Origin of the sequence: Novosphingobium sp. (assembly GCF_030696665.1) — a bacterium.
Classification (GTDB): domain Bacteria; phylum Pseudomonadota; class Alphaproteobacteria; order Sphingomonadales; family Sphingomonadaceae; genus Novosphingobium.
Genome location: NZ_JAUYRV010000033.1, coordinates 57,672 through 105,067, shown reverse-complemented (window position 1 = coordinate 105,067; position 47,396 = coordinate 57,672). Strand labels below are relative to the sequence as shown.

The following is a 47,396-nucleotide window of genomic DNA, read 5'->3' as shown; positions in this document are numbered from 1 at the left end:
TGTCGAGCGAAGTCGAGACATGGCGCGCGGTGTCTCGACTTCGCTCGACACGAACGGGATGTTGTTTTTAGGGGAGCGTCAGGACCGCGCTGAGGCCGCCTCTGGGCGATTGAGCAAGGGTCAGGTCGCCGCCATAATCGCGCGCAATGGCGCGGGAAATGGCGAGGCCGAGGCCGGAGCCGCCGTGGTCGCCCTCGCCGCTGTGGCCGATTTCGAAGACAGCTTCGCGTTGTTCGGGCGCAATACCGGGGCCATCGTCCTGCACCGCGATGCTGTGCGTGCCGTCGGCCTCGCGTGCTTCGATGCGGATTTCGGCGTGCGCCCACTTGCCTGCGTTGTCGAGCAAGTTGGAGAGGGTTTCGCTGAGGTCGTCGGCATCCATCGGCACGCTCAGGCCAGAAGGATAGCGCGCGCTGAACGTCTTGCCGGGGTGGCAGCGGTGCATGGCATCGAGCAGAGGCGGCACCACCTCGTCCAGACGCGCGCGTGGGGGCACACCTGCCTTTGATCCGCCAGAGCGGACACGGGCCAGGTGGTAGTCGATCTGACGCTGCATCCGGCCCGACTGATCGAGGAACACGCGCGCGGCATCGCACTGCCCGGCTTCCTGCAAGCGCTCGGCTTCGTCTGTCACCACGGCGAGGGGTGTGCGCAGCGAGTGGGCGAGCGAACTGGCCTCAACTCGCCCGCGATCCACGATTTCGGCATTGCGGGCGACGTAGGCGTTGAGATCGGTGACGACGGCCTGAATTTCGTCCGGGTAGCGCCCGGCTATGCGCCGCTGCTCACCCTTGCGAAGGGCATCGATGGCGGCGGTGAGGCGGTTGAAGGGACGGAAACCCAGCGTAATGATGGCAAGGCCACTGGCGAGCAAGGCCAGCGCCAGCAGCGTGAGCCAGACGGTCAATTCGCGGGTGAAGGCGCTGATGATACGCTCCAGATGGCGCTCGTCGGTCGCGATAACGAAGTGGACCGGCGGGCCACTCTCGGCATCGCGGATAAAGCCATAGACGATGGTCGGGCCGGTGGGGCCGTTAGCGATGCGGTGGAGGATCTTGGGCGAGTGGGCAATATCATGGTCGAGAGCGCCCCGCGTCATCGAGGGTGATTTGAGTTCGCCAAAGCCCGGACGGCTGATTTGCCAATAGAAGCCCGAAAGCGGCTGCGCATAGCGCGGGTCTGACAATGGGCGTGTCAAATGGGGGCGGCCCTGCGCATCAAGTTCCGTCAGCCCGCCAAGTTCGCGGACGTGGACTTCCAGTTCCTCGTGATACGAATCTTCCACGTGGGTCGTGAAAAGGCGCACCGAAGAATACCAGATGGCGCCGATACCGAGCGCGACCCAAAGCAGGATCGAAAGGAGAAAGCGGCCGCGCAGGGATGTGAGGCGCATGGACTAGACCTCCAGCCTGTAGCCAAGGCCACGCACGGTGCGGATCGTGTCTCGCCCGATCTTGCGGCGCAGGCGGCTGACGTGGGCTTCCACGGCGTTGCGGTCGCGCTCTGCCTCAAGCGCGTAGAGCTGTTCGAGGATGGCATCTTGCGAGATCACGTGGCCGGGGCGACGCAGGAACAGGTGGAGGAGCGCGAATTCCTTGCGGCTGAGATCGAGCGGCTGGTCGCTGCGCGTTGCCGTGCGCGCCACGGGATCGAGCGCGAGATCGCCTGCGGTGATCGTGCTGGGACTTTGCCCCCTGCCCCGCCGCCACAGCGCGTGAAGGCGGGCAAGGAGTTCCTCGAAACGCACGGGTTTGACGAGGAAATCGTCGGCCCCGCTGTTCAGGCCCTCTACCTTGTCACGCCAGTTGCCGCGTGCGGTGAGGATGAGGATGGGGACCACTTCGCCCAGCGCACGCCAGTGGCGCAGCAGGTCCAGCCCATCGCCATCGGGCAGGCCCAGGTCGAGGATGACAGCGGCGGTTTCGGCAAGATCGGGCCAATCGCGGGCGGCTTCGGCGGTCTGCACCCAGTCGACGGCCATGCCTGCCGAGCCGAGACGCTCTGACAAGCGTCGGCCCAGTTCGGCATCGTCTTCAACCAGCAAAAGGCGCATTTGGGGCAAGCTTCTCAAGAGTTCCAGCTTTGCAATGGCAAACAAAGCTGACGCGACCCTGACAGATTGTCAGGCTTGTGTCAGCTTCGCTTGCGATGACCGATGGCATGGAACGCAACACGATCATCGGCGGCGCGGCTTTTGCTGCTGTTCTTCTCGGCGGACTCGGCTGGTGGGCCAGCAAGGATGCGCCGCCAAGCGAAGAGGCTGCGGCTGAAGTTTCGGGCGGCGAACTGACGTCCGAACAGATCAAGCGCATGGGCATCACCACCGAAGCTGCCACTGCGTCGAGTGCGGCGGAACTGGGCATGGTTCCGGGCGTAATCACCCTCCCCCCCGAAGCGCGCGTGGCCGTGACTGCGCCATTTGGTGGCACGGTGCTGCGGCTATTCGTGGTCAACGGGCAGGCGGTAACCAAAGGACAACCGCTGGCCATCGTGCGTTCGATAGAGCCGGTGCAATATGGCGCGTCACTCGCTCGGGGCGAGGCGCAGCTTGCTGTGGCGCGGGCCAATGCAGCGCGGACGGGCCAGCTGGCCAAGGAAGGCATCATCGCAGGCGCGCGGGCCGATGAAGCGCGGGCAACGCTGCGTGAAGCCGAAGTAGCGGTGAGCGAGAACCGGCGCATTCTTTCGCAAAGTGGTGCGAGCGCGGGCGGCGAAGTGACGCTGCGCGCGCCGATTACCGGCAAGCTCTCTGCCGTGGCTGTGCAGACCGGCGGGCCGGTGGACGGGCTGACCGCGCCTTTCGTCATCGAGAACACGTCGAACTTCATGATTGACCTGCAAATCCCCGAGCGGCTGGCAGGCGACGTGCGCCCCGGCATGGCGATTGCCCTGCAAGATAGCGGCGATGCGCCGGTCGAAGGACAGATCGTTTCGGTCGGCGGCTCCATCGATCAGGAAACGCGCGCGCTGGTGGCCAAGGCGCGGATCAACGGATCGCCCGCGCTGGTCAGCGGCAAGGCGGTTTCGGTGGTGCTCAAGGGCAACCGGGCGGCAGCGGCTGGCATTGGCGTCCCGGCCTCGGCAGTCATCCAGATCGGCGGCAAGGACGTGGTTTTCGTCGCCACGCCCAAGGGCTTTGCCAAGCGCGAAGTCACTGTGGCTGGGCGCGGGGGTGAGCGAGTGACGCTGACCTCCGGCCTGAAGGCGGGTGAGCGCGTGGCGACAAGCGGGCTTGCTGAACTCAAAGTCCTGTTGGGCGGCGAATAGGATGCTTTCCAAGCTTGTAGAGAAAGCGCTGGCCACTCGCGTTGCCGTGCTGGGGCTGGCGCTGGTGCTGGCCGCTTGGGGCGCGTGGTCGTTCATCAACCTGCCGATCGATGCTTTCCCGGACATCAGCTCCACGCAGGTAAAGATCATCCTCAAGGCCCCCGGCATGACGCCCGAAGAGGTCGAGAGCCGCGTGATCACGCCGATCGAGATGGAAATGCTCGGCATTCCCGATCAGGCCAATCTGCGCTCGGTCGCCAAATATGCGATTGCCGACATCACCATCGATTTCAAGGACGGCACCGACATCTATTGGGCGCGCAGCCAGGTGGCAGAGCGGCTGGCGAACGTATCGGGCGATCTCCCCGCTACGGTCGATGGCGGCATGGCTCCGATCTCCACGCCGCTTTCGGATATGGTGATGTTCACGCTGGAAGGCCCGCAAAGCCTTGCTGAAAAGCGTCGCGTGCTGGACTGGATCGTGCGCCCTGCCCTGCGCACCGTGCCGGGCGTCGCCGATGTGAACGCGCTCGGTGGCTTTGTCGAAACATTCGAAGTACGGCCTGACAATGCCGCGCTGGCTGGCGCTGGCCTGACCGTGGAAGACCTGCGCACCGCCATCGAGAGCAGCAACCGCAACGACGGCGCAGGCCGCCTGAAGCAGGGCGAAGAAGCGCTGATCGTGCGCGCGGTGGGGGCCATCACCTCGCTGGAAGACCTGTCCTCAGTCGTCGTCCGCACGCAGGAAGGCACCGTGCTGCGCGTGGGCGATGTCGCCACCGTCGGCATGGGCAGTCTTACCCGCTATGGCGCGGTGACCAAGAACGGCACTGGTGAGGCGGTGCAAGGTCTGGTCATCGCACTCCGTGGAGCCGATGCCTCCAAGGTCGTCGAGGGCACAAAAGCGCGGCTTGAGGAAGTGAAGCCCAGCCTGCCCAAGGGCATGAGCGTGGACATTTTCTATGACCGGTCTGACCTTATCGGCAATGCCGTGGGCACCGTTGAAAAGGCGCTGATCGAAGCGACGATCCTCGTGGTCGTGCTGCTGCTGCTGTTCTTGGGGGATGTGCGCGCTTCGGTAATCGTGGCGGTGGCGCTGCCGATGGCGGCGCTGCTGACGTTTATCTTCATGCGTTCCATTGGCCTGACGGCGAACCTGATGAGCCTTGGCGGGCTGGCCATTGCGGTTGGCATTCTCGTCGATGGCGCAGTCGTGGTGGTGGAAAACGTGGTCGAACGACTGTCCGACCCAAAGCACCGTGCCAGCGGCAAACTGCATGCGGTGTTCATGGCCACGGCCGAAGTTGCCGTCCCGGTCGCGTCGGGCCTGCTGATCATCGCTTTGGTGTTCCTGCCGCTGCTGACGCTGGAGGGGCTTGAAGGCAAGCTGTTCTCGCCCGTCGCGCTGACCATTGTGCTCGCGCTGCTATCGGCACTCGTGCTGTCGCTCACGTTCGTGCCCGCGCTCGCCTTTTTCGTGTTGCGCCAGCAGGATACGCATGGCGAACCCTGGCTTATGCGCAAGATCGCCCCTGCCCATGCCCGCGCGCTGGAATGGGCGTTTGGCAATCGGCGGACCGTGGGCTTCATTGCGGGCGGATCGCTGCTTCTCGCGGGCCTTGCCTATAGCGTGACTGGCAAGACCTTTCTGCCGACAATGGATGAAGGCGCAACGCTGGTTCAGCTTGCCAAGCTGCCAAGCATCAACATCGAAAGCAGTGTCGCGGGTGATCTGCGCGTGCAGCGTCTGATCATGGAAAAGGTTCCTGAAGTCACCGACATCATCGCCCGCGTCGGCAGCGACGAACTGGGCCTCGATCCGATGAGCCTGAACGAAACCGACAGCTTCGTAAGGCTCAAGCCGCGCGATCAATGGCGGGTGCAGGACAAGGACTGGCTGGTCGAGCAGATCCGTCTTGCCCTGCACGCAATGCCGGGGATCGAGCCGAGCTTCACCCAGCCCATCGAAATGCGCGTGTCCGAAATGCTGACCGGCGCGCGCGGCGATCTGGCGATCAAGCTGTTCGGCCCGGACCTCAAGGAACTCTCACGCCTCGCCGGGCAAATCCAGAAGCGGCTTGAGACCATCGATGGCACCAGCGAAGCGATAACCGTCGCCAACGATAGCGTGGATTATCTGCAAATCGATATTGACCGAGTGGCTGCGGGCCGGGCCGGGATGCCGGTGGACATGCTGCAGGACATGATGCGCGCCAATGTGGAAGGCGTGCGCGCAGGTGTTGTCGCCGATGGCGTCCGCCGCGTGCCGGTGGTGATCCGGGGCAATGGTGGCGAAGGTATGGACCCGCAGGCCTTTGCCGATCAGGTCTATCGCAGCCCTGCTGGGCAACTGGTGCGCGCCAGCGACGTGGCGCAGGTCAACCGCGTGGAGGGCCCGGTAAAGCTGGAGCACGAGAACGGATCGCGCTTTGCGCTGGTGCAGGCGTTCGTCTCAGGCCGCGACCTGGTTGGCTATGTGGAAGAGGCCAAGGCCGACATCAGCGCCAACGTGCCGCTGCCGCAGGGTTATCGCATCGTCTGGGGTGGGCAGTTCGAAAACCAGCAGCGCGCCTCCACCCGGCTCATGGTGGTGCTGCCGATTGCGGTGCTACTGATCTTCGTGGTGCTCTATCTCACGCTGCGCTCGGTGCGGGCGTCGGCGCTGATCCTCGTCAACATCCCGTTTGCGGCGGTAGGCGGGATGGTCGCGCTGGCGGTTTCGGGTGAGTATCTCTCGGTCCCGGCCTCGGTCGGCTTCATCGCGCTGTTAGGTATTGCGGTGCTCAACGGCCTCGTAATGGTAAGCTATTTCCGCCAGTTGCGGCAGAACGGCATGACACTGCATGATGCCGTGCGGATCGGCGCGGCGCGGCGTTTGCGCCCGGTGCTGATGACTGCCAGCATCGCCGCCTTTGGCCTTGTGCCGCTGCTGTTTGCCAGCGGGCCGGGGTCGGAAATCCAGAAACCGCTCGCCATCGTCGTCATTGGCGGACTGGTAACCGCCACGCTTCTGACGCTGATCCTGCTGCCGATCCTGTACGAACGCTTTGGCGAAAGCGCGCAGGAACGTGACGCTGGTGACAGGCTCCACTCAGCGGGAGAAGGCGCATGAAGGCCCGCGTTTCCCTGTTCGCGCTGCTGATCGGCGCGGCCTCTCCTGCGTTGGCACAAACTGCCCTCCCCCCCGAACCGGCAGTGCATGAAGCCATCGCATCACACCCGCTTGTGCAGGCAGCAGAAGCCCGCGTCGATGCAGCACGGGCCGAAGCGCGCGGTCTGCGCTCAGGCAACCATGAGTTCAATTTTCAGGCCACCCACATGCGCCGGTCGGTGCAAGGCCTTGGCAACGTGCCCGAATATGACGCCACGCTTACCCGCGCGATCCGCCTGCCCGGCAAAGCCGGACTGGACCGAAAAGCGGGCGAATTTGGCGTGACCGCAGCGCAGAACATGGCCGAAGACGCCCGGCATCAGGCGGCGACGCTGCTCAATGATCTGTGGTGGGACTGGCTGGGTGCAAGCGCCGAGGCGCGCGTGGATGCACAGGGCGTGGTGAATTATGAAGCCACGCTGGCAGCGATAGCCCGCCGCGTAGAGTTGCGTGACATGGCACCGCTTGAGGCTGACCAGACTGGGGCCGCGCTGGGCGATGCCCGCACTTTGGCGGCGCAATCGCGGGGCCGCGCCAATCTGGCGCTCGCACGGATCAAGGCGCGCTTCCCTGGATTGCCGCTGCCTGATGACGCTCCCGAACCGCCGCAGCCTAAGCTTCCGGCTGAGAGTTTTGAAGCGATGGCTGCGCAAGTGATCGAACGCAGCCATGAAATCGGCGCAGCCAATGCGCAAAGCGCGCGATTTGCCGCCTTGGCGGACCGCGCGCGCAAGGACCGGATTGCCGACCCCAGCTTTGGCGTGCGCCTGTTCAGCGAACAGGGCGGGCGCGAACGCGGCGCGGGGCTGGTGCTGTCCATGCCCATCGGCGGAGGCCATCGCCGCGCATTGGCTGATCAGGCGGAATCCGAAGGTCAGGCAGCCGCCGCAGAACTGGCGGCCGTGAGGCTCGATGTGCAGGAAATGGCCTCGCGCGATGTCACGCGGGCGCAGTCGGCCATGCAGGCTTGGCAGCAATCGCGCGAAGCGCTGAATGCGCAGATGGCGGCGCTTTCAAAAACGCGGCGCGGGCACCAGTTGGGCGCAATCGATCTGGCCGATGTGCTGCAGGCAGAACGCCTGACCCACGCCGCATTCCGCACGGAAGCCCTCGCCCGCGCCGAGGCCAACCGCGCCATAAACTGCATGTTGATCGACAGTCACAACCTGTGGATCGCAGACTGATCCAGACGGGTGACAATTGTCATTGCTTGAGCGTCGCACAGTGCGCATTGCTTGGTCCATGACGATCAGCAATCGACGGAATCATACGAGGCGCAACCTTTCGGCATGGCTGCGCAGGCACCCGCTCCTCGGGGGTGCTGGGGCAATAGTTCTGTCTACAGCTGGTATCGGCGGCACACTTTGGGCTTGCGCGGATTCGTCCTGCACACCGGGCTGGCAGCTTTCCGCAGCAGACTACGATTGCGCCGGGCGGGCGATGATCAGCCCCGGCAACGATACGCGGATCAACCTGCTGCTATTGATGCAAAGCCTGCATCCGATGGGCGACCCGCCCGCCAATGCACGCCCCGATCGGTGGGACCGGCAGTTCGGGCAAACATTCATGTCGTGGGGCGGGATGCGTGAAGCTTATTGGCCGCAGGCGGATCAATCCGAGGGGGGCAGCGATGAAGGCCCCACCTGCGAACCCGCAGCCAGCGGTGGCCCTGCGTTTTTGGAGGCGATCTCTGCCGAACAGGGCCTATCCTCAAACGAACGCGCCGTCTTGTCCGAACTGCGTGCAAAGGCTGGCTGCAGCGACGAACCGTGGGATGACGCGGCCATCAGCAGCAAGGCCGGCCGCGAGTATCTCGGCTATCTGAAGGCCGCCGATGCCTTTCACAAGAATGATTGGTCGGGGGCGTCCCAAGGCTTCAATGCCCTCACCCGCGCGAAATCAGCGTGGGTGGCAGAAACCGCGCGCTACATGCCCGTCCGCATCGGGCTGCGCATGGCGATTGCAACGGCAGTCGATGAATGGGGCGATTTTGCAGGTTCGGAAAAGATCGACAAGCCGTCGCTGGAATCTGCAAGCGCTGCGATTGACGATTACCTGAAAGCCTATCCCAAGGGGCGCTATGCGGCGTCGGCAGAGGGTTTGAAACGCCGCGTGGCATGGCTGCGCGGCGATATGTCTGCACTGGTGCAGCGCTATGAAGCACTGCTGGCAAGCACACCCGGTTCAAGCGAGGCTGCGGCCAATCTCGCCGAGGAAATCGACAACAAGCTACTCGAACGGCAGGACGCCGCCGCGCTGATTGCGGCGCATGGCAAGGCACCGCTGCTGCTCGCTGTCGCAGATTTCAAGCAGATGCGGCCCACCGGCGATGATGCCATCGGCCTGTCCGCCACTGACCTTGCCGCGCAGAAAGCGCAATTTTCCGCATATCCAGAGCTTTACGGGCTGATTGAGGCGAGCCGTATTACCTATGCCGGAAGCGATGCCAAGGCGGTGTTGGCGCTGGTGCCCGATGCGGCGCGGCAGCCACACTACACGCCGCTGGCGTTCAGCCGGCAGACCTTGCGCGGCATGGCGCTGGGCAAGTTGCGCGATCCGAACGAGGCAGGATTCTGGCGCGAATTGCTGGGCGGGGCCAGCCCGGTCTACCAACGCCCGTTGGCTGAACTCGGCCTTGCCGTGCGCTGGCAACGAGACCGGCGCATAGAGCAAATCTTCGCGCCCGGATCGCCAATCACCGATCCGACAATCCGTGAGATTCTGCTGCAGACAGTCGCCACACCTGCCATCCTGCGCGCCGATGCCGCCAACACCGCGCGCCCGGCGCACGAACGGGACGTTGCGCGGTTTGCGCTGCTTTACAAAGATCTGACGCGCGGGGCCTATGCCGATTTCACACGCGATCTAGCGCTGGTGCCTGCCGGTGCCAATACCGATGCCGGCCTGTGGAATATTGCCCAACAAGAAGCTATTCCGGTTGGGCTGTTCCGCAAGGCGCGCTGGTCCGATGGCTTTGCCTGCTCGGCAATTGCCGAGACCGCCGCAACCCTTGCCCGCGCACCTGCCGACCACCGCGCGCGGTTGTGCCTTGGCGATTTCTACCGGCTCAACGGGTTTGACAGCTTCACCCTGTTCACCCCCGATGGAAACCAGATGGCGCTGGGCAATGGCCCGGATGGCTTCCCGGGCAAGACAATGGCGCGCGCGGCGCTTTATGATGCGGTCATTGCAGACCGGGCAGCGGCGCCGGATCTGCGCGCCTACGCGCTCTATCGCGCGGTGATGTGCTATGCGCCCTCGGGCTACAACGGGTGCAGCGGCCCGGCGTGGACGATGGCAGAAGTCGACGCTGCACAAGCGCCGGTCGCCGCGCGCAAGGCGTGGTTCACTGAACTTAAGCAGCGCTATCCGGGCAGCCGCTGGGCCAAGAGCCTGCGCTACTACTGGTGAAGCGGCGCGCAGCGGTTGCGCTGGCGCTCTCGCTGCTGACGGGGTGCGAGGCTGAACCGCAGCCGACCACACCCCCGGCAGTGCAGGCAGCAAAGTATGACGCAATCTACGTCTGGCCCGGCGTGCGCCCTGCCGCAGGCAGTGCGGCCAAGACCGTCTACCTGCTTGATGGCGAAGTGCGTCGCGAAGGCGCGGCACGGCTCGAACGGCTGCGCATGGGCGTTCCCAAACTTCCCGGACGGACAGTGTGGCTGGTGGTGCGGGCCGAACGGCTTGACTGGAACGAAGCGACCTATGCCGCGATCCTTGCCGACCTTGCGCGGTGGGAAGACGCAGGCAATGCGGTGGCGGGCCTGCAGGTGGATTTTGACGCAGCGACGCGCGGGATCGAAGGCTATGCCCGCTTTCTGCAGGGTTTGCGCGAACGCCTGCCCGGACGGTGGAAGCTTTCGATCACAGGCCTGATGGACTGGAGCGCGCACGGCGATCCGCAGGCGCTGGCAGGCCTCGCCGAAACCATCGACGAAGTGGTCGTCCAGACCTATCAGGCCCGCACCACCATCCCCGGATATGAGCAGTACTTCGCCCGGATGGAGCGCTTCCCAATCCCGTTCCGCGTGGCGCTGGTCGAAGGCGGCGCGTGGCAGGCTCCGCCCATGCTGGCGCACCATCCGATGTTTCGGGGTTATGTGGTGTTCCTGTTGGGGCCGACAAAGCCAAAGACCTGAGGTCCAGTCCCTACATGGGCTTTCCGGCGGCATCGAGCAATTCGATGCGATAGGAGCAACCATACAGAGTCTTGCCCGGATGGCTGGTGACGTTGGACACCGATCGGGCGATCACCGTGTGCGTGCCAAAACCATCGGGCGTTTCGGCTGGTTCGGTCACGTCCGCCAACACACGCTGGCCAAGGAATTTGCGAAAGCGGATTTCGCTTTCCACCTCCTCGCGCGTTGTCCGGCCCGTGGCGACCAGTTCATCGATCAAGGGCTGCGGGTCCATTTCATTGACGATGCCTTCAGGCATGGCGACGACGTTCGGGTCCGGCTCATCAAGGATGGCCAGCACTGCGGTTGATGAGAACACGACCCGGCGCGTGGCCCAGTGCCCCGTCACCGCGATGGGTTCAGGCAGTTCATATTCCAGCAGGAACGGGTTATCGCTTTCAACCTTGGTCCAGCCAAGTTGCGCAGCAACACCATCCTCGCCCGACACGTTCAGCGCAAAGCCATTGTAGGTCGGCGCATCGATATGGCAGTTGATCGCGTCCGTCAGACTGACCAACGCAGGGTCGAAGTCTTCGTCCTCCTGCGCCCATACCGGTGACGCGATGACGAGCGCAAAGGAAAGCAAATGGCGCATTGCGGCGTTATCCCTCACTGGCGTGAATAGCGGCCGCGCGGCATCATGTCGGGGATCAATTGGCCATCACGAATGTCCAAATTCATCACCTCGAATGGCGGCTGTTCAAGCTGGCGCGTGTCGACAAGGATCGCTTGAATCCCCTCGGTCAACGGCGCAATCGGCAGCGTCTGTGTCCGGTTGACTGGCTCTGGCAGGCTGAGCATCACTTGTTCAACCGCCGCCCCGTTCCGCAAGGGCGCAAAGGCCCACCCGCCCCGGGTTGTCTGCGTGGTTTCACGGTGGCCATCGCTGTAGACAAACACCGCGCCGACGCGCGACAGCCGCAGTTCGCGCGCGGGATCCCCCACCACGATGGCAATGCCGCGCTGCCATTGCGCCTCGGGAATCGCTGCCCAGTTGTCCTCGCGCGGGGGCTGGCATTGCGACGGCGTGACCGGGGCGCCAATATCCGGCACGTCAAGATTGGCCTCCCGGTGCGCCTCCTCCATCACTTGCAGCGCTGTGTACCAATCGGACATGGCCGCCTGCGCAGCCTCGCGCTCCGCCTCGCCCGCGCTGGAACCTACAGCAACTTCCGCCGCACGGCTCGCCGCATCACGCGCCGGTTCTGCTGAAGCGACCGCCTGCCGGGCGGCGGCGACCTGTGCAACGCCGGGCGGCGGACGATCATCGGACAGGATCATCGGCGCAGACATCGTGGCAGCTACATTCCAAGGACACAGCGCTGCTGCTGCCTGTCGCGCCCGATCCAAACCCTGCTCACGCAAGTGGCGTTCAGCATCCTCGTTCCACGCCACGCGTTCGTCCACGCGAAACAGCGGATCGCTTGCCGAGGGTAGATCGGCGACCAGCTTCACCTTGTCGCCCGAGCGAGTCCATTTTCCCTTCGCCACCTGATCCACCGCGCCATAGCTGATGTACCAGTCAAACCGGCCATCGGCCTTCAGCAACAGTTCCGACCCGGTCTCCATCACGCCGGAAAGGTAGTAATGGCCAACCAGCGTTGCGTCAGACTTTACTGCCTCGTCTTGCCCCGGATCGTCTTGCCCCGTATTGGCACTCACCGGCGCTGCGGCACACAACGCCGCAACCGCCGCAACGTGCAGCGCGATTAATCTTCGACAGTGATGTTTGCCAAGGTTCATGGACGTGGCCTAGACAGTTCGGGTACGCGCTTCAATCAGCGGCGGCCACACGAGTCCAGAATGGCTTCATTCATGCGTATTTCTGTGCAAACGTGCCTTGCGGCCATTCTCGCCCCTGCGCTGCTGGCCGCTTCGCCTGCGATGAGCGCGCCAAAGCCGGCCCCGGTCTCAACGCCATCTGTCGGATCGCCTGAACGCACGGCCATTCTCGATGCCATCCGTCCTGCGCCGGGTTCGAAAATCCGCTTCATTGTCCACGACTTGCGCGTGATAAAAGGGCGAAACGCCCGTTTCGCCTATGCCGCTGTCGAACCGTCCCAGCAGGAATATGACGGTGGCGAATTCATCCTGAAGAACGAAGGCCGCTGGCGTGTGGTCTGGTCGGTCACCGGCGGCGGCACCAACACCTGCGCCGATATAGCCGCCTATTACCGCGATATTGCGCGCATGCTTGTGGCAGAAGGAATTGCCGCCGACCGCCTGCACCCCGGCCACAGCGCCGAGGAGCGACGCCTTCAGGCAGCCGCGCACGATGATGCCGATTGCAATGCGATAGGCGATCTTGGCCCAGAACTGGATTAGGCAGAGTTACCGAGCGCTGGGATCAGCCCATGCCCACGTGGCCCTCGATAGCCGCAAGGTGCCCCGCCACTGCATCTGGCGGCAGGAACGACCCAGTGAAGCTGTTGCGTGCCAGCGTGGCAATATCCTCACGCGATAGCCCCCTCGCAGCTGCGACGGCGCGATAATTGTCGGCAACATAGCCGCCGAAGTAGGCAGGATCATCAGAATTCACGGTGGCCTTCAGCCCTGCGGCCAGCATCCGGTCAATCGGATGATCGGCCAGATCGCCCACCACGCACAGCTTCAGATTGGACAGCGGGCAGACCGTCAGCGTCATGCCTTCGCGCGCCAGACGCTCAACCAGCGCTGCGTCTTCCAGCGCGCGGTTGCCGTGATCAATCCGATCCACGTTCAGCAGATCCAGCGCTTGGTACACATACTCCGGCGGCCCCTCCTCACCGGCGTGGGCCACCAGCTTAAGTCCCTTCGCGCGCGCAGCGGCAAAGACCTGCGCGAATTTCGATGGCGGATGGCCCACTTCGCTCGAATCCAGCCCCACTGCCGCGATCCGGTCCAGCCACGGCTCGGCCATCGCAAGCGTTTCAAACGCGGCGTCTTCTGAAAGATGGCGCAGGAAGCTCATGATCAGCGCGCTGGTCATGCCGTGCGTTGCCTCCGCCTCGGCCATTGCAGACAGCAGGCCCCTGATCACTGTGTCGAAGGCAATTCCCCGGTCGGTATGCGTCTGCGGATCGAACATGATTTCCGCATGGACCACGCCATCTGCTGCCGCCCGGTCGAAATAGGCCATCGCAAGGTCATGGAAATCAGCCTCGGTCACCAGCACGCTGGCCCCGGCATAGTAAATGTCGAGGAAGTCCTGAAGGTTTGAGAACGCATAAGCCGAGCGCACTTCGTCGACGCTGGCATAGGGGATCGGCACGCCGTTGCGCGCAGCCAGCGCGAACATCAGTTCAGGCTCAAGGCTGCCTTCGATGTGCAGATGGAGTTCGGCCTTTGGCAGCCGAACGATGAAGCTGTTGAGATCGGTCATGCCTTTTGCCCTACTCCATCACGATCCCAAGCGCATTGCCCCAATACGTATGTGCAACGCACCGCGCGATCATCGCCCAGAACCTGCAATGCAAAAAGCCGTTCCACCACCGATGCCCCGGCGGTGCGCCGGGCGAGCAGCGGCGTTGCCTTGTCATCAAGCACAACGAAATCAGCCTCTTGCCCCTCGGCCAACATACCTACATCGCCGTCGATGTGCAGCAGCCGCGCTGAACCACCCGTAGCCAGCCATAGCGCGCGGAGCGGGTCAAGCCGGTAGTCTTTGAACAGCCCCGCCTGATAAGCCACGCCCGCATTGTGGAGCAACGACAGCGACGTTCCTGCGCCGATGTCTGACCCCAGTCCGATCCGCACGCCGTGGCGCTCAGCCTGCGCAAAATCGAACATGCCCGATCCCAGAAACAGGTTCGAGCTTGGGCACACCGCCACCCCCGCCCCCGTTTCGGCCAGCCTTTCACATGACCGGTCCGGCAGGTGAACGCCGTGGGCGAAGACCGACCGATCTGTCACCAGACCGAACCTGTCATAAGCATCAAGATAATCCGCCGCATCGGGAAACCGCGCCGCCACTTCGGCGATCTCGCGTGTGTTTTCGGAAAGGTGGGTATGGAGCAGCACCCCCGGATGATCGGCTAGGAGCTTCCCCGCGCCTGCCAATTGCGCGTCGCTGGATGTCAGCGCGAAGCGCGGCGTCACCGCATACGTCAGCCGCCCCCGCCCGTGCCACCGCCGGATCAACGCCTCGCTTTCGGAAACACCGCTCTCGGCTGTATCCTTCAACCCTTCCGGCCCCAGATCCATCAGCACTTTGCCGCAGGCCATGCGAAGGCCGCGTGCTTCGGCAGCCCTGAAGAATGCGTCAACCGATGCGGCGTGGACCGTGCCGAACACCAGCGCGCTGGTGGTTCCGTGGCGCAGCAGTTCGCTCAGAAAAGCCTCGGCCACTTCCGCCGCATGGGCGGGATCAGCAAAGGCTTTTTCGGCCGGAAAGATATGCCGATCCAGCCAGTCAAGCAGCTGCTCTCCGTGGCTCGCGATGCGGTCCAGCTGGGGATAGTGGACATGCGCGTCGATGAAACCGGGTACGATCAGGCCGTCCAGCGCTTTCACGTTCAGGCCGGGGAAACGCGGGGAAACATCGGCAAACGCCCCGCGCGCCACGATGCGCCCGTGTTCCACCACCAGCAGTCCGTCGGCATCATGCCGCACTGCATTCGGGGATTCGGCAGGATCGTGACGGAGGCTCAGGATTTCGCCGCGAAAGCCCTGCACGGTCACGCCGCCACAGCCTGAACCTGCACCGCGCGCGGCAGTTGCAGCAATTGCGCCAGCAGGGCCACAGCGATCACATCCGGCTCCTTGCCGGTCACGCCGGGCAGGCCAATCGGACAGGTCAACCGCCCACGCGCTTCGACACACACGCCTTCCCGATCAAGCCGTGACAGAAACCGCGCCCGCTTGGTCTGCGATCCGATCAGCCCGGTAAAGGCCAGCGGCGCGCGTGACAGCGCGGCCAAAGTCAGGCGGTAATCCAGCGCGTGATCGTGGGTGAGGATCACCACCGCAGCATCATCGGGTGCTTCGGCAATGCATTGCTCGATCCCGCTTTCGGGGACCACTGCCACGCCCTCAATCGTCTCGAACACCGGGCGCGTATCGAACCATGCCAGCCGCAGCGGCAATCCACCGATGTGCCGCGCAATCGCTTGCCCCACATGGCCTGCGCCAAACAGGTAAAGCGGACGCCGCCAGCATCCGATCACCTCGGCAATCCGGCTGCCCTCGCGCGGGCGGTCGCCCCGTGCAGACATCGGCGTTGCGGGGCCATCGCTCACGTGCCGCTGGATAGCACCGGGCTTCAACTGGCTCACCAGCGTCCGCCCTTCCACCGCATCGCCCAACCAGCCCAGCACCGCCGGATCGACATGCTCCACCAGCAGCCGCACGCGTCCACCGCAGCACTGGCCCAGCAGCGGCCCCAGCGGATAGTCCTGCACCCGCCACGCCCCTGGCGCATGGTCGAGCACGGCCCGCGCCTGCTCCACCGCCCGGAATTCCAGCGCGCCGCCACCGATGGTGCCATGCTCGCGTTTGGCCGTCACCAGCATCCGCGTGCCAGCTCCGCGCGGGGCGGAACCTTCGGTGGCCAGCACACTGATCATCGCCACCGGTTCTGTTGCGGGCAAGTCGCGCAGGGTTTCAAGCCAATCCATCATGCAGCCTTGTGCGCAGCAATCGCACGCAGCACCGCCTCAGGCGTTGCCGGAGCATCGAGCGGCGGCAATTCCCGCCGTTCAGGATTGGTCGCAGCAATCGCCGCGCTGATCGCGCAAAACACGGAATTGGCCAGCATCAGCGGCGGCTCGCCCACCGCCTTTGAACGGTGAATCGTCGGTTTGGCATTCTCGCCATCCCACAGATCGATGCGCAGCCGCTTCGGGCGATCGGACGCAGTCGGCACCTTGTAGGTTGCGGGCGAATGGTTGAGCAGGCGGCCCTTGGCGTCCCACTCCACCACTTCGGTGGTCAGCCAGCCCTGCCCTTGCACAAACCCGCCCTCGATCTGCCCCCGGTCAATCGCCGGGTTCAGCGAGCGGCCCACATCGTGGAGAATATCCACCGCCAGCACCTTGTGCTCTCCGGTCAGAGTATCAACCACCACCTCGGCAACAGCCGCGCCGTAAGCGAAGTAATAGAACGGCCGACCCTTGTGCGAAGGCCGGTCGTACGCGATCTCGGGCGTGGCATAGAACCCGGTCGAAGACAGCGAAATCCGCCCCAGATGCGCCTTGCGGGCGGCCTCGGCAAAGGTCATGCGGGTGTCGCCAGCGATAACACCCTCCGGCGTGAACAGCACCTCTCCACCGAACGCGCTGCTCAGAAACGCCGCCATCCGCTCCCGGATCGCCACTGCGGCATTGTGCGCCGCCATGCCATTCAGGTCCGCGCCCGAAGACGCTGCCGTGGCAGAGGTATTGGGCACCTTGTCGGTCCGCGTCGCGGTGATCCGCACCTGTTCTACCGGCACGGCAAAGGCATCGGCCACGATCAGCGCTACCTTGATGTATAGGCCCTGCCCCATCTCCGTGCCGCCGTGGTTCACCTGGATCGAACCATCGGCATAGACATGCACCAGCGCGCCAGCCTGATTGAGGTGCGTGGTGGTAAAACTGATCCCAAACTTCACCGGGGTTAGCGCAATGCCCTTCTTCAGCACCGGATTGCCCGCATTGAACGCGGCAATCGCCTCTCGCCGCGCATCATAACGCGACGTTTCCCGAAGCCGCGCAACCAGTTGCGGCGCGATGTTGTCCTCAAGTCTCATGCCATAGGGCGTCACATCGCGCCCCGGCCCATAAAGATTGCGCTCCCGTACCATCAGCGGGTCAAGCCCAAGCCGCGCCGCCACGTGATCGCACACCCGCTCGATCGCCAGCATCCCCTGCGGCCCACCAAAGCCACGGAAGGCGGTGGCGGAAACGGTATTGGTCTTCAGCCGCTCTGACAGGATCTCCACATCGGGAAGGAAATAGCAGTTATCGGCATGGAACATCGTGCGGTCGTTGATCCCGGGTGAGAGGTCCATCGTCGCCCCGCAGCGCCCGCCAAAGCGCAGTTTGACCGCAGTCAGCCGCCCCTCGCCGTCATGCCCCGCCTCATAGTCCACATCGAAGTCGTGGCGCTTGCCAGTCACGATCATGTCGTCATCACGGTCGCAGCGGAACTTTGCCGGACGCCCGGTATGGTGCGCCACCAGCGCGGCAGCAGCAGCGAACAGCGCGGCCTGGCTCTCCTTACCCCCAAACGCACCGCCCATGCGCCGCACTTCCACGGTCACGTCCGCGCTGGATTTGTTCAGCAGCAGCGCCACCAAATGCTGCACTTCGCTTGGGTGCTGGCTTGAGGAAACGACATGGATCTGCCCGTCCTCGCCCGCCCGCGCATGGGCGACCTGCCCTTCCAGATAGAAATGATCCTGCGCCCCGATTTTCAGCTTTCCAGCCAAGCGATGCGGCGCAGCGGCCAGCGCGCCATCGGCATCGCCCTGCGCCATGCGCTGGTCCGCCTCAATCCGCGATCCCGCCGCCCGTGCCTGCTCCACGGTGAGCACCGGCTCCAGCGGCGCATAGTCGATCCGCCCAAGCCGCGCCGCCTTGCGCGCCGCCATGCGCGTCGTGGCCGCCACAAGGAACACCGGCTGCCCGTCGCTCACCACTTCACCATCGGCCAGCACACGGTCATCGTGCGCTATAGGGCCGACGTTGTTCTCACCCGGAATATCCGCTGCCGTATAGACCGCCACCACGCCGGGAAAAGCCATCACTGCAGACAGGTCCATCCCCACAATCCGCCCCCGTGCTTCGGTCGAAAGGCCAAAGGCAAGGTGCAGCATGCCCACCGGCTCCGGCTCATCATCGACATAGCGCGCCAGCCCCGCCACATGCAGATGCGCGCTGTCATGTGGGAGCGATGGCTTGGCGTCGGCAGGCCACAGCGGTTCGGCGTCAGCCATCAGCAAGCCTCCACGTCCAGCACGCAGGTCGCCACACCCTGCTCACGGTGCCACAGCCGCCAGAGCAAAGCGCCCGCCGCCTCGATGCGATAGCCAGACGTCCCGCGCACATCACTCAACGGCTGAAAGTCCCCGTGCAAAGCTTCCGCCGCCGCAGCAATCGTCGCTTCGTCAAAGGGTTGCCCCACCAGCGACGTCTCACATCCCGATGCCCGCCGGGGCGTCGCCGCCATGCCGCCAAAGGCCACCCGCGCCGCGGTGATCACACCGTTCTCGACCTTCAACGCAAAGGCCCCCAGCACCGCCGAAATGTCGCTGTCAAACCGCCGGGAAAGCTTGGAAATGTGGACCACAGCCCCCGCCGCCGGGCGCGGCACGAACACGCTCTCCACAAACTCGCCCGGCAGCCGGTCCTGCTTGCCGTAATCGATGAAATAGTCCTCCAGCGGCATCGTCCGCCGCCCGCTGGCAGAGCGCAAGGTCAGCTCCGCCCCCAGCGCGATCAGCGCGGGCGGACCATCGCCAATCGGCGATCCGTTCGCAATATTGCCGCACACAGTGGCACAATTGCGCACCTGCAAACCGCCAATCCGCCGCACCAGTTCGCCAAGGTCGGGGTGCAACCGCGCCAAGGCCCCATGCGCCTGCGCATAGCGGACCCCCGCGCCAAGCCGAACACCCTCAGGCGTCTCATCAACCGCCTTCAGATCGGCCACGTCCCCGATGAACACTACCGTATCCAGTTCACGCAATCCCTTGGTCACCCACAGGCCCACGTCGGTTGCCCCCGCCACGATCCTCGCTGCGGGATAGTCGGCCAGAATAGCTGCCAGCGCATCCGAAGAACGCGGCGCAAACCACTGCCGCCCCTCAAAACTACCGCCAGCTTCGCCCCCCAACTCCCCCAGCGCCGCCGCCACGGCAGCGTCGTCGCGGACCACTTGCGAGACCGCTTCACCAGCTTCCAAGATCGGCCCATAGCCCGTGCACCGGCACAGGTTTCCGGCGATCACGTCTGCCACCGGAAGTTCGCTGCCTGCTGCACCAATCGCCCGTCCGTGCAACGACATCACAAAGCCCGGCGTGCAGAACCCACACTGCGAACTGCCATTGGCCGCCATGCAGGCCTGCAATGGATTCAGCACTCCACCCTTCGCCAAACTCTCCACTGTCATCAATGCTTTACCGTGCAGCATTGGTAGGAACGCAATGCAGGCATTGACCGCGCGCCACTCCACCGCCGCGTCGACCAGTTCCCCCACCAACACCGTGCAGGCCCCGCAATCCCCCTCGGCACAGCCTTCCTTGGTCCCCGTCCGCTGCAACGGCCCGCGCAGATAATCCAGCAAAGTCCCGGTCGGATCGCAGTCCGCAATCTCGATCACTTCGCCATCAAGCAGAAACCGCACCGCCATTGCTCAACTGCCCCGATAGGTGGAATAGGAGAACGGCGAGACCAGCAGCGGCACGTGATAATGCCCATCATCTGCCATGCCGAAAGCGATGCGCACTTCATCCAGAAACGGCGGCTGCGGCAATGCCACGCCCATGCCCCTGAAATAGTCGGCCACGGCGAACACCAACGCATACTGCCCCGGCGCAAGTTCCGGCACAGCCTCAATCAACCCGGGACAGCGCCCGTCCACATTGGTCTCGCCCAAAAACAGCACTGCCCCGGCTTTGTCTTCAAGCCGAAGTTTCACCTCGCTGGCGGGCAAACCATGCATCGTATCAAGCACATGAGTGGAAAGCGTGGTCATTGCGGCGCTCCTGCGGCGATCCATCGGCCCAGCGCATCGCGTTCGGCGCGGGTCATGCCGGTCATGTTGCCCAGCGGCATGATCTCGCTGTCGACCGCCACCTTCTTGACGCGCTCGGCAGCGACGCGGCTGTGGTCGTATGTATCGAGCATGACACCCAGCGGCGGCGCGGTAAATGCCTCGCTGGTGGGCTTTGCCGCGTGGCAACTGGTGCAGTGCTTCACGAAGATCGGCTCAACGCTCGCCCATGTTTCAGGCGCAGCAACCGCCTCCGCGCTTTTCGCTTCAGCAGGCAAAGTGGCCTTCTCCGCCGAGACATAGGTCACGCTCACCAGCGCCATCACGCCCGCCACCGCCATCGCCCGCCCGCTCTTTTCCCCGCGATGGCGAAGGTTGAACACATGGCGCACCGCCACCCCGGTCAGCCCCAGCAGCGCCAGCACCAGCCAAGGCCGCGCCGCGCCGAACGTCATCGCATAATGGTGGCTCACCATGATGAACAGCACCGGCAACGTCATGTAATTGTTGTGCAAGGACCGCTGCTTGCCAGCCTTGCCAAGCGCCGGATCGGGCGCTTCCCCGCGCATCAATGCCGCCACCACCTTGCGCTGGTTGGGGATGATCACGAAAAACACGTTGGCAACCATCACCGTGCCAATCATCGCGCCGACGTGCAGATAGGCCCCGCGCGCGTTGAAAACCCGGTCAAGCGCCCATGCCGCCAGCACCAGAAAGGCAAACCACGCCGCCCCCAGCACCCGGTTGTCACGCCCTAGCGCCGAACGGCACAGCAGGTCATAAACCACCCATCCCACCACCAGCGAAGCCGCGCCAATGGCAATGGCCGCTGCTTGCGAAAGCTGCGCCTTGGCAGAATCGATCAGGAAGCTTTCCGCCCCCACCCAGTAGATCAGCACCAGCAGCAAAAACCCGGTGATCCAGGTGGTATAGGCCTCCCATTTGAACCAGTGCAGATCCTCGGGCATCTTGGCAGGCGCCACGGCATACTTCTGCTTGTGATAGAACCCGCCGCCGTGGACCGACCACACCTCGCCGCTCGCCTCACCCTCCTTCGGCGGGACCAGATGGTTGTCCAGCCACACGAAGTAGAACGACGATCCGATCCACGCGATGCCTGCCGTCAGGTGAAACCAGCGGATAGCAAGGTTCAGCCATTCGGACCAATCGACCGTCATCGCGCGTCCTCCAGTCTAAGGCGGACAATCTCGCCAATCTGCGCAATGGCCGTGGCGATTTCTGTCTCGCGATCATTCGCCAGTCGTGCTTCCATCGCTGCCAAAATCCCCGCCTTGTCAGTCAGCCGCACACAGATGATGAACGGAAAGCCGAACCGCTCCCGATAGGCCGCATTCAGCGCATGGAACCGCGCAAACTCGTCCTCGCTCAGCCGGTCCAGCCCCGCAGAAGCCTGCTCCGCCGCCGAAGCCTCGGTCAAAGTGCGATCCACCGCAGCCTTGCCTGCCAGTTCGGGGTGGGCACAGATCAACGCCAGTTGTTCCTCGGACGAAGCTTCCAGCACCACGGCCATCAGATCAGCATGGCGATTGCCGCTGGATGGCCGGGCGTCCGCCCGCGCTTCCACCCAAGGGCTGTGCTCGAACAGCGCGGTCATGATGTGCTCCCCTCAAGGCTGACGTGCGCAGAGACAACTTTCCAGCCATCGGCAAACCGCACCCACGCCTGGCTCTGCCGTCCGCGCCGATCCGATCCTTCACGGAAGAACTCGGCGTCCGCCGTCGCAAAGCCGGAGCCGTAAACCGTAATCGCCACGTGCCCCAGCCTGCGTTGTGGCGATCCGCCGCGCCCTTTGCGGAACTCCCGGATCGCATCCATGCCCCACAGCACTTCGCCCACGCCAAAGCGGTTGGTCGTCGGCGCATCGTGGAACAGCGCGTCCATCGCGGGCAAATCGTCTGCCATCAGCGCGCGCTCGTATTCCTGAAACGAAGCAGTCACTTCAGCCAGCAAGGCAGGATCATCGATTGTCACGCCGCGCCTCCCGCATGGGGGTGATGCTCGAGCCAATGCCGTGCAATGTCGATCCGCCGCGAGATCCACGCATCGCCACTCTCGATCACATGATCAAGGAACCGCGCCACGGCCCGCGCCCGGCCAGGCTTTCCGGCGATGCGCGCATGCAGGCCGACCGACATCATCCGCCCGCCCTCTTCGCGCAATTGCTCAAAGCTATCGCGCAAGTACCTGAAAAACTGATCACCCTCGGTAAAGCCGTTCAGCGCCACCATCTTCATGTCATTGGCATCGAGCGAATAGGGCACGATCAGTTGCGGCTTGCCGTGGCGCACGTCCCAATAGGGCAGGTCATCGGCATAGCTATCGGCGTCGTAAACAAAGCCGCCTTCTTCCACCACCAACCGCGCAGTGTTGGGAGAGGTGCGCCCCTGATACCAGCCGAGCGGGCGCGCGCCTGTCAGCCGCGTGTGCAGTTCGATGGCCCGCGCAATATGTTCGCGCTCCACCTCTTCGGGCAGGTACTGGTAATCGATCCAGCGATAGCCGTGGCTGGCAATCTCCCAATCGGCTTTCAGCATCGCCTCAACCGACGCCGGATTCATCGCCATCGCCGCCGCCACGCCAAACACGGTCACCGGCACATCGCGCGCGGTGAATAGCCGGTGCAGCCGCCAGAACCCGGCCCGGCTGCCGTATTCGTAAAGGCTTTCCATCGCCATCGCCCGCGCCGGGTGGCTCCCCGCGCCCACCATGTCAGACAGGAAAGCCTCAGACCCCTTGTCGCCATTCAGCACGGAATTTTCCGCGCCTTCCTCGTAGTTTATCACGAACTGCACGGCCACCCTCGCGCCGCCCGGCCACTGCGCAGCGGGAGGATTTGCGCCGTAACCAGTCAGGTCGCGCGGAAGCGTCATGCGTCCTCCCAAGCCGCAAGCGCCGCAGGCACCGCCTCGCCCAGCGGCAGAGGATGGCCAGCCGCTTTCAGGCAGGCTTCCAGCGCACCCAGCGTCAGCAGCACCTTGTGTTTCATCGCGTTGTAACCCATCGCGCCCAACCGCCAGATCTTGCCCTGCAGCGGTCCGAAAGCCGTGCCGATTTCGATCTCGAAGTGATCGCGCATCATTGTGCGGATCGCCTCGCCGTCCACGCCGCCGGGGATGTAAACGCCGGTCACGTTGGTCATGCGGTGCGCATCGTCGCCAAACACCGTCAGACCCATCGCGCGCAAGCCTGCCGTCATCGCAGCGCCTGCCTTGCGGTGTCGTGCAACCCGCACCTCCAAACCTTCTCCCAATGCCACGCGAGCGCATTCGCGCGCAGCATAAAGCATTGATGTCGCTTCGGTATGATGGTTCAGCCGTTTCTCCGACCAGTAGTCCATGATCATCGCCAGATCGAAATAGTTGGACGCAATGCGTGGCCCTTTACCGTCCACAATGTCATCGCGTCGGATGCCCTGCTCCACATGGCGGCGCGAGAATATGCGCTGCGCCGCGCGGTTTGAAATGGTGATCGGCGCCGAACCCGAAGGCCCGCCAAGGCACTTCTGCAACCCCCCAGTCACCACGTCCACGCCCCAGCGGTCCGCCGCAATTTCCATGCCGCCCAGCGTCGCCGTGGCGTCGACATAAGCAAAAGCGCCTGCCGCTTTGCACAGATCGCCCAGCCCTTCCAATGGCTGCGCCATCGTCGTCGAGGTATCGCCGTGAACCGTTGCCACGACGCTCGGTCCGTGCCGCGCAATAGCCTTGGCGATCACCTCCATCGGCACCACCTCGCCCCACGGCGCGCTGACCTGCTCGACATTGGCACCAAGGCGCGAAAGGATTTCAGTGAGCAGCAGGCCGAACCGCCCGAAATTCACGACCAGCACCGTATCGCCCGGCTCGACAAGGCTGACCAGCGACGCTTCGATGGCCGCCCGCGCCGTCCCGTCGATCAGCATGGTCCACTGGTTCTGCGTGCCGAACACCGGGCGGTAGAGCGCCATGACCTGATTCATGAACGCCGTCATTTCCGGGTCGAACTGCCCCAGTAGGTCCGCCGACATCGCCCGCAGCACACGCGGATGCGCGTTGACCGGTCCCGGTCCCATCAGCAGGCGCTGCGGCGGGTCAATTTCGCCGAAGAGTGTTGGATCAAGCGGGGTCAAATGTCGCTCCCAATTGTTCGATAAAGCCGAGCATGACCCGCAGCGCCACTTCGGCGTCTGCGGGATCGACATGTTCGGCCGGGTTGTGGCTCACCCCGCCCCGGCAGCGGATGAACAGCATTGCAGTGGGGCACAGGGTGGCCATGATCATGGCATCGTGCCCTGCGCCTGAGACGAGGCGGAAGGGAGTTTGCGAAGCGGCACCTGTGGCCTTGTCGAGCAGGTCCATCAGTGCCGGATCGCAGGGGCTGGCGGGCAGATCGTGGACCTTTCGGACCGACAGGCACAGGTCGCGCAGGTTCGCTATCTCACGGAAAAGGCGCAGGATTTCGTCTGCGGCGGCATCGCGGCGCGTGGCCACTCCTGCGCGCACATCAAGGGTGAAGCTGCATTTTCCTGAAACGACGTTAGCTGCACCTAGATGCACCTGAACGACACCTACAGTGGCAACAAGGTCCGCTGGCCCCGCCGTGGCGACACTTTCGGCGGCCAAAACCATCGCTGCCATTCCCGCCACCGCATCGCGCCGCAAATCCATCGCAGTGGTGCCTGCGTGACCCGCCGTCCCTCCAACTTCGATCTCGAACCGAAGCTGTGCGGCGATGCCGGTGACCGTGCCAATGGCCAGCCCTTGCGCCTCCAGCACTGGTCCCTGCTCGATATGCGCTTCTAGATAGGCGAGCACCGATTCCGGCGCGCGCTTTGCGCTGGGATAGGCTGCAATATCAACGAGTTCGCCAAGCATCACGCCGTCCCGGTCTGCCACGTCGAGCGTCACCGGGTCAAGCGTGCCTGCCACCGCCCGGCTCGTGAGCATTGCGGCGGGGAAGCGAGAGCCTTCCTCATCACCGAATGCGTAGACTTCAATGGCAAAGGGCATTCGCACACCGGCTGAGGAAAGCGCGGCAACCACCTCAATTCCCAGCATAATTCCAAGAGGGCCATCATAGTGGCCGGCATTGCGCACGCTATCAAGATGGCTGCCAATGATCAGCGCCGGCGCATCGGGAGCGCTTGCCTCATACCGCCCGATGAGGTTCATCGCCGCATCGCGCCGCACGCTCATCCCCGCCTCGGCCATCCACTGCGCCAGCTTGTCTTGCGCGGCGTAGTAGGCGGGAGAAAGATAGGTGCGGGTCAGGCCTTCCGGGCTGTCGCTGAACGGCTGCACAGCGAGTTCGTCGCAGCGGGAAACCGCCCGGAAGCCGCCCTCTACCATGCCGCCACCCCGCCATCGCTGCGAGGGTCTGTCGCGCCTTCAAACCGCCCGTCGGCGTGGCGGACGATTGCTCCTGCGTGGCCCATCGTGGCGGTTAGCGGGCCTACTCGCTCGACATCGTGACCGGCAGTCAAAAGAGCCTCGTAGAGCGCTGGATCAAAACCATCTTCCAGCTTCAGCGTGGTCGATTGCTCCCCCCACGTCCGCCCCAGCAGCCAGCGCGGCGCGCTGATTGCGGCCTGCAGGTCTGCGCCGTAGCGGGCATAGCGGCTGAACAGCGCGGCTTGAGTCTGCGGCTGTCCCTCCCCGCCCATCGTGCCGTATGCCATGACGCGGCCATCGTCGAACCGGGCGAGTGCGGGGTTGAGCGTGTGGAAGGGTTTGCGCCCCGGTTTCAGGGCGTTCCAGCCCGATTCCGCCAGCCGGAAGCTGCTGCCCCGGTTCTGCCAGGTGATCCCCGTTTTCGGCAGGACCAGCCCGGAGCCGAACTCAAAATAGGTGGACTGGATCGCGCTGACGACGCGGCCTTCCTTATCCGCCGCGCCGAACCAGCACGTATCGCCCCACTGCGGCGGTTGCGGCCATGCCAGCGCTTTGGCCGGAACGATCCGCAATGCAAGCTCATCGAGCGCGGCGGGATCGGACAACAGGCCCTGCCAATCGAAATCATGATACGCCGGATCGCCCACGTGGACATCGCGGATCAGGAAGGCCTGCTTGGTCGCCTCAACCAGTCCGTGGACATGATCGAAGCTGTCCGCTTCATCCGCCACCAGCCGATCAAACAGCGCGAGGATCAGCAGCGAGGCAAAGCCCTGCGTGGGCAGCGCGCTGTTCCACAGTTGGCAATCGCGCAGACGGGTGGTCAGCGGCTCCGGGCGGGTGGCGACATGCGCGGCAAGATCATCGCCGGAAAGCGGACTTCCCAACAAGGCAAGATCGGCAGCAATGTCAGCCGCTAGCGGGCCGGTGTAGAAGCTGCCCAACCCCTCATCGCATAGCCGCCGCAACGTCTGCGCCAGCACGGGCTGGCGCAGAACATCGCCCTCATGAAGTGGACGGCCGTGAGGCTCGAATGTGGTGGCATAGGCGCCGGGTTGCACGCGCATTTCCGGCCCTTTGGCGGCAGCAATCGCTGCATGGCCTGCGGTGATCGCAACGCCCGCCTCGGCGTGGTCAATAGCATCGCGCAACAGGCGTGCGAGGGGCAAGGAACCGCCCGCGCTTTCCAGCGCCGCCTGCCAACCGGAAATCGTGCCCGCGACGGTGTTGGCTGCAAGTGGCCCGCGAAAGGGCACTGCCTCAAGCTCTGCATAGAGGTCGAGCGTGGCCGACTCAGCCGCACCACCGCAACCGTGGATACCGTGAACTTCGCCGTCTGGTTCGTGGATCACCCAGAACCCATCGCCGCCGATCCCGGTCATGTGCGGATAGACCACTGCGAGGCAGGCGGCGACCGCGACGGTTGCCTCCACCGCGTTGCCGCCGTCCTGCAATACCGAAAGCCCCGCCTGCGCCGCAAGGAAATGCGGCGCGGTGACCATGCCTTTCGATCCGGTGACGGTTGCCAATGCCATCGCGATCAATCCGGCAGCGCGGCGAGATAGGCGCGCACGACATGGGCGGAATTGACCGAAGCGAGATGTTCGAACGTGTCCTCCATGTTCTTGTGCTTATCACCCCCGGCAAGGTCGGACAGGCTGCGGAAGACGATGGCGGGCACTGTGTTGCTATAGGCCACCTGCATCACCGCCGCGCTTTCCATATCGAGTACGCGGGCTTTCCAAGCCTTGTGCAGGTAGATGCGGAATTCGGCGTTGTCGGCATAGATACCTGCCGTCACGCCCGTGCCACCGACTTCGATCTTGGGCACGCGCGGCAGGCATAATTCCGAGCCAGCGAGCATCTTTTCCGATGGCGGCACGCAGCGTTCAAGCGTGATCGAAGGCACCACCTTGCGCGCCAGATCGAGCAGGCCTGCGTCCACCGGCACGCGATAGATGCGCTTGGGCGGCGTGGCCGCATTGGCCATCACCGTACCGCGCGGGAAGATGAAGAACCAGTTGGCCGGGCTTTCCGCGCTGCCCTGATCGGGTGGTGTCCAGCCGGTCTTGGTCTTGCGGGCGAACGAGGCTTCGAGATACTGGCCCCAGTCCTCGGCTACGATTACGTCACCGATCGACAGCTTCGGGTCCACGCCGCCCGCGATGCCGGAAAAGACGATGCGCTTCACGTTGAACCGGTCCAGCACAAGCTGCGTGTTCATCGCGGCGTTCACCACGCTGACCCCGCTCTGCATCAGCACGACAGGCTTGCCTTCCATCGTGCCGGTCAGGAAGGTGCCGCCGTTGATCTTGTGCTCCTTAGCCTCCTGCACGGTGCCTACCAGCGCGTTCCATTCGGGGCGGAACGCGGTCATCACCACGGTGCGCGGCGTATCGTCGAGCTTCTGGGCGTGCACGGTAGCGGGAAGCAGCAGGGCGGCGAGAGCCAGTGCAATACGGCGGATCATTCTGCGGCCATCCAAGCAAAGCGCACCACGAACAGCGCGGCGAGTGTGAAGAGGAACCAGTCGGCGCGGGTGGCCTTGCCCTTCAGCAGCTTGAGCAGGGCGTGCGCGGTGATGCCGAAGGCGAGGCCATTGGCGATGGAGAACGTCAGCGGAATCATCGCCACGGTGAGGAACGCCGGGATAGCCGCCATCGGGTCTTCCCAGTCCACCTCGGACAGCGGCAACAGCATCAGCCCGCCGACGACGACCAGAGCGGGCGCGGTGGCAGCCAGCGGCACAAGCTGCGCATAGGGCGCGACGAACATCGTGGCGAAGAATAGCAAGCCGCAGACCACGGCGGTAAGGCCGGTACGCCCGCCCGCCTGCACGCCCGCTGCGCTTTCAACATAGCTGGTGACCGTGCTGGTGCCCGCCACCGCGCCAACCATAGTGGCGACCGCGTCGGTCATCAGGATGCGGTTGAGACCGGGGATTTTGCCCGCCGCGTCCATCAGCCCGGCACGCTTGGTGACGGCCACCAGCGTGCCGATATTGTCGAACAGATCGACGAACAGAAACACGAACAGGATTTCGAGAAGGCCCAACCCCTGCTTGCCAGAGAGGCCGAAGACGCCTGCAATATCAAGCTGGAACGCCGTGCCGGTGAGCGCAGCGAGGCTGTAGGGTTCGGTCGGGGCGCTGGTCTGCCCGGTAAGCCATGCGGCGATGGTGGTGAGGACAATGCCGATCAGCATGGCCGCGCGCACGTTCCATACGGACAGCGTGCCGATGACCACCAGACCGAACAGCGCAAGCGCCGGTCCCGGCTCGGTCACGCTGCCAAGCCCGACGAACGTGGCGGGGTTGGCAACCACAATGCCAGCGTCCTTCAGCCCGATGAAGCCGATGAACAAACCGATCCCACCTGCGACCGCGGCAAAGAGATGCTGCGGAATGACCGCCACGATTAACTGCCGCACACCTGTGAGCGTCAGGATCAGGAAAGCGACGCCCGAGATGAACACGCAGCCCAGCGCAATGGGCCAGGGCACGCCCATCTGCTGCACCACGGTGAAGCTGAAATAGGCGTTGAGACCCATGCCCGGTGCCAGCGCCAGCGGGGTATTGGCCACCATGCCCATCAAGATTGAGGCGAAGGCCGCAGCAAAGCACGTGGCCGCGGCGACCGAGGCCACTGGCATGCCTGCCTGTCCAAGGATCGCCGGATTGACCAGCACGATATAGGCCATCGTCAGGAACGTGGTGAAGCCTGCCAGCACTTCTGTGCGCGTGGTCGTGCCGCGTTCGCTTAATCGAAAGTGGCGTTCGAGCAGGCCCGCCTCTTGCGCAACAGTTGCCCCCGTCATGTCAGTTCCCCCGTGACAATGCCTTCCGGCGCGGTGACGCCGGTCAATTCATCGGATTCGAGCCGTTGAGCCAGTGCAAGCAAGGCCCCCTCGCCGCCCGGCTTGCCGATCAGTTGCAGCCCCAGCGGCAACATGCCCGGACGGCGCAATGGCACCGCCAGCGCTGGCAGCGCGGTGAACGTGATCGGTTGCGTATGAATGCCAAGGTCCGCGCGCGCGGGGCTGAGCGCTCCGTCGATCAAGATGCGCGGATCTTCGATCAAGGGCGCCGTGCAAGGCGTTGCGGGCGCAAGCAGGACATCGAAATCAGCAATAAGAGTGTTAAGGCGGGACAGGAAGTCTGCGCGGAAAGCCTTTGCTTTTGCGTAGAGTTCTTCCGGCAGCAGGGCGCCAGCAATCAGGCGGTCACGCACTGCAGGGTCATAAGTGAGCGCGCTGGCGGCGAGCGTTGCGCGGTGGAGGTGCCCGCCTTCGTAGGCGGTGATGAGAAACGCGGCACTGCGGGCGCGGGCGATGTCTGGCAATTCGAGCAGCGGTGCATCAGGGGCGATGGCATCGATGGCGGCAAGCTGGGCTGGATCGGCGTTTTCGCGGAAGCGTCCGCCGAGGCGGGCGATGCGGATTTCGCCTTGCGCAAGGGTCAATGGCTCACCGCGAAGCACGCCCCAAACCAGCGCCATGTCTTCAAGGCTGGCAGTGAACGGGCCGATATCGTCAAAGCTTTCGGCGAAGGGGAATGTGCCCTCCAGCGGCAGCGAGGCGTGCGCGGGCTTTAACCCGTAGAGGCCGCAAAGGCTGGCGGGGACGCGGATCGAGCCATTGGTATCCGATCCCAGCGCGAAGGGCAGCAATCCGGCGGCGACAACTGCCGCAGAACCGCCGGAGGAGCCGCCCGCCAGCCGGGCAGGATCGTGCGGGTTGCGCGTAGTGCCGTGGGTGGCGTTGATCGTGGCGAAACCGTAGGCGAATTCGTCCATGTTGAGCGTGCAGGTCAGCACGGCTCCTGCGGTCTGAAGGCGGTGAATCGCTTCGGCATCACTGGTTGCAGGCGTGGCGTTGGCGCGCACGGCGGAACCGGCGGTGGTGGACAGGCCCGCCACATCGAACAGGTCTTTCACGCCATAGGGCACGCCTGCCAACGGCCCGGGGTCATCGCCCCGCGCCACGGTCGCGTCCACAGCGGCGGCTTCGGCCAAAGCGCGCTCTTCCAGAACACGGGTGACGGCAACGTGAGTGTCGGCCTTCAGTGCCGCAATAGCCTGCTCGGCCACCGACCTTGCGGTAACTTCGCCCGCCCTGACGGCGGCGGCGATGGCGGCGGCTGTCCTCATTTGTCGCGGTCACCCTCCAAGGTCTGCGCATGGCGGGTGAGCAGTTCGAGATTGGCGGTAACGCCGGGTCGGCATTCCTCCGGGATGGGCAGACCGATGGCTTCGGCGCGAACAAGCGCTTCGGCTTCACCTTGCGGGGGGAGCGCGGCGGCGGCGGCTTCTGCTTCGGCGTGGTAGCGGCCTGCCAGCCATGCGCAGACAAAGAGTTGCAACTGGTGGAAGATCATCAGCGGCAGGATCACCATGCCCACTTGCGCCGGGGCAAAGAGCGCACCTGCCATCGGCACGCCCGAGACAAGGCTTTTCTTCGATCCGCAGAACAGCAGGACGATGGCATCCTCGCGCGGAAGACCGGCAAGGCGCGCGGCCACGCCATTAACCGCGATGACGATGGCGAGGATGACGCTCGACGCCAGCAGCAGCACACCAAGATCGAACGGTCCCACGCGCTGCCATACCCCGTTCGCCACGGCGGCGCTGAACGCGGAATAGACGACCAGCAGCACCGAGGAGCGATCTACCGGCTGGAGCAGTTTTTTGTGCTTGTCGATCCACTTGCCGATCACCGGGCGCAGCAGGTGTCCGGCCACGAACGGCAGGAGCAGTTGTGTTGCAATTTTCTGCACGGAGCCAAGACCGTCCATCTCGCCCGCGCCGCCGGAGTTGATGAACAGCGTAACCAGCAGCGGCGTCAGCACGATGCCAAGGAGATTGGAGAGCGATGCGCTGCACACCGCTGCGGCTACGTTTCCGCCTGCCATTGCGGTGAAGGCGATTGAGCTTTGCACAGTCGACGGCAGCAGGGCGAGGAACAGCAGTCCGACTGCCAATGAAGGGTCGATCACCAGCCCGGTCACGCGCGCAGCGGCAAGGCCCAGCACCGGAAACAGCGCGTAAGTGAAGGCCAGCGTCATCAGATGCAGACGCCAATTGCCCATGCCTGCGAGAATGGCTTCGCGCGAAAGTTTGGCCCCGTGAAGGAAGAACAGCAGCACGATGGCGGCATCGGCGGCCATGTCGAACGCGGTGAGCGCAGCCCCGCGCGCGGGCAGCACGCTGGCGAGCACGACCGTGCCGACCAGCCAGAGCAGGAAGGGATCGACCGACGGTAGTTTGAAACGCTTGGCCATGCTGATTTGGCTATGCCCTCCCTAACCCTACCGATCCAACGCAATGATCGGCACGGTTTGTTGCAAAAAAGAGAGCACGTTCATGCATCGCTATTCTGCGGGAGACAAGCTGGGTGCCTCATCCGCCGTCTCACGCGGGAGAAACAGATTGAGCGCAATGGCGACCACGGCGGCAGGGAGGACGCCTGACGTAAGGAGGATGCGCGCGGTTTCAGGCAGGTGCGCCACGGCATCGGGTTCAAGCTGAAGGCCCAGTGCGAGCGACAGGCTGACCCCGAAGATCAGCATATTGCGCTGGTTCCAGTCCACCGAGGCCAGCATCGATAGCGCTGCGGAGGCAACCATGCCGAACATCACGATCACCCCACCGCCCAGCACCTCGATGGGGATGGTGGTGATGATCGCACCGATCTTTGGCACAAGTCCGCAGACCACGAGGAACACCGCGCCGAGCGTTACCACATGGCGGCTCATCATGCCGGTGATGGCGATGAGACCGACGTTCTGGCTGAAAGTGGTGTTGGGCATTGCGCCGAACACTGCGGCAAGCGCGGTGCCGACGCCATCGGCGGCAACTGCGCCCTGCAATTCGGCATCGGTGGCAGGTCGGCCAGCGGTGCCTTCGCAGATCGCCTCGACATCGCCGATGGATTCGATGGAGGAGACAAAGCCGGTCAGCACGAAGCCGAGGATGGCCGAAGCCGAGAGCGCGAAGCCGAAGTGGAAAGGGCTGGGCAGCATGGCGATGGGCGCAGTGGCCACCGGATCGAAAGAGATGCGGCCCAGTGCCAGCGCCACTGCATAGCCCGCCAGCAGCCCAAGCAGCACCGAGGCCGTGGACCACACGCCTCGTGCGAAGAATTTGAGGCCCAGCGTTGCCACCACCACCGTGCCGGCCAGCAGCCAGCTTTCCCCCGCGCCGAATGCAGGGGTGCCGATGGCGGGCACGCCGCCAGCGGAATACTGCACCCCGATGCGCATGAGCGAGAGGCCGATCATCAGCACGACAAGACCGGTGATCAGCGGCGGAAGAGCGAAGCGCACGCGGCCCACGAACATGCTCAGCAGGCCGTGGACCAAGCCACCGATCAGCGCGGCGGTGGTCAGTTCCGCCATCGCGCCGACGCCTTTGCCCGCGACAATGGGGATCATCACCGGGATGTAGGCAAAGCTCGTCCCCTGCACCAATGGCAGACGCGCGCCGACCGGTCCCATACCCACCGTCTGCAGCAGCGTGGCGATCCCGGCGAAGAGCATCGACATCTGGATCATGTAGATGAGGTCGGAAGGGTCCGCCGATCCGAACCCGAACCCCGCTGCGCCCGCTACGATGATAGGCGGGGTGAGGTTTGACACGAACATCGCCAGCACGTGCTGGATGCCGAGAGGCACGGCGAGGCCGAAGCCGGGGAAGAAATCGGGATCGCGTGCCTGTTCGCGGGTCACTGAACCGAGAGATGTCATGGCGGTTCTCCCTCCTATGCCAGCGCCATCAGGCGGCTGAGCGACTTCTGCGCTGCGGTGACGACTGCACGGCGCGTGGTGCGCACCAGTTCGCCATCGCGCACCACGGCGCGGCCTTCGACGAACAAGTCGCGCACGCCGGGCGGCGGGGCGAGGATCAGGCCTGCCACCAAATCCCACGCGCCGGTTGAGGCGACTTGCGCCATGTCCCACACTGCGCAGTCGGCGCGCTTGCCGGGGGTTAGACTGCCCAAATCGCTCCGGCCCAGAACTTCGGCCCCGCCGCGCGTTGCCAGCCGCAGCGCCTCACGCGCGGCAAAGGCGGTGGCCCCGTGGGTAACGCGCTGTAGCAGCAGGGCTTGCCGCGCTTCGCCCAGCAGGTTGCCGGAATCGTTGGAGGCCGAGCCATCTACGCCAAGGCCGACCTTAACGCCTGTATCGACCATGCGCCGCACCGGAGCGATGCCCGAGCCGAGGCGGCAGTTCGATCCGGGGCAATGCGCCACGCCCGTGCGGGTGCGGGCGAACAGATCAATCTCGCCATGATCCAGCTGAACGCAGTGCGCGTGCCACACGTCCGGGCCGGTCCAGCCCAGTTCTTCCGCATATTGGCCCGGACGGCAGCCGAAGCGTTCGAGGCTGAAGGCCACATCATCGGCATCTTCGGCCAGATGGGTGTGCAACATCACGCCCTTGTCCCGCGCCAGCAGCGCTGCATCGCGCATCAGGCCCTGACTGACCGAGAAGGGCGAACACGGAGCAACGCCCACGCGCACCATCGCGCCGTCAGCGGCATCGTGGAACCTGTCGATCACGCGGATGCAGTCGGTAAGGATGGCGTCCTCACGCTCCACCAAACTGTCCGGCGGCAAGCCCCCGGCACTCTCGCCCACACTCATGCTGCCGCGCGTGGCGTGGAAGCGCAGGCCGATGCCGTCTGCCGCATAGATAGTGTCGTCCAGCGTGACGCCGTTCGGGAACAGGTAGAGGTGGTCCGAACTCATCGTGCAGCCCGACAGCGCCAGTTCGGCAAGGCCAAGCTGCGTGGCCGCGAAGACATCGTCGGGCGTATAGGTCGCCCAGATCGGGTAAAGCCGCTTGAGCCACCCGAACAGCGAAGCCTCGGTCGCGCCGGGCAGTGCGCGGGTCAACGTCTGGTAAAGGTGGTGGTGGGTGTTGACGAGGCCCGGCGTGACCACGCAACCCGCCGCATCAATGATTTCGTCGGCGTGGCCTGCCAGTGGCTGGAGTTCAGCGCTTGTGCCAACAGCCAGCACCACGCCATCGCGCATGGCCACCGCGCCGCCTGCAATCTCGGTTCCCGCATCGTCCATCGTGGCAACCACAGCGGCGTTGCGGATCAGCGTGAGGGTCATTTCAGCGGCTCGCTGTCACTTCGGCGGGGCCTTTTCATAGCGGTCCCAATTGCCGGTAATCTCGTCCACCACCTTGCCGCCGACGATGTAAAGCGCCTCAAGCGCAGCGGTCATCCCGGCGTATCCCTGATTTTCACCCAAGAGGTAGGCGGCCGGGTCTTCTCCCGGCGGGGGCATGGAGAAGTTGCTGGCGGAGCGCAGAACCATCACGCGGTTGCGATCTGCGCGACCCACTTTGGTCAGGTACTCGATGGACTGGAAAGTGCCGGTTTCTTCCATCGCAGAGGTGACGAATTCGCCCTTCCCTTGCGTCCAGAACTTCGTCCAGTCATTGGCCCATTGGGTCATTTTCGCGCCGTGCCAGAAGGTCATCGCGGCGATGTTGTCGCCTTTCAGCACGAAGGGTGGCTTCTGTGCGTTGGGGTAGCCGGTGAACTTCTTGCGCTCAGCCGCGATCAACTGGTCGTCGGGCAGTTTCATGTCCTTGGTCAGGGCAAAGGCCCATTCCTGCAGCGCGGGATTGAGTTCGAACATTTCGCCATTGATTGGTGGCAGCGGCGTAGGATCGGACGGCCTCTTGCTGTGCAGGGCAAAGTAGCCGCTTTTCCAGTCTGCCGGAATTTCGCGCGCATCGATCTCGTGCGCGATATCGCCATCGATCAGATAGCGCGCCCATGCCGCAGAGCCGACCGACGCGTTCTCCGGATCAATCCCGGCGATGCCCGCAACCAGCCAGTAAGCCTGCGAAAGATCAAGCCGCTCGTCCAGTCCCAACGCCAACGTGGCCGTGGCGGACTTGATAGACCCCATGCCGGTCACGATGGCCAGAACGCCCGTTTCGGGATCATAGGCCAGATTGTGCCAGCCCTGCGGGAACGGCAGCGTGACCGAGAGATTTCGCCGCTCCTTCCACAGCTGGAATTCGCCGGGCTTGTCGCCTGCGTCCTCTCCGATTTCGAACATGGTGACAACGACGACCCGCACCGGCAGCTTTGCCGCGCAGGGCCGCGCCGGCGTGCAGGCTTTTACGGCGGCAACCGTCGCGGCATCGGCAGCAGGCGCTGCATGGGCACAGGAAGCTCCGGCCAGCAAGGCCGCAGCAGAAATCGCAAGGCGCGCGAGGAGACGCATGGTTAGATAAACCTTGAAAAGTGCCGGTTGCGAGGAGCGGCGGGAGAGCAAACCGCCCCTCGCATCCGGGGTTCTGACAGATCGGTCGTCAGAACTTGTAGACGACTGAAGCCTGCCAGTTGCGCGGCCGTTCGGGCAGCGCAATCGTTGCACCGAACAGTTCGGTAAAGTTGGCGCGGAAGTAGCTGGCGTTCGTGGCATTCTTCACCACGGCACGGAACAGCCACGGCCCGGTCTTGAAGGACGCGCTCAAATCCACCAGCGTATAAGCCGGAAGCTTGACCACTTGCGACTGTCCCGAAAACACCGCAGGCACCCGGGAAATGCTTCCGGCCAGTGCCAGACCATTATCGAACGAATAGGTTGCGGTGGCTGAATACAGATCCTCAGGAATGCCCGCACGGCGCGATGCATTGCCGTCGGGGATCGGCACCAGCCCGATGGGCTGGCCACCCCAGAACAGCGCCGGATTGATGCCTTTGAGGTCTTCCGCTCCGAAGAAGCTGAACAGCACGCCGTCGCCGATCGCGGTCAGGTTCTCGACCTTGGTCTTGGTATAGTTGGCCGAAATCAGGAAGTGCCGGTCCACCGACCAGCGGATTTCGGCCTCGATACCCTTGGTTTCGACCGCCTGGTTGGTGACGATTGCCTGGGAGTTGCGATCAACGCGGGTCTGCTTGTAAACCGAGAGTGCAGCATAAAGTCGGCTGTCGAGGAAGCTGCCCTTGACCCCGCCTTCGTAAAGCTTGGAGGCGCTGATGAAGGCGCCAGACAGAGCGTCTGCCGTCGTGATTTCCGCACCTTGTCCGGCAACCACAGTCGATTGCCGCGAAATGGTGACATAGGGGATGATGCCGAACGGCAGTTCATAGTTGGCACTGGCTGACCATGACCAGCCCCCCTTCGAGGTTTTCGCTGAACCTGCGCCCGAGGGATCCTCAAGAATTGCGGCAATGTCCGCAGTGGTCACTTCGATGTGATCATACCGCGCGCCGAGCGTGACATCGAGGCCGAAGTCGAAATCGAAGTCGGCAAGCCCTGCCAGACCGTAATCGGTGTAGTGGCCAACGTTAGCTGACGTGTAGTTGCAGTTGCATTCAGTCGAAAGCAACCGGTCCGAAAGCGCGTTGTAACCGACGCTCAGATCGACACGATTGAAGTATTCGTAGTTGAAGTCATCAGCGTGTTCGAAGTTCGTGTACCGGATCGACGGCGAAATTTGGAACGAGAATGTACCGGCTTCGTTCTTGAACTTCTTCGAAACGACGATACGGTCTTCGATAACATAGGAATTGTGGAATTGCGAGAAGCCGTACTGGTTCTCGCTGTCGTGCGCATAGCCATCGTAAAACAGCTGGTTCTTGATCTCCAGATCGTTGCCGCCATCAAAGATCAGGTCGAGGTAACCGGTTCGCGCGATGTTATCGAGCTTGTCGTCCTCGGCAGTCAGCGTGTTTTTGCGGCTGAGTTTGGTGGTGCCAACGCCGGTCAGGCCCATGTCGGAGTATGTCGTGGCAAGGCACCCTGCGTTCAGCCCGCTGTTGAACGGATTGGAGAACGGCGGAGTGCTGCAGAACGCGCTGCCGAACGGGTTCAGACCGAACCCGCCGTTTGCGGCCGCAGCCTCTTCATGAGAAATCTGCCCATCGCCACTGGTATCGAGCGGCTTGGCCGCGCCGGTGACGTAGTTGCCATTGTCGACCAGATCCTGCGTCAGGCGGTTCCAGCCGCCGTTCTGCTGGCCGTTGTACTTGTGATACATACCGCCGAATTCGACCCGCAGGTTGGACGCTATATCAGCATCGAACGCGGCCTGCAGCACCGTCTGGCTCGTGTCCATGTTGCGGTAGTAGCTGCCCGAATCCTCGACCTGTCCGTAGAGGCTGAAGCCGAATTCCTGCCCGCCGATCTTGCCCGGACCACGGACCTGCGCCGACAGCACATTGCGCGCCCAGCTGCCCGTCGTGTACGAAAATTCGCCCTCTACGGTGCCTAGGTACTTGCCGCCTGCCGCGCGAGCCGACAGCGGAATGAAGTTCATGTAGCCGCCGGTCTTCGATGGGCCGTAGATTGGCGATGCCGGCCCGCGCACGATATCGATGCGGTCCGATGCTGCGATCGGGGTTGGATAGTTGCCTGAGTTATCCAGACGGCGGACACCGCGAAAATAGACCTCACCCGGTGTGCCACGAATATCCAGCGCCCCGCCGACGCCGAAAAACGAGTTGGTGAACACGCCCGGCGATTGCGACACGAGATCATAGATTTCGGTGATCCCGAAGCGCTCGATCTGCTCCCGGCTGACGGTCGAGGCGGAACGCGGCGTTTCCACCAGCGTCTTGTCGAAGCCGAAGATCGAGCCGACATCGTCGATGGGAAGGGCGCCAAGCGAACCTGTTACGACGATGGTCTGGTCCGGTTCCGCACTTGCCTGAGGCTCTTCCTGTGCAAAGGCCGGGCCTGTCAACGCCGTGCAGGCCAACAGGGTAGCGAGGCCCCGCGCCAGATAGCGCGTGCCAGTGCGGTGCCGGATTGCTCCTGCGGATGTAATCGGGTCTTGCATTTACGTACCCCCCTTGGACGCTTTTTACGCTCCGCCTCCTCCTGGAAGGTCGGATGCGCATGGTTGAACCGCGCCTCTCCCTGTCGTCTTTCCCGTGCTGTCGTCCTTTCGATCACGCCGTCAGTGTGGCGGCGATACGCAAGTCGCGCACTTAGTCAGTCTTTGTTGCCCGGTGCCCTGAATGGCCCATCGTCTTCATTGCTTTGCCGCCCGCCGCAGCCGCTCTTCTTCAAAGGCAGCGAAGCGCTGTTCAAGGTCGGCCTGAAGTTGTGCTTTTCTGTTTTCGGACAGGAACTTGGTACAGCTGGGCGTGGCCAGATCGGCACAGGCACCAACGGGTTTCAACAGGTCGGGGTTGCTCCACAGCGCGGCCCCCGGAAGGAAGGAATAGTGCAGTCCGGCGCGCGCCACCCTTTTGAGGTCAGCATAGCCAAGGCCCTGTTCGCGCGCGGCGCGGACGTATTCGTTGGTCATGTCTGACCGCAGAACGCCCTGATCGTCAGTCGAAAGCACAACGGGGACGCCGTGGGTGCGATAGAGGTTCAGCGGGTGATCTTCGCCTTGCACGCCAAGGATCACATCGTTGCTGGACAGGTTGATCTCCACGGCCACCCCATCGCGGGCCATGCGTGCCATCGTGTCTTCAGCCTTGTCTTCAAAAGCGATGCCGGTGCCGTGGCCGATGCGCTTGGCACCCACGGCCACAGCCTGCGCGATATGGTCACGCAAATCCTGCGGCGGGACGAGGCCGAGCGTCACTTCGCCCGCATGGAGCGAAAGCTTCACATTCGGATATTTCGCAGCAAGGAAGCGGATCATCGCCATGTGCAGCTTGTAGTCGCGCCGCGCCGGGTAGGCGTCCTCGGGCATGACGATGTTCACGCCGACAAAGCGCGGGTCGGCATCGGCGATCATGAAGCCGAGGATGAGCGAGCGATAGACCGGCCCGGGCGGCAGCGCCCGCAGGGCCTGAAAGAGGTACTGGACCGCAACCTTGCAGCCCGGTTCGGCAGCCGCCGTGCCGCACGCCATCGCCTTTTCCGCCGCCGCTTCATCGGCATCAAGTTCGGCGCTGGCCTTGGGCAGGAGGGGTGCGAGCGCCTTTACCTCAGCAGCATAGCGTGCCGCCAGATCAGCCTCGACCAGCAGGCCGGAGGGCGCAGACGGCACCGAGGAGGTGAGCGCAGCGGTGTTGTGATCGAGTTCCAGGTAGGAGAGGTTATCGCCCGCAGCGATGCGCCGCGCCGCCACCAGCATCTTTGCCGTCTCACCCGCGATCGGGCCAAAGCGGGTGAATGCCCCGAAGAACTGGTTGTGACCCGTAATGTCATTGCGGCCCACGCCGCGCTGCCAGCCGCGGGTGGACATGGCGTTGACCAGCCGGTCAAAGCCGAACTCGTCCGCCACAGCGAAACGCTCGATAATGCGCTCAGCCGGGCATGGCGGTGGCTCCACACCAAGGCCGCTGGCATCGACGCAGAACCCCTTGGCCCCGGCCCATTCCAGAAAGTCCTCGGCATAAATCGCACCGCCCAGATGATTGTGCAGATCCCCGCCCTTGGGCATGCCGCGCAGGAACACGCGCAGCGCGGGCGGGCTGTCCTTTGCCTTTTCAAACAGTGCCGCAACTTTCGCCTCGCGCGCTGGATCGAGCGGCAGAGGTTCAGCTTCGGCAACGGCAGGGGCGACGATCAGGGCCGCGACGGCAAGCGCGGAGCGCATGCGCGCGCGCCTTCTCGTTGCCGAACTCCCCCCTGTCATGTGCGAACCCTCCGTCGCCAAAAATGCGACGACGATTGACTAGGGACTTGACCTATCCGCTACAAACGCAATGAATCCGACGCAGTGTTGCAAAAATTAGGTAGGGTCACCGTGCCGGCATTCTCCCGCTTCCTACGCTATTTCATCGCCGTCGGCCGCCTCGGCTCGATCCGGAAGGCTGCGGACGAACTGAACGTGTCTGCGTCGGCCATCGACCGGCAGATCCTCAACGTCGAGGCAGAGATCGGCATGCCGCTGTTTGAACGCCTGCCCACCGGGCTACGGCTGACATCAGCCGGTGAGATCATGATGGCAGCCGGTGGGCGCTGGCAGAAAAGCCTGAGCGAAGTGCGTGCCCAGATCGAGGACTTGCGCGGACTGAAACGCGGCCACGTGGAAATCGCGGTGATCGATGCGCTTACCAAAGGCGCGATCCCTGCCGCGATCCAATCCATCCAGAGCCGCTACCCGGGTATCACCATCGACGTGAAAGTGACCGGCAACGACCAGGTCCGCCGCATGATTGCCAGCAACGAGGTGGACTTCGGCATCTTCTTCGATCCCGAATCCTACCGCGACATCACCGTGCGCGCCTTTGTCGATGTCCACCTCGGGTTCATTACGCCTGCGGGCCACCCGTTCGGCCAGCAAGCCGAGGCGCGCTTTTCAGCCTGCATCGGCTCGCCGGTTGTCGTCCCCTCGCCCGCGCTGGCTGTCCACCAGCAGATCGCCGTGCTGGAAGGGACCAGTCGCGCCACGCTCGACAAGAAGGCGACCAGCAACAACCTGCAGATGATAACTTCGCTGGTGCTGCAGGGCGTAGGTATTGGCATCCTGACCTCGCTTGATGTGATGACCGAGGTCAAGGCGGGTCTGCTGTCCTTCACCCGCATATCCGATCCGGTACTGCGCCCGATGACGCTGGCGCTCTGCACCGCCGCCGCGCGCCCGCCGTCCTATGCCGCCGACATCGTGCTGGGCGAAATGCAGACCGCGTTCGGCCAGTTGGCCTATCCGTCCGATCCGGCGACAGTCGTGCAATAGGAATGGCGCAAAAAGGCGTGGGAACCACGATTGCCCCACGCGGCGCAAGGCGATACCTGAAAGTCTTGTCAGACTGCCAACGGACTTTCCGGACATGACCGATTCCGCCGCTCCGGTGCTCAACTACATCGCCTATGAGGACTTCCTCACCAAAGTGCGCGGCCTTTCGCGCACGCTGGCAGCCGATGCGTGGAAGCCCGATTTCATCATCGGCATCGGGCGTGGCGGGCTGGTCCCGGCGGTCTATATCAGCCACGAACTGCAAGTTCCGATGCTCTCGATCGACCATTCATCGAAAGTGCCGGGCTTTGCCGACGAACTTCTGGGCAAGGTTGCGGGCAAATCGGCGGATGGCACGCGGCTGCTGTTCGTCGATGACATCAACGATAGCGGCGGCACGATTGTCTACATCCGCAAACTGCTGGCCGAGTATGGCTGCAACAAGGATAATCTGCGCTTTGCTGTGCTGATGGACAATTGCCGTTCACAGGCCCGGGTCGATTACGCCGCCGAGGAGATCGACCGCGCGCAGGACAAGCGCTGGTTCGTGTTTCCGTGGGAAGCGGTCATGACCGCCGATACGCTGGCCGAAGAAGCGCAGGCTGTTCCCGAACGGCTTGCCTGAACCCATGCGGGTTCTGCTCACGGGATCGACGGGTTGGCTGGGCCGCTATCTGGCACCGCGCCTGCGCGCCCAAGGCCATGCGGTGGTCGGCCTCGACATTGCCCCCGGTCCTGACACGCAGATTGTCGGCTCGGTGGCGGACCGGGCAGTCATCGATCAAGCCTTCGCCCAAGGCATTGACGCGGTGATCCACTCTGCCGCCCTGCACAAGCCCGATATCGTCCGCTACCCGGAGCAGGCCTTTATCGACGTAAACGTCACCGGGACGCTGCACCTGTTGCAGGCGGCGAAGGCGGCTGGGCATGACCGTTTCGTGTTCACCTCCACCACATCGCTGATGATCAGCCAGCAGGTGCGCGACGAAGCGGGCGATGCCGCCGTCTGGCTTGATGAGCAGACCGGCCCCCTCGCCCCGCGCAACATCTATGGCGTGACCAAGCTTGCCGCCGAGGGCCTGTGCCGCCTTTATGCGCAAGAGCATGGGTTGCCCTGCGTCGTCCTGCGTACAGGGCGTTTCTTCCCGGAAGACGATGATACGCTTGCCCAGCCATCGGGCGAAAACCTGAAGGCCAACGAACTGCTCAACCGCCGCCTGACCGTGGAGGATGCCGCCGATGCGCACATCGCTGCATTGGAACGCGCGCCCGATCTGGGGTTCAACCTGTTCGTGCTGTCAGCGCCGACACCGTTCAGCCGTAGCGACGTGCGTGAACTGAAGGCGAACGCGCCTGCCGCCATCGCGCGCTATTTCCCCGATGCCGCAAGCCTTTATGCCGCACGCGGGTGGACCCTGCCACGCAGCATTGGCCGGGTCTATGACGCCAGCCATGCCGAACGCCGCCTTGGCTTCCGCTGCCAGACTGGCTTTGCGCAGGTGCTGGACGCCCTGCGAGAGGGCCGCCCCCTGCCGTTCGCACACGATCCGGCCTACACGTCGCCCGCACTGTTGAAATGAAAGCCCTTCGACACGGCCCAGACCAGCGCGAGGATCACCACAAGCCCGATCAACGCGCGGACGGGTGACCAGCGGACATCGTCGAGAGTTTCACCCTGCTCACGCTCGCGCCTGCCGGTAATCATCGGGCTGACAAGGTCGCGCCCGACGAGAAACTGATAGAACCCGATGGCGCAGACGTGCAGGCCGATCAGCCCCAACGCCACGTTGAACGCCACTTCATGGATTTCCGCAGCAGTGCGGCCACCATCGAAGCTGATGTAGTCGGCCAGCGGTCCTGATTCCAGACCGTCCACGTCCACCGAAAACAGCCCCGCCACGACCAGCGTCAGCAGCACCGCCAGCAAGGCCGCAACGCTCCACCCACCCAGCGGGTTGTGCCCGTCGGTGGCGTGTTCGTCCGCAGCCTTGCGCGCATAGGCCAATACGGTGCGCGGTCCTTTGAGAAAGTGGGCGAACCGAGCCGTCCGTGATCCGGCAAGGCCCCAGAACAAGCGGAACAGCAGCAGCGCAAGGATCAGGAGGCCCGATTGGCGGTGCCATTCCATCTCGTGGTTTTCCCCGCTCCACCACGAGAACGCGAACAGCCCCAGCAACGACCAGTGGAACAGCCGCACCGGCACGTCCCACACGCGGACCTTTTCCGTCACCGCCCTTTTCCCCCTGCCGCAGGCCGATCAATCATCGGCGCGGAATTGCTTGTGGCAGCCGCTGCAGGTTCCGCCAACAGCCTTGAATTGCACGCCCACGGCTGCTGCGTTGCCACTACCTGCCACGGCCACCAGTTTGTCTGCTTCGGCGATCAACTTTTTCGCGTGACCATCGAACGTCGGGCGCTGGCTCCAGATCGCTGGCAGAGCGTCAGTCTTTCCAGCAGAAGGGCCGGTGCCGTTGGGGAACAGCGGCCCCTGCGCCCGCGCCATCGCCGCAATGGTCTTGGCCGCGCCTGCCATCTTGGCCTTGTTCGCGCTCCCGGCAAGCTCGTCCTTGATCACCTTCATTGCGCCGCCCATCTTCTTGAAGTTGGCTTGGCGCAAGGCGATCGTATCGGCGGGAGACGCGGCCACCGCCAACGAGCCGCCAGCCGCAGCAAGCACGGCAAGCGCCGCAGCAAAAGTTCGGAAACTGGGCTTGTTCATGGCAAAGTCCTGTCTTGGTGTATTCGTCACAAAATCGGTTTCAGCGCGAGTGCAGAAGGCGGCATTTGGGGAAACACTTTCAAATAGGTCTCACGCACGGTGGCAAGACCGTTTTCGACCATGCTCGCCGCAGTCCGTCCATGCTTGTCCGCAAGATTAGTCCGCGCACCCCGGTCTGCCAGAAGGCGCAACATCGGTTCGAGGGCGGGATGCCATGCGCCCCCAAGCACACGATGTAGCGCGGTAGATCCATTGGCATCAGCGTAATTGACGTCAGGCACAAAGTCCAAGGCAACGGCCAGAGCTTCCGCATTCTGGCTTGATGCCGCAGCCAGCAGGACGTTGGTGCCATTCGCGAAGGCGAACCCCTTGTCCGCCCCGGCTGCCACAAGCAATCGCATTGTCTCCGCCTGCCCCGCCTGCGCGGCGGCCAGTAACGGCGGCGTCGGCGGAACTGGCGGCGGCGGAACGCCAAAGTTTGCCTCGGTCACCCAAGTGATGCGCGATTGTCCGGTCAAGCCATTAGGATCAGCCCCCTTGGCCAGTAGCGCCGAAACCAGCGCCCCCTGCCCCGCAGCAGCGGCAACGTGCAGCGGGCTATTGCCTGTGCGGTCGATCTCGGCAAGGTTCCACTGTCCCCGCGCCAGCAGCAACTCAGCCGCTGCCCAAGCCTTCTGGTAAAGCGCCAGTTGCACCGCGCTGGTGTTCTCAGGCCCGCGATAGCCAATGTCCGCACCCGCTTCGGCCAGCAGCGCCACCGCATCGGCATTGCCGCCGGCGATGGCAAAGAACAGCGGGGTAAAGCCGCCAGGCGTCACGCGATTGACCTTGGCTCCAGCCTTGACCAGCAAGGCCACCGCCTCAACCTTTCCGGCAGAAGCAGCCCACATCAGCGGGGTTTGCCCACGCGGGTCGGGGGTGTCGACCTTTGCGCCCTTCGCCAGCAACACCGCGACGGCTTCAGGCGGCGCAAACCGCGCGCAAAGCGCCAGTGGCCAAGCGCCTTCAGCACCCGGCTTGCGTGGATCGGCGCCAGCGTTGAGCAGCGCGGCAACGATTGCCGGATTGCCCCGCTCGCAAGCCAGCGCCAGCGGCGTCAGGCCGTTGGCGTCGGCCACGTTCGGCTTTGCGCCGTGTTGCAGCAGCAGCGTAACAAGCGCCGGGTCTTGCACTTCCACCGCGCGAGCCAGAGGACTTTCGCCATAGTCCAGCGCTGCATTAGCATCGGCCCCTGCTTCGAGCACAGCATGCAAGGCAGCCGCATCGTCCGCCGCAATCGCATCGGCCACCGGCATCGCGCCTGCCAGCAGCAAACCAGCGACAAGTTCAAGCATCGCGCAACCCTTTCAACGGGCCACTGCTATCGCCAAAGCTCTTTGCCGGAACGCCCAGCAGGTTCAGCCCCGCGAGCATCAGGTCCGACATGGATGTCCCCTTCGCCACCTCCAAATGCCGCCCACCCTGCACCAGCCCGCCCGCAAGGATCACCGGCAAGTCCATGAAATCATGGTCGTTGGAATCGCCAAACGCCGAGCCGCGCAGCACCAGCATGGTATCGAGCAGCGACCCTTCGCCGTCGGGCGTGTCCTTCAACCGCTGCAGCATGTAGGCGAAGAACTGCATGTGATAGCGGTTGATTACCGCCAGCTTGGCCAGTTTCTCCGCGCTGCTACCGTGGTGGCTGAGCATGTGGTGTGAATCAGGCACGCCGATCTCGGGATAGGTGCGGTTCGAAATCTCGCGCCCGATCATGAATGTGCCTACGCGCGTAAGATCAGCCTGCAACGCCATGACCTGCAAGTCGATCATCAGTTTCACATGGGTTGCAAAGTCATCCGGAATGCCTGCCGGGGCCTGCATCGTGGTACTCTGCGCCACCGCCGGAGAGGTTTGCGCGCGCTGAATACGCTTCTCTACGGCGCGCGTCGCATCAAGATATTCGTCAAGCTTATGGCGATCCTCCATCCCCAGCGCCCCCGAGAGCCGCGCTGCATCCTCGCGCACAAAATCGAGGATAGAGCTTTGCCGCCGTAGTTGCGCAAGGCGGCTCGTCTCGTCCAGCGCTTCGCCATCGCCAAACAGCCTTTCGAAAACGTCGCGCGGATTTGCGGTCACCGGCAGCGGCACCGTTGGCGTCAGCCACGAAATCCCGTTGGTATAGGCGCAGGAATAGTTGATGTCGCAACTGCCCAGCAGGCTCGCCTGATCGATCCCGAGTTCGAGCGAGGGGATTTGCGTTGCGTCTCCCAGATGGGCGGCAAACACCTGATCCATCGACACACCGCAGCGAATGTCCGGCCCTTCGGTCTGCTTCGCATGCGTACCGGTCAGGAACGCCGGGCAAGACCGGCCATGCCCGGCAGGCCGGTCCCCAAAGGCTGCGGCCTGCGGATGCCCAAGGCCGCTGACGACCAGAATATCCTTGCGGTGCGGCTCCAGCGGGCTGAGCGTTGACGGCAAGGTGAAATCGCCACCGGTCCCGGTTGGCCGGTATTCGGCCATCGTCATGCCATTGGGGCTGTAGAACACCTGCAACCGCTTGGGCCGCTGCGCCACGTCTGCAGCCTTCGCGCTGGGCATCATCGCTTCCAGGAACGGCAGCGCCATTGTGGTGCCAAGCCCACGCAGCACCGTGCGGCGGGAAAGGGGGGCGCGGCGCAGGATCATCGCCTTGCCTCCGCCACTTGCAGCGCAGCGGTTTTCCGCATGGTGAACGCAGGGCTGGTCACAATACCCCTGACGATGGTCTGCACGCGATAGTCCTCCTGCGCAGCCTTGCGCGCAATCGCACGGATCGCCGGCATGTCCTGCGGGCCAACCCCGCGTGCCAGCGCATAGGTCATCAGCCGTTCGGTAAAGGCCTGCGCAAACTCGTCACGCCGATCCAGCAGCACGTGTTGCAGGCCGGTGAAGCCGGTAATCGTGCTGCCATCGGGCATGGTTGCGGTGTTGTCGATTGATTGCCCCGCATCGACCGTACGCCACGCCCCCACCGCATCGAAATTCTCAAGCGCGAAACCCAGCGGGTCCATCTTTACATGGCAGGCGGCGCAGTTGGGGTTGGCGCGGTGGAGTTCAAGCTGCTGTCGGGCGGTCAACTTGCGCCCATCATGCTCCGCCTTGAGCGCAGGCACATCGGGCGGTGGCGGAGGTGGCGGCGATGCCAGCATGTTGTCGAGAATCCACTTGCCGCGCTTCACCACCGACGTGTGGTTGCCATAGGACGTCACCGTCAGGATGCTCGCCTGCCCCAACAACCCGCCGCGCGCGGTGGCCGGATCAAGCGCCACCTTGCGGAACGCGGTGCCGCTAACCCCACCGATCCCATAGTGCCGGGCCAGCCGCTGGTTGAGGAAGGTGTAGTCTGCGCGGATAAAGTCCGTCACCGGACGGTTGGCACCCA

At 63.9% G+C, this 47,396-nt stretch carries 40 protein-coding genes (1 of these 40 only partly in view); 9 read left to right on the top strand and 31 right to left on the bottom strand.

Features of this window, described 5'->3' with window-relative positions; translation table 11 throughout:
- Positions 1 to 67 precede the first annotated feature (67 nt).
- A complete protein-coding gene (locus Q8R81_RS09160; protein ID WP_305617125.1) occupies positions 68 to 1,393 on the bottom strand; it encodes a HAMP domain-containing sensor histidine kinase in 1,326 nt (441 codons plus the stop codon).
- 3 nt (positions 1,394 to 1,396) lie between these two features.
- Positions 1,397 to 2,053 carry a response regulator transcription factor gene (locus Q8R81_RS09155; RefSeq protein WP_305617124.1) on the bottom strand — a complete coding sequence of 219 codons (657 nt, stop codon included), beginning with the start codon at positions 2,051 to 2,053 and terminating at the stop codon, positions 1,397 to 1,399.
- 77 nt (positions 2,054 to 2,130) lie between these two features.
- Here Q8R81_RS09155 and Q8R81_RS09150 point away from each other — a divergent pair, with 77 nt between their 5' ends.
- From Q8R81_RS09150 to Q8R81_RS09130, 5 genes are all read left to right on the top strand, one after another.
- The gene (locus Q8R81_RS09150; protein WP_305617123.1) at positions 2,131 to 3,267 is read left to right on the top strand and encodes an efflux RND transporter periplasmic adaptor subunit; all 1,137 of its coding nucleotides are present in this window, start codon (positions 2,131 to 2,133) and stop codon (positions 3,265 to 3,267) included.
- Between the two features lies 1 nt (position 3,268).
- Positions 3,269 to 6,379 carry an efflux RND transporter permease subunit gene (locus Q8R81_RS09145; protein ID WP_305617122.1) on the top strand — a complete coding sequence of 1,037 codons (3,111 nt, stop codon included), beginning with the start codon at positions 3,269 to 3,271 and terminating at the stop codon, positions 6,377 to 6,379.
- Entirely contained in the window at positions 6,376 to 7,602 is a 1,227-nt protein-coding gene (locus tag Q8R81_RS09140; protein WP_305617121.1) for a TolC family protein, read from the top strand. Before Q8R81_RS09145 ends, Q8R81_RS09140 begins: the two co-directional genes overlap by 4 nt.
- Positions 7,603 to 7,858: 256 nt before the next feature.
- Positions 7,859 to 9,829, top strand: coding sequence for a hypothetical protein (locus Q8R81_RS09135; RefSeq protein ID WP_305617120.1), 1,971 nt, complete (start codon positions 7,859 to 7,861; stop codon positions 9,827 to 9,829).
- Positions 9,826 to 10,557, top strand: coding sequence for a DUF3142 domain-containing protein (locus Q8R81_RS09130; protein WP_305617119.1), 732 nt, complete (start codon positions 9,826 to 9,828; stop codon positions 10,555 to 10,557). Before Q8R81_RS09135 ends, Q8R81_RS09130 begins: the two co-directional genes overlap by 4 nt.
- A 10-nt stretch (positions 10,558 to 10,567) precedes the next feature.
- Here Q8R81_RS09130 and Q8R81_RS09125 read toward each other — a convergent pair whose 3' ends face one another.
- Entirely contained in the window at positions 10,568 to 11,191 is a 624-nt protein-coding gene (locus tag Q8R81_RS09125) for a hypothetical protein (protein WP_305617118.1), read from the bottom strand.
- Positions 11,192 to 11,205: 14 nt separating this feature from the next.
- The gene (locus Q8R81_RS09120) at positions 11,206 to 12,258 is read right to left on the bottom strand and encodes a hypothetical protein (RefSeq protein WP_305617117.1); all 1,053 of its coding nucleotides are present in this window, start codon (positions 12,256 to 12,258) and stop codon (positions 11,206 to 11,208) included.
- A 153-nt stretch (positions 12,259 to 12,411) separates the two neighbouring features.
- Between Q8R81_RS09120 and Q8R81_RS09115 the strand changes: the two genes are divergently transcribed.
- Positions 12,412 to 12,921, top strand: coding sequence for a hypothetical protein (locus Q8R81_RS09115; RefSeq protein WP_305617116.1), 510 nt, complete (start codon positions 12,412 to 12,414; stop codon positions 12,919 to 12,921).
- A 22-nt stretch (positions 12,922 to 12,943) separates the two neighbouring features.
- Here Q8R81_RS09115 and Q8R81_RS09110 read toward each other — a convergent pair whose 3' ends face one another.
- The 22 genes from Q8R81_RS09110 to Q8R81_RS09005 form a co-directional block, all read right to left on the bottom strand.
- Positions 12,944 to 13,957: an adenosine deaminase gene (locus tag Q8R81_RS09110; protein ID WP_305617115.1), complete on the bottom strand. Its 1,014-nt coding sequence runs from the start codon at positions 13,955 to 13,957 to the stop codon at positions 12,944 to 12,946.
- Positions 13,954 to 15,255, bottom strand: coding sequence for a guanine deaminase (gene guaD / locus Q8R81_RS09105; RefSeq protein WP_305617114.1), 1,302 nt, complete (start codon positions 15,253 to 15,255; stop codon positions 13,954 to 13,956). Before guaD ends, Q8R81_RS09110 begins: the two co-directional genes overlap by 4 nt.
- A complete protein-coding gene (xdhC, locus tag Q8R81_RS09100; RefSeq protein WP_371135345.1) occupies positions 15,252 to 16,190 on the bottom strand; it encodes a xanthine dehydrogenase accessory protein XdhC in 939 nt (312 codons plus the stop codon). The genes guaD and xdhC overlap by 4 nt, the downstream gene beginning before the upstream one ends.
- A complete protein-coding gene (xdhB, locus tag Q8R81_RS09095) occupies positions 16,190 to 18,490 on the bottom strand; it encodes a xanthine dehydrogenase molybdopterin binding subunit (RefSeq protein ID WP_305617112.1) in 2,301 nt (766 codons plus the stop codon). The genes xdhC and xdhB overlap by 1 nt, the downstream gene beginning before the upstream one ends.
- Complete coding sequence (gene xdhA / locus Q8R81_RS09090; protein ID WP_305617111.1) at positions 18,490 to 19,905, bottom strand: xanthine dehydrogenase small subunit; 1,416 nt, start codon at positions 19,903 to 19,905, stop codon at positions 18,490 to 18,492. The genes xdhB and xdhA overlap by 1 nt, the downstream gene beginning before the upstream one ends.
- 3 nt (positions 19,906 to 19,908) lie before the next feature.
- A complete protein-coding gene (gene uraH, locus Q8R81_RS09085) occupies positions 19,909 to 20,250 on the bottom strand; it encodes a hydroxyisourate hydrolase (RefSeq protein ID WP_305617110.1) in 342 nt (113 codons plus the stop codon).
- Complete coding sequence (locus tag Q8R81_RS09080) at positions 20,247 to 21,446, bottom strand: urate hydroxylase PuuD (protein WP_305617109.1); 1,200 nt, start codon at positions 21,444 to 21,446, stop codon at positions 20,247 to 20,249. Before Q8R81_RS09080 ends, uraH begins: the two co-directional genes overlap by 4 nt.
- Positions 21,443 to 21,883 (bottom strand): 2-oxo-4-hydroxy-4-carboxy-5-ureidoimidazoline decarboxylase, encoded by a 441-nt coding sequence (uraD, locus tag Q8R81_RS09075; RefSeq protein ID WP_305617108.1) that lies wholly within the window; start codon positions 21,881 to 21,883, stop codon positions 21,443 to 21,445. Before uraD ends, Q8R81_RS09080 begins: the two co-directional genes overlap by 4 nt.
- Positions 21,880 to 22,260 carry an oxalurate catabolism protein HpxZ gene (gene hpxZ / locus Q8R81_RS09070; protein WP_305617107.1) on the bottom strand — a complete coding sequence of 127 codons (381 nt, stop codon included), beginning with the start codon at positions 22,258 to 22,260 and terminating at the stop codon, positions 21,880 to 21,882. The genes uraD and hpxZ overlap by 4 nt, the downstream gene beginning before the upstream one ends.
- The gene (gene puuE / locus Q8R81_RS09065; protein ID WP_305617106.1) at positions 22,257 to 23,159 is read right to left on the bottom strand and encodes an allantoinase PuuE; all 903 of its coding nucleotides are present in this window, start codon (positions 23,157 to 23,159) and stop codon (positions 22,257 to 22,259) included. Before puuE ends, hpxZ begins: the two co-directional genes overlap by 4 nt.
- Positions 23,156 to 24,340 carry an alanine--glyoxylate aminotransferase family protein gene (locus tag Q8R81_RS09060; protein WP_371135346.1) on the bottom strand — a complete coding sequence of 395 codons (1,185 nt, stop codon included), beginning with the start codon at positions 24,338 to 24,340 and terminating at the stop codon, positions 23,156 to 23,158. The genes puuE and Q8R81_RS09060 overlap by 4 nt, the downstream gene beginning before the upstream one ends.
- A gap of 43 nt (positions 24,341 to 24,383) precedes the next feature.
- Positions 24,384 to 25,616: an allantoate amidohydrolase gene (locus Q8R81_RS09055; RefSeq protein ID WP_305617104.1), complete on the bottom strand. Its 1,233-nt coding sequence runs from the start codon at positions 25,614 to 25,616 to the stop codon at positions 24,384 to 24,386.
- Positions 25,610 to 27,193 carry a gamma-glutamyltransferase family protein gene (locus Q8R81_RS09050; protein ID WP_305617103.1) on the bottom strand — a complete coding sequence of 528 codons (1,584 nt, stop codon included), beginning with the start codon at positions 27,191 to 27,193 and terminating at the stop codon, positions 25,610 to 25,612. The genes Q8R81_RS09055 and Q8R81_RS09050 overlap by 7 nt, the downstream gene beginning before the upstream one ends.
- Before the next feature lie 5 nt (positions 27,194 to 27,198).
- A complete protein-coding gene (locus Q8R81_RS09045; RefSeq protein WP_305617102.1) occupies positions 27,199 to 28,128 on the bottom strand; it encodes a 5'-methylthioadenosine/S-adenosylhomocysteine nucleosidase in 930 nt (309 codons plus the stop codon).
- Entirely contained in the window at positions 28,125 to 29,474 is a 1,350-nt protein-coding gene (locus Q8R81_RS09040; protein WP_305617101.1) for an NCS2 family permease, read from the bottom strand. The genes Q8R81_RS09045 and Q8R81_RS09040 overlap by 4 nt, the downstream gene beginning before the upstream one ends.
- Entirely contained in the window at positions 29,471 to 30,805 is a 1,335-nt protein-coding gene (locus Q8R81_RS09035; RefSeq protein ID WP_305617100.1) for an AtzE family amidohydrolase, read from the bottom strand. The genes Q8R81_RS09040 and Q8R81_RS09035 overlap by 4 nt, the downstream gene beginning before the upstream one ends.
- Positions 30,802 to 31,935 (bottom strand): AtzG-like protein, encoded by a 1,134-nt coding sequence (locus tag Q8R81_RS09030; RefSeq protein ID WP_305617099.1) that lies wholly within the window; start codon positions 31,933 to 31,935, stop codon positions 30,802 to 30,804. The genes Q8R81_RS09035 and Q8R81_RS09030 overlap by 4 nt, the downstream gene beginning before the upstream one ends.
- A 90-nt stretch (positions 31,936 to 32,025) precedes the next feature.
- Positions 32,026 to 33,399: a uracil-xanthine permease family protein gene (locus Q8R81_RS09025; RefSeq protein WP_305617098.1), complete on the bottom strand. Its 1,374-nt coding sequence runs from the start codon at positions 33,397 to 33,399 to the stop codon at positions 32,026 to 32,028.
- A 14-nt stretch (positions 33,400 to 33,413) separates the two neighbouring features.
- Complete coding sequence (locus tag Q8R81_RS09020; protein ID WP_305617097.1) at positions 33,414 to 34,775, bottom strand: 8-oxoguanine deaminase; 1,362 nt, start codon at positions 34,773 to 34,775, stop codon at positions 33,414 to 33,416.
- Positions 34,776 to 34,790: 15 nt separating this feature from the next.
- Positions 34,791 to 35,906, bottom strand: a complete 1,116-nt coding sequence (locus Q8R81_RS09015; RefSeq protein ID WP_305617096.1) for a purine nucleoside permease — start codon at positions 35,904 to 35,906, stop codon at positions 34,791 to 34,793.
- 88 nt (positions 35,907 to 35,994) lie between these two features.
- A complete protein-coding gene (locus tag Q8R81_RS09010) occupies positions 35,995 to 38,469 on the bottom strand; it encodes a TonB-dependent siderophore receptor (protein WP_305617095.1) in 2,475 nt (824 codons plus the stop codon).
- Between the two features lie 195 nt (positions 38,470 to 38,664).
- Entirely contained in the window at positions 38,665 to 40,191 is a 1,527-nt protein-coding gene (locus tag Q8R81_RS09005) for an adenosine deaminase (protein ID WP_305617094.1), read from the bottom strand.
- 150 nt (positions 40,192 to 40,341) lie between these two features.
- Between Q8R81_RS09005 and Q8R81_RS09000 the strand changes: the two genes are divergently transcribed.
- The 3 genes from Q8R81_RS09000 (at position 40,342) to Q8R81_RS08990 (ending at position 42,854) form a co-directional block, all read left to right on the top strand.
- Positions 40,342 to 41,274, top strand: a complete 933-nt coding sequence (locus Q8R81_RS09000; protein WP_305617093.1) for a LysR family transcriptional regulator — start codon at positions 40,342 to 40,344, stop codon at positions 41,272 to 41,274.
- Positions 41,275 to 41,368: 94 nt separating this feature from the next.
- Positions 41,369 to 41,899, top strand: a complete 531-nt coding sequence (locus Q8R81_RS08995) for a phosphoribosyltransferase (protein WP_305617092.1) — start codon at positions 41,369 to 41,371, stop codon at positions 41,897 to 41,899.
- 4 nt (positions 41,900 to 41,903) lie between these two features.
- Positions 41,904 to 42,854, top strand: a complete 951-nt coding sequence (locus Q8R81_RS08990) for an NAD(P)-dependent oxidoreductase (RefSeq protein WP_305617091.1) — start codon at positions 41,904 to 41,906, stop codon at positions 42,852 to 42,854.
- On the opposite strand, the gene Q8R81_RS08985 is transcribed toward Q8R81_RS08990, so the two are convergent.
- The 5 genes in view from Q8R81_RS08985 to Q8R81_RS08965 are tightly spaced (at most 27 nt apart) and all read right to left on the bottom strand, a layout consistent with a single transcriptional unit that may run on beyond the window.
- Positions 42,827 to 43,504, bottom strand: coding sequence for a cytochrome b/b6 domain-containing protein (locus Q8R81_RS08985; protein ID WP_305617090.1), 678 nt, complete (start codon positions 43,502 to 43,504; stop codon positions 42,827 to 42,829). The genes Q8R81_RS08990 and Q8R81_RS08985 overlap by 28 nt on opposite strands.
- A gap of 27 nt (positions 43,505 to 43,531) precedes the next feature.
- A complete protein-coding gene (locus Q8R81_RS08980) occupies positions 43,532 to 43,993 on the bottom strand; it encodes a cytochrome c (RefSeq protein ID WP_305617089.1) in 462 nt (153 codons plus the stop codon).
- 26 nt (positions 43,994 to 44,019) lie between these two features.
- Positions 44,020 to 45,327 (bottom strand): ankyrin repeat domain-containing protein, encoded by a 1,308-nt coding sequence (locus tag Q8R81_RS08975; protein ID WP_305617088.1) that lies wholly within the window; start codon positions 45,325 to 45,327, stop codon positions 44,020 to 44,022.
- A complete protein-coding gene (locus Q8R81_RS08970) occupies positions 45,320 to 46,660 on the bottom strand; it encodes a DUF1552 domain-containing protein (protein ID WP_305617087.1) in 1,341 nt (446 codons plus the stop codon). The genes Q8R81_RS08975 and Q8R81_RS08970 overlap by 8 nt, the downstream gene beginning before the upstream one ends.
- Positions 46,657 to 47,396: the final stretch of a DUF1592 domain-containing protein gene (locus Q8R81_RS08965; RefSeq protein WP_305617086.1), read on the bottom strand. Its footprint extends 1,714 nt past the window's final position; the window shows 740 of its 2,454 coding nt (coding positions 1,715–2,454); its start codon lies beyond the right edge, outside the window; the stop codon is at positions 46,657 to 46,659. Before Q8R81_RS08965 ends, Q8R81_RS08970 begins: the two co-directional genes overlap by 4 nt.

Bases quoted from the DNA above. Each gene is read 5' to 3' on its own strand.
- Q8R81_RS09160 (WP_305617125.1), bottom strand. From the start codon at position 1,393: ATGCGCCTCACATCCCTGCGCGGCCGCTTTCTCCTTTCGATCCTGCTT.
- Q8R81_RS09155 (WP_305617124.1), bottom strand. From the start codon at position 2,053: ATGCGCCTTTTGCTGGTTGAAGACGATGCCGAACTGGGCCGACGCTTG.
- Q8R81_RS09145 (WP_305617122.1), top strand. From the start codon at position 3,269: ATGCTTTCCAAGCTTGTAGAGAAAGCGCTGGCCACTCGCGTTGCCGTG.
- Q8R81_RS09140 (WP_305617121.1), top strand. From the start codon at position 6,376: ATGAAGGCCCGCGTTTCCCTGTTCGCGCTGCTGATCGGCGCGGCCTCT.
- Q8R81_RS09135 (WP_305617120.1), top strand. From the start codon at position 7,859: ATGATCAGCCCCGGCAACGATACGCGGATCAACCTGCTGCTATTGATG.
- Q8R81_RS09125 (WP_305617118.1), bottom strand. From the start codon at position 11,191: ATGCGCCATTTGCTTTCCTTTGCGCTCGTCATCGCGTCACCGGTATGG.
- Q8R81_RS09115 (WP_305617116.1), top strand. From the start codon at position 12,412: ATGCGTATTTCTGTGCAAACGTGCCTTGCGGCCATTCTCGCCCCTGCG.
- Q8R81_RS09110 (WP_305617115.1), bottom strand. From the start codon at position 13,957: ATGACCGATCTCAACAGCTTCATCGTTCGGCTGCCAAAGGCCGAACTC.
- xdhC (WP_371135345.1), bottom strand. From the start codon at position 16,190: ATGGATTGGCTTGAAACCCTGCGCGACTTGCCCGCAACAGAACCGGTG.
- xdhB (WP_305617112.1), bottom strand. From the start codon at position 18,490: ATGGCTGACGCCGAACCGCTGTGGCCTGCCGACGCCAAGCCATCGCTC.
- xdhA (WP_305617111.1), bottom strand. From the start codon at position 19,905: ATGGCGGTGCGGTTTCTGCTTGATGGCGAAGTGATCGAGATTGCGGAC.
- uraH (WP_305617110.1), bottom strand. From the start codon at position 20,250: ATGACCACGCTTTCCACTCATGTGCTTGATACGATGCATGGTTTGCCC.
- Q8R81_RS09080 (WP_305617109.1), bottom strand. From the start codon at position 21,446: ATGACGGTCGATTGGTCCGAATGGCTGAACCTTGCTATCCGCTGGTTT.
- uraD (WP_305617108.1), bottom strand. From the start codon at position 21,883: ATGACCGCGCTGTTCGAGCACAGCCCTTGGGTGGAAGCGCGGGCGGAC.
- puuE (WP_305617106.1), bottom strand. From the start codon at position 23,159: ATGACGCTTCCGCGCGACCTGACTGGTTACGGCGCAAATCCTCCCGCT.
- Q8R81_RS09060 (WP_371135346.1), bottom strand. From the start codon at position 24,340: ATGGGACCGGGACCGGTCAACGCGCATCCGCGTGTGCTGCGGGCGATG.
- Q8R81_RS09055 (WP_305617104.1), bottom strand. From the start codon at position 25,616: ATGGTAGAGGGCGGCTTCCGGGCGGTTTCCCGCTGCGACGAACTCGCT.
- Q8R81_RS09050 (WP_305617103.1), bottom strand. From the start codon at position 27,193: ATGGCATTGGCAACCGTCACCGGATCGAAAGGCATGGTCACCGCGCCG.
- Q8R81_RS09045 (WP_305617102.1), bottom strand. From the start codon at position 28,128: ATGATCCGCCGTATTGCACTGGCTCTCGCCGCCCTGCTGCTTCCCGCT.
- Q8R81_RS09040 (WP_305617101.1), bottom strand. From the start codon at position 29,474: ATGACGGGGGCAACTGTTGCGCAAGAGGCGGGCCTGCTCGAACGCCAC.
- Q8R81_RS09035 (WP_305617100.1), bottom strand. From the start codon at position 30,805: ATGAGGACAGCCGCCGCCATCGCCGCCGCCGTCAGGGCGGGCGAAGTT.
- Q8R81_RS09030 (WP_305617099.1), bottom strand. From the start codon at position 31,935: ATGGCCAAGCGTTTCAAACTACCGTCGGTCGATCCCTTCCTGCTCTGG.
- Q8R81_RS09025 (WP_305617098.1), bottom strand. From the start codon at position 33,399: ATGACATCTCTCGGTTCAGTGACCCGCGAACAGGCACGCGATCCCGAT.
- Q8R81_RS09020 (WP_305617097.1), bottom strand. From the start codon at position 34,775: ATGACCCTCACGCTGATCCGCAACGCCGCTGTGGTTGCCACGATGGAC.
- Q8R81_RS09015 (WP_305617096.1), bottom strand. From the start codon at position 35,906: ATGCGTCTCCTCGCGCGCCTTGCGATTTCTGCTGCGGCCTTGCTGGCC.
- Q8R81_RS09010 (WP_305617095.1), bottom strand. From the start codon at position 38,469: ATGCAAGACCCGATTACATCCGCAGGAGCAATCCGGCACCGCACTGGC.
- Q8R81_RS09005 (WP_305617094.1), bottom strand. From the start codon at position 40,191: ATGCGCTCCGCGCTTGCCGTCGCGGCCCTGATCGTCGCCCCTGCCGTT.
- Q8R81_RS08995 (WP_305617092.1), top strand. From the start codon at position 41,369: ATGACCGATTCCGCCGCTCCGGTGCTCAACTACATCGCCTATGAGGAC.
- Q8R81_RS08990 (WP_305617091.1), top strand. From the start codon at position 41,904: ATGCGGGTTCTGCTCACGGGATCGACGGGTTGGCTGGGCCGCTATCTG.
- Q8R81_RS08980 (WP_305617089.1), bottom strand. From the start codon at position 43,993: ATGAACAAGCCCAGTTTCCGAACTTTTGCTGCGGCGCTTGCCGTGCTT.
- Q8R81_RS08975 (WP_305617088.1), bottom strand. From the start codon at position 45,327: ATGCTTGAACTTGTCGCTGGTTTGCTGCTGGCAGGCGCGATGCCGGTG.
- Q8R81_RS08970 (WP_305617087.1), bottom strand. From the start codon at position 46,660: ATGATCCTGCGCCGCGCCCCCCTTTCCCGCCGCACGGTGCTGCGTGGG.